The following is a 56,600-nucleotide window of genomic DNA, read 5'->3' as shown; positions in this document are numbered from 1 at the left end:
GTGTCGTCACGGATGCACGCGCGTACGCCGTGCATCTCGCGATCCTCGACACGACCGGTTCGCGGGACGACCGCGTGCCCGCCTCGGTCGCTCGCCTCGTGCATCAGGGCGCCTGGGAACGCATCGATCAAATTGACCGCGCGCTCGCGCTCGGCTCGGCCACTTTCCTCAGGAACGCTCGCAGTTCACACACCCCCGCGGTGGCGCACCGCTCGCGTCGACTCGAACCGCTCGTCGTCACGTAGACCTCGACGGATGTTCGACTGCCGGTCGACACCGACGATCCCAGCCGGCAACGAAGAGGTCCCCCGGAGCATGCTCCGGGGGACCTCTTCGTTGTACGGGGTGAGACTACTTCGCGTCGTCCGACTTCGCCTCTGCGGACTCCTCGACCTCGGCGGCCTCCGGGGTCTCGGTCTCCTCGGAGACCGTGGGCTCCTCGACCGTCTCGGTCTGCTCGACCTCGTCGGCCTCGGGCTCGCTCTCCGCGGCGACCGGCGCGGCTGCAGGAGCCGCCGTCGTCTTGGAGCGCTTGACCTTCGGGGTCACGGGCTCGAGAACGAGCTCGATGACGGCCATGGGGGCGTTGTCGCCCTTACGGAAGCCCGTCTTCGTGATGCGGGTGTAGCCGCCCTCACGCTCGGCCACGAGCGGCGCGATCTCCGTGAAGAGCTCGTGCACGACCGACTTGTCGCCGATGATGCCGAGCACACGACGACGAGCGTGCAGATCGCCACGCTTCGCGAACGTGACGAGGCGCTCGGCGACCGGGCGGAGGCGCTTGGCCTTCGTCTCGGTCGTCGTGATGCGCTTGTGCGTGAAGAGAGCAGCCGCGAGGTTCGCGAGCATGAGGCGCTCGTGGGCGGGACCGCCTCCGAGACGGGGGCCCTTTGTTGGCGTAGGCATTGGTGTATTACTCCTGTGTCAGTGGGAAAGCTGGCGAAACCTAGTTGGTTTCTTCTTCGAAGCCCGAGTAGAAGTGGGCTCCATCGAAACCGGGGACCGAGTCCTTGAGGGAGAGGCCCATCTCGGTGAGCTTGTCGCGCACCTCGTCCACCGACTTCTGACCGAAGTTGCGGATGTTCATGAGCTGGTTCTCGGACAGCGCCACGAGCTCGGACACCGTGTTGATGCCCTCGCGCTTGAGGCAGTTGTACGAGCGGACCGAGAGGTCGAGGTCCTCGATCGGGATCGAGAGCTCGCTCGAGAGGACGGCGTCGACCGGCGCGGGGCCGATCTCGATGCCCTCTGCGGCGGTGTTGAGCTCGCGAGCGAGACCGAACAGCTCGACGAGCGTCTTACCGGCGGATGCGATCGCGTCGCGCGGCGTGATGGCCGGCTTGCTCTCGACGTCGACGACGAGGCGGTCGAAGTCGGTACGCTCACCGGCACGCGTCGCCTCGACGCGGTAGGTCACCTTGAGGACGGGCGAGTAGATCGAGTCGATCGGGATCTGACCGGCCTCGGAGAACTCGTTGCGGTTCTGAGTCGCGGAGACGTAGCCGCGGCCACGCTCGATCGTCAGTTCCAGCTCGAACTTCGCCTTGTCGTTGAGCGTCGCGATGACGAGATCCGGGTTGTGGATCTCCACACCGGCCGGCGCCGAGATGTCGGCAGCCGTGACGGCACCGTCACCCGTCTTGCGCAGGTACGCCGTGATCGGCTCGTCGTGCTCGCTCGAGACGACGAGACCCTTGATGTTCAGGATGATCTCGGTGACGTCTTCCTTCACACCCGGGATCGTGCTGAACTCGTGCAGCACTCCGTCGATGCGGATGCTGGTGACAGCGGCGCCGGGAATCGAGGAGAGCAGGGTGCGACGGAGCGAGTTTCCGAGCGTGTAGCCGAAGCCGGGCTCGAGCGGCTCGATGATGAACCGGCTACGGAACTCGGAGATGTTCTCCTCGGAGAGCGTAGGGCGCTGTGCGATGAGCACTGTTGATTCCTTTCGGCCAAGCGTCCGCTATATGACGCTTGCGTTGGTGAGGTATTGAGTTGTGTTCAGCCCCCTGGCCCGCCGACGGATCGGCGGGCCAGGGGGTCTGGGCCGGACGCTAGTGGATCAGACGCGGCGACGCTTGGGCGGGCGGCACCCGTTGTGCGCCTGCGGCGTGACGTCGTTGATCGATCCGACCTCGAGGCCGGCCGACTGAAGCGAACGGATCGCCGTCTCGCGACCGGAACCCGGTCCCTTGACGAAGACGTCGACCTTCTTCATACCGTTCTCCTGCGCCTTGCGGGCAGCGGACTCGGCGGCGAGGCCGGCGGCGAACGGGGTCGACTTACGCGAACCCTTGAATCCGACGTCTCCGCCCGATGCCCAGGCGATGACCGCGCCGGACGGGTCGGTGATCGAGACGATCGTGTTGTTGAACGTCGACTTGATGTGGGCCTGGCCCACGGCGATGTTCTTCTTTTCCTTCTTGCGCGGCTTACGAGCTGCCGTCTTCGGTGCTGCCATGTCTACTCCCTGGAATCCTGGTGGCGGGCGCTGGTTAGCGCGCCTTCTTCTTGCCGGCGACGGTGCGCTTCGGGCCCTTGCGCGTGCGGGCGTTCGTCTTGGTGCGCTGTCCGTGCACGGGGAGGCCACGACGGTGGCGGATACCCTGGTACGAACCGATCTCGACCTTGCGGCGGATGTCGGCCTGCACCTCACGGCGCAGGTCACCCTCGACCTTGTAGTTGCCCTCGATGTAATCGCGGAGGGCGACCAGCTGTTCGTCGCTCAGGTCCTTCACGCGGATGTCTCCGCTGATTCCGGTGTCGGCGAGGGTCTTGAGGGCCCTCGTGCGTCCGACTCCATAGATGTACGTCAGTGCGACTTCCACGCGCTTGTCGCGGGGAATGTCTACGCCGGCGAGACGTGCCATTGTGGCTCTCCTAGGAGTGAGTGGAGGTGTGGAGCGGTTCCGGTGCCCGGGCCTCCGACCCGGGGTGTCCCCCGCTCTCCGGCACGGATGCCGATCGAGTGGGTTTCTGGAAACGCTGTTTCAGGTATTCAGTTGTGGATCTGTGGTCCGCGTGCGGACCGCAGGGCGTCAGCCCTGGCGCTGCTTGTGGCGCGGGTTCTCGCAGATGACCATGACGCGGCCGTTGCGGCGGATGACCTTGCACTTCTCGCAGATCCGCTTGACGCTGGGGTTGACCTTCATCGTGTTTCCTCGTTCTCGCTGTCCTCGTACCGGGAGACGTCCCGGCCGTTACTTACAGCGCGGACCTACTTGTAGCGATAGACGATTCGTCCACGGGTGAGGTCGTAGGGCGTGAGCTCCACGATCACTCGGTCCTCCGGCAGGATGCGGATGTAGTGCTGCCGCATCTTGCCCGAGATGTGGGCGAGGACCTTGTGGCCGTTCGTCAACTCAACGCGGAACATCGCGTTGGGCAGCGCTTCGACCACCGAGCCTTCGATCTCGATGACACCGTCTTTCTGAGCCATAGCCTCACTGTCGTCACTGTCGCTGGGGTAGATCCGCACTGGTCGTGCGGGTGATGTGGGGCCTTCGGCGACCGTCGACAGACATGCTGGACGGAGGCACACGGCACCAAAGGGATATCCTATGCCATTCCGCGCGGATCCGCCACTCGCGACGTCCCCCTCACGGCTCGGCCCGCTCCCCTCGGGGTCGAGGTGAGCGGGCCGAGTCGAGACCGAACCGTCAGGGCGCGGACACGACCTGGACGAGGGACGGTGTCAGCGGGTGGTCGGCAGGGAGGCCCGTGACCTTCCCGACGAACTCGGCCGGAGTCGTCTCCCGGCGCAGCTTCTGCAATTCCACACTCTCCGGGTCCTCCTCCACGTCGAAGCGCAGGGCGAGGCCGACGGCCTCCACGAGGTCGTCGGTCAGCATGCCCCGTTCTGCGAGCTGGGCGGCCGGCCCGATGAAACGCTCGTTGCGCGAGAGCTTCCTGAGCGGTTGCCGGCCGACGCGCACCACGGTGTCCGGGAGAGCGTCGTTCGCGAATCGAGCGAGGATCTTCTCGCGGTACGCGTCCTGCTGACTCGGATCGAGTTCGTGCTTCGCCACGAGGAGGGCCGAGGTCTCACGCAGGACGCGTTCGACGAGGTCCCTCACCGCCGGGTCGGCGAACGACTCGGCGATGCGTCCGTGGCCGGCCGCGAAACCGGCGTACGCCGCCGTCGCGTGCCCCGTGTTCACCGTGTAGAGCTTGCGCTCGATGTACGGACCCAGGGCATCGACGAAGGTCGCTCCCGGGATCTCTGGGACCGATCCAGCGAACGGGCCGGACTCGATGACCCACTCGCAGAACGTCTCGACCGTGACGTCGATACCCGCCGACGGGTCCTGACCCGGAACGATGCGGTCGACCGCCGTGTTGGCGAACACCGCTCGGGCATCGACGTCCGACGACCGCTCCCCAGCCGCCGAGCGGATCTCGGCGGCGAGGATGTCGGTGGCGGAGATCGCGTTCTCGCACGCCATGACGGCGAGACGGGACGCGTCGGGCTCCCGGGCGAGGAGTCCCTTCGCGATCACGGGCGCGACGAACCGCAACACGTTCGGTCCGATCGCGGTCGTGACGATGTCGGCCGTGGCGATCTCCCGGACGAGGGCGTCCTCGTCCACGGAGCTGTTGATCGCTCGGAAACCCGTCACGGTCTTCGTGCGCCCACCCTCGCCCACCTCATGGACGTCGTAGGAGTCGGCCGACCCGATTGCGTCGATGAGGTCCGCGTTCACGTCCGCGAAGACGACCTCGTATCCGGCCTCGTGCAGGAGGAGCCCGATGAAACCGCGACCGATGTTGCCTGCTCCGAAGTGGACGGCCTTCATTCGGCGTTGACCTCTTCGAGGAGCGCGTACAGTTCGTCCGCGTCCTTCGCGTTCACGAGCTTCGCGACCTCGTCCTCGTCCGAGAACACGACCGCGATCTTCGACAGGATGCCGAGGTGCTCGTCTCCCACGCCGGCGATGCCGACGGCGAAGCGCACCTCCTCGCCGTCCCAGTCGATCGAGTGGTCGTACCGCACGAGCGAGAGCGCGGACGTCTTGATGGCGTCCTTCGACTCGTTCGTGCCGTGCGGGATCGCGAGCAGGTTGCCCATGTAGGTGGACACACTCGTCTCGCGCTCGAGCATCGCGTCGACGTAGCTCCCGTCGACGGCGCCCGACGAGACGAGCAGCGCCCCGGCCTCGCGGATGGCCTCGTCCTTCGTGGTGGCGGAACCCTCCGCCACCACGTTGGCCCGGCTCAGGATGTCGTCGCTCACTTGGTGGTCTCCTTCTGGTTCTGGACCTGTCCCACGACCTCGTCGTACTTCGGCGAGTTCATGAAGTTGTCCACCGAGACGTGCTGCGAGTTCGGCGACTGCTGCTTCGCGCGGTCGGTGAGGTCCTTGTGGGTGATGACGAGGTCGGCCTCACCCGTGAGGTTGGCGATGGCCTGGTTCGTCACGGTGACGCCCTCGACGCCCGCCTTCTTGAGCTTATTGCGGAGGACCGAGGCGCCCATCGCGCTCGAACCCATTCCCGCGTCGCACGCGAACACGATGTTCGACACGAGTCGCGCGGTCTGCGGATCTCCGGACGCAGCGGCGGGCGCTCCGGCGAGGCCGCCGAGCACGCTCGACTCCTTGCCCTTGTTGGCCTGCGTCTTCGCGATCGCCGCGGAGAGGTCGCCGGCGTTCTCGGCCTCGAGGTCGCGCTTCCGCGACGCCTTCAGGATGACCGAGGCGATGAGGAAGGTCACGATGGTCGCGAGGATCACCGAGAGGATGACGCCGACGAAGCTGTCGCTCGCGGTCTGGAGGAGGATGGCGATGATGCTGCCGGGGGCCGCGGGGGAACGCAGTCCGGATCCGAAGATCAGGTTCGTCGCGACGCCGGTCGCGCCGCCCGCGACGACCGCGAGGATGAGCATGGGCTTCATGAGCACGTACGGGAAGTAGATCTCGTGGATACCGCCGAGGAAGTGCACGATGATCGCTCCGGGCGCGCTGCCCTTCGCCATGCCCACCCCGAAGACGCTGAACGCGAGGAGGATGCCGAGACCGGGGCCGGGGTTCGCCTCGAGGAGGAACAGGATCGACTTGCCCGTCTCGTCGGCCTGTTCGAGACCGATCGGGGTGAGGACGCCGTGGTTGATCGCGTTGTTGAGGAAGAGCACCTTGGCGGGCTCGATGATGATGCTCGTGAGCGGCAGGAGTCCCGTGTCGACGAGGAACTGGACCGCTTCGCCGATCCGCGCCGTGAGCCACGTGACGGCCGGGCCGATCGTGAAGAAGCCCACGATCGCGAGCAGGAAGCCGAGGATGCCGGCCGAGAACATGTTGACGAGCATCTCGAAGCCCGCCTTGATCTTGTTCTCCCACAGACCGTCGAGCTTCTTCATGAGGTAGGCGGCGAGCGGGCCGAGGATCATCGCGCCGATGAACATGTGGTTCTCCGCCGCGACGATCGCACCCATGGTCGCGATCGTGCCGACGACGCCACCGCGCTGTCCGTAGACCATGCGGCCACCCGTGTTCGCGATGAGGAGCGGGAGCAGGTAGTGGATCATCGGGCCGATGATCGAGCCGAATCCGCCCTCCTCGACGAGGAAGCCGAGACCCATGAGAGGGAACGGGCCCTCGGGGATGAAGAGCGCCGTGATGAAGCCCCACGCGATGAGCGCGGGGATGTTCGGCATGATCATGCCGGAGAGGAACGTGCCGAACCGCTGGACGGCGACGCGTGCGCCGCCCGACTGCGTCGACGTGGTGGACGTCGTTGTCATGAGTGTGTCTCCTTGAGGGATTCGAGCGCGGCGGTGACCGCGGCTCGGGCTTCGGCCGCACCCGAGGCGGCCAGGGCGGTTTCGGCGAGGCGGCGTGCCTCGTCGAGGGTGTAACGGGCGAGTGATGCGCGCACGTCCGCGAGAGCGGACGGCGACATCGACAGGGTGGTGGCGCCGAGGCCCACGAGGACCACGGCGAGGAGCGGGTCCGCGGCGGCCTCGCCGCAGATCCCGACGGGCTTGCTCGCACGAGCACCGGACGCGCCGACCTCACCGACGAGGCGGAGCACGGCGGGGTGCCACGGGTCCTGGAACGACGCGACGGAGCCGAGCAGACGATCGGCCGCGAGCGTGTACTGCGTGAGGTCGTTCGTGCCGATCGACGCGAAGTCGGCGGTCTCGAAGACCTTGTCGGCCATGAGCGCGATGGAGGGGACCTCGACCATGATCCCGGCCGTCTTGAGGCCGAGCTCCTTCGAGAGCCCCACGATGTACTCGGTCTCCTCGACCGTCGAGACCATGGGGGCCATGACCCAGAGGTCGGCCGAGGTGCGCTTGTCGGCCTCGGCGAGGGCTGTGAGCTGCTCGCGCAGGATGTCCTCGCTGACCCGCAGGGCGCGGAGGCCGCGGAGGCCGAGTGCGGGGTTCTCCTCGTGCGCGTCGTTGAGGAACGCGAGCGGCTTGTCCGCGCCGGCGTCGAGGAGACGCACGACGACCTTCTTGCCGGGGAACGCCTCGAGGAGCTCGACGTAGTGGGCGCGCTGCTCCTCGATCGTCGGGGCGCTGCCGCCCGCGTCGAGGAAGAGGAACTCGGTGCGGAAGAGCCCGACGCCCTCTGCTCCCCCGTCGGCCGCGGCCTGCGCCGCCTTCGAGGAGCCGAGGTTGGCGAGAAGCGGGACGGCCGTGCCGTCGGCGAGCGCCCCGGGGGTCGCCGGTGCGTCCACGAGGGCGGCGCGTTCGGCGATCCGGGCCTCGGCCGATGCGACCTCGTCGGCCGACGGATCGGCGACGACGACACCGGCGGCCGCGTCGACGACGACGGTCTGCCCCTCGTCGAGGCTCAGGGCGTCGGCCGCCCCGACGATCGCCACGATGGACTTCTCGCGAGCGAGGATGGCGGTGTGGGAGGTCGGTCCGCCGTCGCTCGTGACGAGCGCGAGCACCTTGTCGAGATCGAGCAGCGCCGTGTCGGCCGGTGCGAGGTCGCGGGCCACGAGCACGAAGGGCTCGTCGAGCTCCGGGACACCGGGCGCCGGGACACCGAGCAGGTCCGCGATGACGCGCTGGGCGACGTCGTCGAGATCGGCCGCCCGCTCACCGAGGTATCCGCCCATCGCCGCGAGCTGGTCGCGGAATGCGGCGAACGCCTCGGACACCGCGCGCTCGGCGGTCTTACCCTGGCCGAGGAGCTCGTCGATCGAATCGGACAGGGTCGGGTCCTCCGCCATCATGGCCTGAGCCTCGAGAACGTCGCGAGCGGTGCCTCCGGCCGTCGCTCCGCGCTCCTCGAGCGCTCGGGCGACGCGACCGAGGGACTCGACGCTGCGCGCCTTCTCAGCCTCGACGCCGATCGTGCTCTGGGCGTCTGACGGGGTCGCGAGCGGTTCGGGCATGAGGGCGACTCGTCCCGTCGCCACTCCCTGGCCGATTCCGGTTCCGGCTATGCGCATGAGCGGTGTCCTCCTTCTGCTGTGACGGCTGGCATCGTGTGGATCAGGACTCGTCGTGGTCGGTGACGAGGAGCTCCGTGAGCTCGTCGAGAGTGGCCTCAGCGCCCTCGGCGTCAGTCGACAGCGTCACGTAGTCGCCGTGCTCGACACCGAGCGAGATGACCCCGAGGATGCTCGCGGCGTTGACGGGCTTGCCGTCGCCCTTCGCGATCGTGACGGGGCCGGGGGCCGCGGCGGCCGCCTGCGTGAACAGCTTCGCCGGACGGGCGTGCAGTCCGTGCGACGATCCGATGCGAACGGTGCGTGTAACCATGTCGAGCTCCTCAGGCGCCACCTGGTGTCGTGCTCCCCCATGTGCGGTCGGTCGGGCATCCGTGAGGATGCTCGTGCCCGCGGTCATGATCCCACCCCGGCGGCGTCGAGGGCGGTCTGGAGAGCGAGGTCGCCGTCGAGCGAGCCGACGGCCGATTCGGGAAGGAGGGCGACGCGGACGCGCGCATCGGCCGCCAGCGCCGCTGCACGGATGTCCTCGAGTCGTGAGGCGAGGTGCGGTCCGACGAGGACGAGATCGACTCCCGTCGGACCGGAGAGGGCCGAGGCGGAGTCGCTTGAAGCGGATTCGGCCAAGGCCGATCCCATGAGTTCGATCGAACCGGCCCGAGCGGTGATGTCGAGGCCACGCGCGGCGGCGGCACGACGGAGTCGGAGGGCGACGAAGGTCGAGGACGCGCCGGCTCCACACACTACGAGGATCTCCATCGATCCGTCCCTGCGCTTTCCATCGTGGTTCGAACGGGCGTCTCCACACCCAGATACCGACGAGTCTCGCCGTTCCATCCCCTGCCCGCCACCAGGAAACCTTCCGCGGGTGCGGAAAGGTCCTCCCCCGCCGGGGGCAAGCAGGAGCACGAGCCCGCCCGAGATGGTTGACTCGGAGGATGCACCGCCGTCCGGCGGGCCGATGACGAGGAGCCAGCGTGACGCGCGAGAGGCAGGATCGGATCCTCGCGCATCTGGCGCGCGCATCGGACTGGGTCACGGCGTCCGAGCTCGCCGACGCCCTCGGGGTCACTCCCCGCAGCGTGCGGACCTACCTCGCCCGGCTCCGCACACGTGCGGGCGCGGACGAGCTCGTCGTCTCGGGCCCGTCCGGGTACCGCCTCGACGACGACGCCTACGCGCGCTTCCGCCGGCTCGAGCGCGTCGTCGGTACGACGGAGACGCCGCGGGAGCGCAGCACCCGCATCATCCGGGATCTCCTCGCCGAGTCGGACGGGGTCGACGTCTTCACCCTCGCCGAGCGACTGCATGTGAGCGACTCCACGATCGAGGCGGATCTCGCGAAGATCCGCCCCGTGGTCTCGGCCGTCGATCTGCAGATCGTGCGAGCGGGCTCGGTCGTGTCGATCTCCGGCGCGGAACGCGACCGACGACGGCTGATCAGCCGTCTCTTCCGCGACGAGACCGCCCAGGCGCGCATCGACCTCGACGCCGTCGAGCGCGCCTTCGCCTCCGACAGTCTCAGCGCCTTCAAGACCGCGCTGCTCGCCGAGCTCGAGTCCCGGGCCTACTACGTGAACGACTACGGGACCGACAACGTCCTCCTGCACATCGCGATCGCCGTCGATCGTGTCGCCCACGACAAGCGCGTCCCGGATGACGAACGGCCGACGAGATCCGAGGACTTCCACGGGGAGGAGTTCCCCGCGCTCCTCGACGGCCTCGTGCGCGAGCACTTCGGAGTCGCACTCGGGCGGGGGGACGCCGAGTACCTCGGGTACCTGCTGTCCACGCGGGCCGTGGCTCCTGGAGCCCCCGCGGAGGAGCAACCGGACGGAGGCGACGACGGGCGTCGCCGGTACCTCGCCGACGAGGAGCTCGCACGCGTGCGCCGCATCACCGAGCGCGCCGGAGCTGAGTATTCGGTCGACCTCGACGACGACGATTTCAACACGCGGCTCGCGCTGCACGTCCACAACCTGCTCGAACGCGCGAGCGATCGCTCCTTCTCGCGCAATCCGCTCACGCGGTCGATCAAGACCTCCTACCCCATGATCTACGAGCTCGCGGTCTTCATCGCCCGCGAGCTGCGCGACCTGAGCGGCGTCGAGATCGACGACGACGAGATCGCGTACATCGCGATGCACGTGGGGGCGCACCTGCAGCAGGAGGCGAGGCGCGAGGACCTCGAGCCCGTCGTCCTCGTCTGTCCCAACTACTACGACCTGCACCGAGTGCTTCGCGCGCGCATCCTCGCCACGGTCGGTGACGCCGTCACGATCGAGCACGTCGTCACCCGGTCGGACGTGCCCTGGTCCGCGCTCGGCGTCGACCTCGTGCTCTCGACGATCGAACCCCCCGTGCCGGACGAGTCGGTCCTCGTGGTGGGACCGTTCTTCGGCGACGCGGACGCAGAGCGGGTTCGTCGCGCGGTGACCCGCGTGCGCCGCGGCCGACGGCGCTCCGCCATCGCCCAGGAGCTCCTCGAGTACTTCTCCCCCGCCCTCTTCGTCCGTAACGGCTACGCCGGCGACGAGGAGGCGATGATCCGGCAACTGGGGGACCTCATGATCGCGGACGGCGCGATCGACGATGACTACCTCGTCGGCGTCGTCGAGCGAGAACGGATGTCGTCCACTGCATTCACGGATTCCCTCGCCGTGCCGCACGCCATGGCGATGTCGGCGAAGCGCACGGCGATCGCCATCGCGGTGAACGAGCACAGCATGCCGTGGGGCGAGGCCCGCGTGAACGTCGTCGCGCTCATCGCCTTCAGCGCGGATGGCCGGGCCCGTTTCCAACCCGTCTTCGACCAGATCGTCGAGGTCTTCTCGGGTCGCGAGGACGTGCAGCGCATCATCAAGGGCTCGGTCGACTTCCCCTCGTTCATCGACGAGCTCGTCCACACGATGGACGCCTGACAGACCCCTTCCCCACCACCACCGGGTGGACGCGACACGTCGTGATGACGGCCGATCGGGACGAGGGTGGATCAGCGCGCGAGGAGCGCCGCGTTCATGCCGTCCGTGAGCGGGTCGATCGCGAGGGTGCGGCCGTCGATCGCCGTGATGGGGGCGGCGAGGCGAACGCTCGAGACGAACCAGGCCGCGTCCGCCTCGGCGAGGCGGGCGGCCGGGACGGTGTCGTACGTCGCGTCGACCCCCTGCTGCTCGAGCCACCGGTAGATCGCCGCCTGGGTCGTGCCCGGGAGGATGCCCCCGTCGGTCGACGGTGTCACGATGGTCTCCCCGAATCGCACCAGCAGGCTCGACGTGGGCCCCTCGAGCGCGAAGCCGTCCGAGGACACGAAGAGTGCGTCGTCGGCACCCCGGCGCTTGGCCTCGCGGATCGCCGCCATGTTCACGGCGTACGACAGGGTCTTCGCACCCGCGAGCAGCCACGGGGCGCGATCGGCGATGTCGAGCGGCCACCCTCGATCGAGCGTGACGACGCGGATGCCGCTCCGACGCTCCGCGAAGTCCGACGTCGAGGCGCGGGCGACGATCCAGGCCGTGGGGGTCCCGGCCCCCTCGATCCCCCGCGTGAGGACGATCTTGAGGGAGCCCTGGCCGGTCGTCGGGAGGCTCGCGACCGCCCTCTCCATCGCGCTCCGCCATTGGCCGAGGTGCGGTTCCGGGAGATCGAGCATCCGGGCCGACCGGACGAGCCGGCCGAGGTGGTCCTCGACGCCGTGGGCGCGACCGTCGATGACACCGAGTGTCTCGAAGATCCCGTCGCCGCGCGAGGCACCCAGATCGAGGACGCTCAGGCGTGGGTCGAGCGCGTCGGCTTCGGAGATGGTCGCCCCGATGGACGCGGCCCCCTGATCGTCGCCCGCGGGCAGAGGGGCGAGGAAGAAGACGCGTGCGGGGGACGGCGGTGTCGGCATGATCCGACCCTACGCCCGCTCAGGCGATGGGGACGGGCGTCACGCCGAACGGCGCCAGTCCGGACGCCCCGCCGTCCGTCGCGGTGAGGACCCACACTCCCCCGGCGTGCACGGCGATGCTGTGCTCCCAGTGGGAGGCCATGCCTCCGTCGACGGTGGTCACCGTCCAGTCGTCGTCCTGCACGAGCGTCTCGGGGCTCCCCGTGACGACCATGGGTTCGATCGCGACGGCGAGGCCCGCCTTCACCTCGGGGCCCTTCTTGGGCACGCGGTAGTTGAAGACGGGTGGCGCCTCGTGCATCGAGCGACCGATCCCGTGACCGATGTAGTCGGTGATGATGCCGAAGTCGCCGCGCGCCTCGATGGCCCCCTGGATCGCGTCGCCGACCTCGTTGAGGTGACGAGCCGTCGCGAGTCGTGCGATCCCGGCCCACATCGACGCTTCGGTGACCTCGGAGAGCCGGCGTCGCTCGGCGACGAGCTCCGGCCGCTGCGCGTCATCGAGCACCACCGTGAAGGCCGAATCGCCGTTCCAACCGTCGACCTCGGCGCCGCAGTCCACGGAGACGATGTCCCCGGCCTGCAGCGGGACGTCGTTCGGGATACCGTGCACGACGTCGGCACCGACCGAGGCGCAGATCGTGTGTGCGTAGCCCGGGACGAGCTGAAAATTCGGCCGTCCCCCGCCCGAGCGGATCGTCGCCTCGGCGATCGCGTCGAGTTCGAGGGTCGTGACGCCTGGCCGGATCGCCGCACGGACAGCGGTCAATGCGGCTTCCGTGAGCAGCCCGGGAGCGATCATCGACCGGAGCTGGGCCGGTGATTTGTAGAGGGACGTGCGGAACACGTTCGTCAGACCGCGTCGACGCCGGCGGGCTGGAAGCCGCGCTGGGCGAGAGCCGTCGCGACGCGACCGGCGACCTCGTCGACCGTGCCGAGGCCGTCGACCTCGGCCACGAGACCTCGCTCGCGGTACAACGCGATGACCGGCTCCGTCTGCTCGAGGTACACGCCCTGACGGTGACGGATGACGTCCTCCGTGTCGTCCTCACGGCCCTGGTCGACCGCGCGCTTCAGGAGACGCTCAACGACCTCGTCCGTGTCGGCGACCAGGAGGATGACGGCGTCGACCGACGCGCCCGTCTCGGCCAGGATGCGATCGAGCTCGGTGACCTGGTCCGTGGTGCGGGGATAACCGTCGAGCAGGAACCCACCCACCGCGTCATCCTGGTGGAGCCGGTCCCGGACGATCTCGTTCGTCAGGGAATCGGGCACGTACCCGCCGCTCGAGACGATCGACTGGACCTTCTGCCCGAGCTCCGTGCCGTTCTTGATGTTGTCGCGGAAGATGTCGCCCGTCGAGATGGCCGGGATGCCGAAGGACGTAGCGATGAGCTTCGCCTGCGTGCCCTTCCCCGCCCCGGGCGGACCGACGATGAGCAGTCGCGTCCCCTGCTCGGGAGCGCCGCTCATCGAAGGAGCCCCTCGTAGTGCCGCTGCTGCAGCTGCGAGTCGATCTGCTTCACGGTCTCGAGTCCGACACCGACGATGATCAGGATCGACGCTCCGCCGAACGGGAAGTTCTGGTTCGCACCGACGAGAGCGAGGGCGATGAGCGGGATGAGCGCGATGAGACCGAGGTAGATCGAGCCAGGCAGCGTGACGCGCGTGAGGACGTAGTCGAGGTACTCCGCCGTGGGGCGACCGGCACGGATACCGGGGATGAACCCGCCGTACTTCTTCATGTTGTCCGCGACCTCTTCCGGGTTGAACGTGATGGCCACGTAGAAGTAGGTGAAACCGACGATCAGGAAGAAGTAGAGCGCCATGTATAGCGGGTGGTCGCCCTGCGTGAGGTAGTTCGTGACCCACGTGACCCACGCTGCGGGCTCTTGACCTGCGGCCGGCTGATTGAACTGCGCGATGAGGGCGGGCAGGTAGAGCAGCGAGGAGGCGAAGATCACGGGCACCACACCGGCCATGTTGACCTTGATGGGGATGTAGGTGTTGTTGCCGCCGTACGTGCGCCGCCCCACCATCCGCTTCGCGTACTGGACGGGGATCCGCCTCTGGGACTGCTCCACGAAGACCACGAGCGCGACGATCACGAGCCCGACGGCGATGACGAGGAGGAAGACCTCGAAGCCCTGTGACTGGTTGATGGCCCAGAGCGAGGCGGGGAACGTCGCGGAGATCGACGTGAAGATGAGCAGCGACATGCCGTTACCGATGCCGCGCTCGGTGATGAGCTCACCCATCCACATGATGAGGCCTGTTCCAGCGGTCATCGTGATGACCATGAGCAGGACGGCGTACCAGGTGTCGGTCGTCAGCAGCTGCGAGCACTCGGTGCTCGCGTTGGTGCCGAAGAGCGCTCCCGACCGGGCCACCGTGATGAGCGTCGTCGACTGGAGGATGCCGAGGAAGATCGTGAGGTAACGCGTGTACTGCGTGAGCTTGCCCTGGCCGGACTGCCCCTCCTTGTGAAGGGTCTCGAAGTGAGGGATCACGACGCGCAGGAGCTGCACGATGATCGACGCGGTGATGTACGGCATGATGCCGAGCGCGAAGATCGAGAGTTGGAGGAGCGCGCCACCCGAGAACAGGTTGACGAGCTCGTAGAGGCCGGACGTCCCCTGGTTCTGCTGCAGACACGTCTGCACGTTCGCGAAGTCGACGAACGGCGCCGGAACGAACGAGCCGAGCCGGTACAGGGCGATGATGCCCAGGGTGAAGCCGATCTTCCGTCGAAGGTCTGGGGTGCGGAAGATCCGCGCTACGGCGCTGAACAAAAGGGGGCCTCCTGGTTTCGAGCCGGTGAGAGCTCGTCGTCCCGGTCTGAACGATGGACCACGCGAAACGGGCCCGACAATCGAATCTATCCGATCATCGGGCCCGTTGGCGTACCTGGTCCACTGACGTCCCCCTCCGAGCGCCCCGTCGGTGTGACGGAGAGCCCCGGAGAGGAGCCGGTCGGGATTAGTTCGGGACTACTTTACCGAGCCGCCGGCCGCGAGGATCTTCTCCTGCGCGGAACCGGAGACCTTGTCGACGGTGACGTTGAGCTTGACGCCCAGGTCGCCATCGCCGCCGCCGAGGACCTTGACGAGCTCGTTCTTGCGAACGGCGCCCTTCTGGACGAGGTCGGCCACGGTGACGTCTCCACCCGACGGGTAGAGCTCTGCGAGCTTTTCGAGGTTGACGACCTGATACTCGACCCGGAACGGGTTCTTGAAGCCGCGCAGCTTCGGCGCACGCATGTGCGACGGAAGCTGACCACCCTCGAAGCCGGCCTTGATCGAGTAACGGGCCTTCGTGCCCTTGGTTCCACGACCCGCGGTCTTACCCTTGGATCCCTCACCACGACCCACACGGGTCCTGGCCTTCTTGGAACCGGCGGCGGGACGGAGGTGGTGGACCTTGAGGACCTGGGCGCGAGCCGCGGTCGTCTCAGTGGCCTTCTTCTCCGTCTTCGGCGCTGCATCCGACGACTCGGCCGAAGCCGAGGTCGATGCCGCAGCCTTCTTGGCCGGCGCCTTCTTGGGCTTGTCGGCGGCGGCCGCGGGGGCCTTCGCCTTGGGCGCGGCCTTTTCGGCCTTCGGAGCCTTCTCCGTCGTGTCCGACTTCGCCTTGGGCGCAGCCTTCTTCTTCGGGGTCTCCTCGGTGACGTCGTTCTTCTCGTCAGCCATTAGTCGATCTCCTCAACCTTCACGAGGTGAGCAACAGTGTTGACGTAGCCACGGTTCTGCGCGTCGTCCGGGCGGACGACGACATCGCCGATGCGCTTGAGGCCGAGGCTGCGCAGCGTGTCCCGCTGGTACTGCTTCTCACTAACTTTGGACTTGGTCTGCGTGACCTTCAGACGACCGGCCATCAGGCACCTACCTTCGCCGCGGCCGCAGCTGCGGCGTCGGCTTCTGCTCGGACGAGGCGCTCGGGAGCGACCTGGTCGAATTCGAGACCACGACGGGCGGCAACGGCACGAGGTTCCTCGAGCAGCTGCAGCGCCGTGACCGTGGCGTGGACGATGTTGATCGTGTTCGAGGAACCGAGCGACTTCGACAGCACGTCGTGGATACCGGCGCACTCCAGAACGGCGCGAACCGGTCCACCGGCGATGACACCGGTACCGGCAGCGGCCGGACGCAGCAGGACGACACCGGCTGCGGCCTCACCCTGGACGGGGTGCGGGATCGTCGATCCGACGCGGGGGACGCGGAAGAAGTTCTTCTTCGCCTCCTCGACGCCCTTCGAGATCGCGAGGGGAACCTCGCGGGCCTTGCCGTAGCCGACACCCACGAGTCCGTTGCCGTCACCGACGACGACGAGAGCAGTGAAGCTGAACCGACGTCCACCCTTCACGACCTTCGACACGCGGTTGATCGTGACGACGCGCTCGAGGAACTGGCTCTTGTCCTGGTCGCGACCTCCACGGTCGCGCCCGCCCTGGTTGCGGTCACGACCGCCGCCTCCGCCGCCGCCACGACGGCCGGAGCGCTCGTCGCGCGTCTGGCTCTCGCTACCGGCAGCGGTCTCGACCGGCTTCTCAGCGGTCTCGGCCACGGCCGTGTCCGGTGCGGTCTTCTCGGCCGCAGCCTTCTCCGGCGCGGTCGTGTCAGCCGCGGTGTTGTCAGGCGCAGTGGTCTCAGCCACAACCTTCTCCTTGTTGGTCTCTTCGCTCACAGGTTCAATCCACCCTCTCGAGCACCTTCGGCGATCGCCGCGACGCGTCCTGCGTAGCGGTTCCCGCCACGATCGAAAACGACACCTTCGATGCCGGCCTGCTTGGCACGCTCGGCGACGAGCTCGCCGACGCGCTTCGCCTTGGCGGTCTTGTCACCGTCGAACGAGCGCAGGTCGGTCTCGAGCGTCGAAGCCGACACGAGCGTGTGGCCCCGGGCGTCGTCGACGACCTGGACGAAGACGTGACGAGCAGAGCGCGTCACGACGAGACGGGGACGGAGGGCTGTACCCTCGATCTTCTTCCGCAGACGCGCGTGGCGACGGCCACGGGCGGCGGACTTGGTCTTGACAGCCATGGTTACTTACCAGCCTTTCCGGCCTTGCGGCGAACGTTCTCGCCGGCGTAACGCACACCCTTGCCTTTGTAGGGCTCGGGCTTGCGGATCTTGCGGATGTTGGCGGCGACTTCACCGACGGCCTGCTTGTCGATGCCCGACACGGTGAGCTTGTTGTTGCCCTCAACCGTGAAGGTGATGCCGACCGGCGGCTCGACGACGACGGGGTGGGAGAAGCCGAGGGCGAACTCGACCGAGTCGCCCTTCTGCATGACCCGGTAACCGGTGCCGACGACCTCGAGGCCCTTGGTGTACCCCTGCGTCACGCCGATGATCTGGTTGGCGATGAGCGTACGGGTGAGGCCGTGGAGCGAACGCGACGTGCGCTCGTCGTCCGGACGGGTGACGAGGACCTGGTTGTCTTCGACAACGGCCTCGATGGGGGCTGCGACGGTGAGCGCGAGCTCACCCTTCGGGCCCTTGACGGCGACATCACGGCCGTCGATCGAGACGGTCACCCCGGAGGGGATGTCGATGGGGAGTCTTCCAATACGGGACATGACGGATTACCACACGTAGGCGAGGACTTCCCCGCCGACGCCCTTCTTCTCAGCCTGGCGGTCGGTGAGCAGACCGGAGGAGGTGGACAGGATGGCGACACCGAGACCGCCGAGCACGGTGGGGAGCTCGGTCGACTTCGCGTAGACGCGGAGACCGGGCTTCGAGACCCGCTTGATGCCGGCGATCGAGCGCTCGCGGTTGGGGCCGAACTTGAGGCTCAGGGTGAGCGTCTGGCCGACGGCCGCATCGGCGACGGTCCACTCGGAGATGTAACCCTCCGACTTGAGGATGTCGGCGATGTGCCCCTTGAGCTTCGAGTGGGGCATGGAGACGCTGTCGTGGTACGCCGAGTTGGCGTTCCGCAGTCTGGTCAGCATGTCTGCGACCGGATCTGTCATCGTCATGATGGATTTCCTTCGTTCACCAGGTTTCGGCACCCGTTACGCGAGTGACGACCTGTGGTGGTGGGGTCCGGCGGTTGCCGGACCCCTGCCCTGCCGGTGGCAGAGCCTACTTCGCGGTGTCGGCCGACTTGAAGGGGAAACCGAGCGCCTTGAGCAGCGCACGTCCCTCGTCGTCGGTCTTCGCCGTCGTGACGACCGTGATGTCCATACCGCGGACACGGTCGATACGGTCCTGGTTGATCTCGTGGAACACAGCCTGCTCCGTGAGACCGAACGTGTAGTTGCCGTTGCCGTCGAACTGGCGGTCCGAGAGGCCGCGGAAGTCGCGGATACGGGGCAGTGCGAGCGAGAGCAGCCGGTCGAGGAACTCCCACATGCGGTCGCCGCGCAGTGTGACGTGCGCGCCGATCGGCTGACCCTCGCGCAGCTTGAACTGAGCGATGGACTTGCGGGCCTTCGTGACCTGCGGCTTCTGACCCGTGATGAGGGTGAGGTCCGCGATCGCGCCGTCGATGATCTTGCCATCGCGGGCCGCGTCGCCGACACCCATGTTCACGACGATCTTGGTGAGCGTCGGGATCTGGTGGACGTTCGTGAAGCCGAGGTCGCCCATCAGCTTCGCGGCGAGCTCGCCCTTGTACTTTTCCTTGAGGCGGGGCTGGATTTTGCCAGCCGCAGCAGTGTCTGTCATTACGTGAGGTCCTTACCAGACTTCTTGTCGATGCGAACGCGACGCGTCTTGGAGACGCCGTCCTTCACGACTTCTTCGGAACGGTAGCCGACCTTGACCGGCTTCTTCGTGTCGGGGTCGAGCAGCACCACGTTGGAGATGTGGATCGGGGCCTCATGGGTCTCGATGCCACCGGTCTTCGTGCCGCGCTGCGTCTGTCCCTGACGGACGTGCTTGGTGACGTAGTTGACACCCTCGACGATGACGCGGTTTCGCTCCACGAGCACCTCGATGACGCGGCCCTGCTTGCCGCGGAACCCACCACGGTCCTGCTTGGGTCCCGTGATCACCTGGACCAGGTCGCCCTTTTTGATCTTCGCCATGATTTAGATAACCTCCGGCGCCAGCGACACGATCTTCATGAACTTCTTGTCGCGAAGTTCACGACCGACCGGCCCGAAGATGCGGGTTCCACGAGGGTCGCCGTCACCCTTCAGGATCACTGCCGCGTTCTCATCGAACTTGATGTAGGACCCGTCGTTGCGACGCGTCTGCTTCTTGACCCGGACGACGACCGCCTTGACGACGTCGCCCTTCTTGACGTTGCCGCCGGGGATGGCGTCCTTGACGGTCGCGACGATGACGTCGCCGAGGCCGGCGTAGCGCCGAGCCGAGCCACCGAGGACCCGGATCGTGAGCAACTCCTTGGCGCCGGTGTTGTCGGCCACCTTGACGCGCGATTCCTGCTGAAGCATCCTGTTCTCCTTCTCCGAAGTAAGCCCGGGGGCTTACTTGGCCTTCTCGAGGACTTCGACCAGGCGCCAGCGCTTGGTCGCGCTCAGCGGGCGGGTCTCCGAGATGATGACGAGGTCACCGATGCCGGCGGTCCCGTTCTCGTCGTGCGCCTTGACCTTGGACGTGCGACGGATGACCTTGCCGTAGAGCGGGTGCTTCACCCGGTCCTCGACCTCGACCACGATGGTCTTGTCCATCTTGTCGCTCGTCACGTAGCCGCGACGCGTCTTGCGGTAACCGCGGCTCGCGGCGTCCTTGACGTCGTGCTCGGCCGACTCGTGACCCTGCGCAGCCTTCTCAGTTGCGGTAGCCATGTCTAGGCCTCCTTCGTCTCGTCGGGCGTCGCGGTGGTGTCCTCAGCGGACTCCTTCGCAGCCTTCTTGCTCTTCTTCGGGGCCTTGGTGGGCACCTCGATGGGAGCCGGGGTGGCCCGGATCCCGAGCTCGCGCTCACGGATGACCGTGTAGATGCGGGCGATGTCGCGCTTGACGGCGCGCAGACGCCCGTGCGTCTCGAGCTGGCCGGTCGCGGCCTGGAAGCGCAGGTTGAACAGCTCTTCCTTGGCCTTCCGCAGCTCATCGACGAGTCGCTCGTCTTCGAATGTGTCGAGCTCGATGGGGCTGAGCTCCTTGGAACCGATCGCCATTATGCGTCGCCCTCCTCGCGCTTGATGATGCGTGCCTTGAGGGGCAGCTTGTGGATAGCACGGGTGAGCGCCTCGCGGGCGAGAGTCTCGTCGACTCCCGCGACCTCGAAGAGCACACGGCCGGGCTTGACGTTCGCGACCCACCACTCGGGCGAACCCTTACCGGAACCCATGCGGGTTTCGGCCGGCTTCTTCGTGAGCGGACGGTCGGGGTAGATGTTGATCCACACCTTTCCACCACGCTTGATGTGACGCGTCATGGCGATACGAGCGGACTCGATCTGACGGTTGGTCACGTAAGCGGGCGTCATGGCCTGGATGCCGAACTCGCCGAAGCTGACCTTCGTGCCACCGGTCGCCTGACCGGTACGCACGGGGCGGTGCTGCTTGCGGTGCTTGACTCTGCGTGGGATCAACATGGTTATGCCTCAACTCCTGCGGCGACGGGCGCCTCGTTACGAGGGGCACGACGCGGACGGTCGCTGCGCTCCGGACGGCTGGACTTCTGGCCGGCCTGCTCGCGAGCGAGTTCCTTGTTCGTGATGTCGCCCTTGTAGATCCACACCTTCACGCCGATGCGGCCGAACGTCGTCTTGGCCTCGTAGAAGCCGTAGTCGATGTTCGCGCGGAGCGTGTGCAGGGGCACGCGGCCCTCGCGGTAGAACTCCGAGCGGCTCATCTCGGCGCCGCCGAGACGACCGGACACCTGGATGCGGACACCCTTGGCGCCGGCACGCTGAGCGCCCTGCAGTCCCTTGCGCATCGCGCGGCGGAACGCCACACGAGCGGTGAGCTGCTCGGCGATGCCCTGGGCGACGAGCTGAGCGTCGGCCTCGGGGTTCTTGACCTCGAGGATGTTCAGCTGGATCTGCTTCTTCGTGAGCTTCTCGAGGTCGGCGCGGATCCGCTCCGCCTCGGCGCCGCGGCGACCGATGACGATGCCGGGGCGAGCCGTGTGGATGTCCACACGGACGCGGTCACGCGTCCGCTCGATCTCGATACGCGAGACGCCGGCGCGGTCGAGCGAAGTGCTCAGCAGGCGACGGATCTTCACGTCCTCGGCCACGTAATCGGCGTAGCGCTGTCCGGGCTTCGTGCTGTCGGCGTACCAACGCGACACATGGTCGGTGGTGATGCCGAGGCGGAAGCCGTACGGGTTGACTTTCTGACCCATTACTTCGTCCCCTCCTCGGGAGTGGCGAGCACAACCGTGATGTGGCTCGTGCGCTTGTTGATACGGAATGCACGGCCCTGGGCACGCGGCTGGAAACGCTTGAGGGTCGCGCCCTCGTCGACGAATGCCTTGGCGATGTACAGGTCCTGCTCGTCCAGGTAGCTGTTGGTCGCGTCGGCCTTGACCCGTGCGTTCGCGATAGCGGACGCGACGAGCTTGTAGACCGGCTCCGATGCAGCCTGCGGGGCGAACTTCAGGATGGCGAGTGCCTCCTGAGCCTGCTTGCCGCGGATGAGGTTGACGACACGACGGGCCTTCATGGGGGTCACGCGGATGTGTCGCACGCGTGCGATGGCTTCCACCATTTCTGTTCCTCCTAACGCCACCGCGGTCAGCGGCGGCGACCCTTCTTGTCGTCCTTCACGTGGCCGCGGAAGGTACGCGTCGGCGCGAACTCGCCGAGCTTGTGACCGACCATGGTCTCGGTGACGAACACCGGGATGTGCTTGCGACCATCGTGAACGGCGATCGTGTGGTTGAGCATGGCGGGCACGATCATCGAGCGGCGCGACCAGGTCTTGATGACGTTCTTGGAGCCGGCTTCGTTCTGCGCGACGACCTTGCGAAACAGGTGGTCGTCAACGAAGGGGCCCTTCTTGAGACTGCGAGGCATCTTCTACAACTCCTACTTGCGCTTCTTGAGGGCGGTACGACGGCGGACGATGAGCTTGTCGCTCTCCTTGTTGGGGTGGCGCGTGCGGCCTTCCTTCTGGCCCCACGGGCTGACCGGGTGGCGTCCACCGGAGGTCTTGCCCTCACCACCACCGTGCGGGTGGTCGACCGGGTTCATCGCGACACCACGCACGGTCGGGCGGACGCCCTTCCAGCGCTTCCGGCCGGCCTTGCCCCAGTTGATGTTCGACTGCTCGGCGTTACCGACCTCGCCGACGGTCGCGCGGCAGCGCGCGTCGACGTTGCGGATCTCACCGGACGGCAGACGGAGCTGCGCGTAGGGGCCGTCCTTGGCGACGAGTCGCACGGAGGCTCCGGCGGAACGGGCCATCTTGGCGCCGCCACCGGGCTTAAGCTCGATCGCGTGGATGACCGTACCGGTGGGGATGTTGCGCAGCGGCAGGTTGTTGCCCGGCTTGATGTCCGCTCCGGCACCCGACTCGACGATGTCGCCCTGCGAGAGCTTGTTCGGCGCGAGGATGTAGCGCTTCGTGCCGTCCACGAAGTGGAGCAGCGCGATGCGAGCCGTGCGGTTGGGGTCGTACTCGATGTGAGCGACCTTGGCGTTCACGCCGTCCTTGTCATTGCGACGGAAGTCGATGAGGCGGTACTGGCGCTTGTGTCCACCACCGATGTGACGGGTCGTGATGCGTCCCTGGTTGTTGCGTCCACCGGTCTTGGAGATCGGACGGAGCAGCGACTTCTCGGGCGTCGATCGCGTGATCTCGGCGAAGTCGGCGACGCTGGAGCCGCGGCGACCAGGGGTCGTGGGCTTGTACTTGCGAATAGCCATGTTTTCTTCCTCCCGTTTCCTAGCCGACAGCCGTGAAGATGTCGATGGAACCGGACTTGAGTGTGACGATGGCGCGCTTGGTGTCCTTGCGCTTACCGAGGCCGAACTTCGTGCGGCGCGTCTTACCCGTGCGGTTCAGGGTGTTCACGGACGCGACCTGGACCTGGAAGATCTTCTCGATGGCGAGCTTGATCTCGGTCTTGTTGGAGCGGGGGTCCACGACGAACGTGTACTTGCCCTCGTCGATCAGTCCGTAGCTCTTCTCGGAGACGACGGGGCTGATGATGATGTCGCGCGGGTCCTTGTTGGTGGCCATTACGCGTTCACCTCTTCCTTCTTGGACTTCGCCGCGACGAACGCGTCGAAGGCTGCCTTGGTGAAGACGATGTCGTCGGAGACGAGAACGTCGTACGCGTTGAGCTGGTCCTGGCTGAGCACGTGCACCGTGGGGAGGTTGCGGACGGCGAGCAGGCTCTGCTCGTCGTCGCGCTCGAGAACCACGAGGACGTGCTTCGAGGAGGCGATTCCGCCGAGGTAGGCGGCCGCTGCCCGCGTGATGCGCTCGTCCGCGAGGGCGAGCGTCTCGACGACGTGGAGGCGGCTGCCCCGTGCGCGATCCGAGAGGGCTCCGAGGAGCGCGGCGGCGATCATCTTCTTGGGGGTGCGCTGCGCGTAGCTGCGGGGCACCGGTCCGTGGACGATTCCACCACCCGTCATCTGAGGGGCACGGATCGAGCCCTGACGGGCGCGACCGGTTCCCTTCTGCTTGAAGGGCTTACGACCAGCACCGGAGACCTCGCCACGACCCTTGGTCTTGTGCGTGCCCTGGCGAGCGGCCGCGAGCTGCGCGACGACGACCTGGTGGATCAGCGGGATGTTGGTCTGGACATCGAAGAGGTCGGAGGGGAGCTCGACGGAGCCGGCCTTCTTCCCTGCGGTGTCGAGAACGTCGAGTTCAGTAGCCATGGTGTCAGGCTCCCTTCACTGCGTTGCGGACGAAAACCAGGCGACCACGCGCGCCGGGGACGGCCCCCTTGACGAGGATGAGTCCCTTCTCGGCGTCGACGGAGTGCACGTGGAGGTTCATGACGGTGACACGCTCGCCACCCATGCGACCGGCCATGCGCATGCCCTTGAAGACACGGCTGGGGGTCGAGGAGGCTCCGATGGAACCCGGCTTGCGGTGGTTGCGGTGCGCACCGTGGGAGGCGCCGACACCCTTGAAGTTGTGGCGCTTCATGACACCGGCGAAACCCTTACCCTTCGAGGTTCCGACGACGTCGACCTTCTGGCCGGCCTCGAAGAGCCCGTCCACCGTGAGCTCCTGACCGAGTGAGTAGTCGGAGGCGTCTGCGGTGCGGATCTCGGTGAGGTGACGGCGCGGCGTGACGCCGGCCTTGTCGAAGTGACCGCCGGCGGGCTGGTTCACCTTGCGAGGGTCGATCTGCCCGTAGGCGATCTGGACGGCGTCGTAGCCGTCGACCTCGGGCGTACGGACCTGCGTCACGACGTTCGGGGTGACCTGGATCACGGTGACGGGAACGAGCTTGTTGTTCTCGTCCCATACCTGGGTCATGCCGAGCTTGGTGCCGAGCAGGCCCCTGCTGGTCTTGTTCTGCGTTGACATTCTTATTCGTCCCTATCCGGCCCTGTGCTCAGAGCTTGATCTCGATGTTGACGTCGGCGGGCAGGTCGAGTCGCATGAGCGAGTCGACGGCCTTCGGCGTCGGGTCGATGATGTCGATGAGGCGCTTGTGCGTGCGCATCTCGAAGTGCTCGCGGCTGTCCTTGTACTTGTGGGGCGAACGGATGACGGCGACCACGTTCTTCTCCGTCGGGAGCGGCACGGGGCCGACGACGGTCGCACCCGCGCGGGTGACCGTGTCGACGATCTTGCGTGCCGAGGTGTCGATGACCTCGTGGTCGTACGACTTAAGTCGAATGCGGATCTTCTGTCCCGCCATTGTGTGACTCACTCTCTGTCTTGCGTCTTACGATCCCTCGCATTGGACGCGCTTCTCTCGAGCACTTCTCTCGAGCACTGTTCTTCTGTCAAACCTCGCCGCTCCACTCCCCCGGCCCCGTACGCCTTCGCCAGGAGACCTGACGCGAGACATGCGTGTAGCCGGATCGATGGGATTCGGTTGAGTCGTTGTTCTGCTACCCGCGGCCTAGACCCGTGCCCGGCGCGATCCGTGAGGACCGGGGGCTTGCCTATGCACTGCCTGGCAGTGATTCGCGATACGAGTCGGTGCGCAGGCGCACGACAACCGCGAAGTGTTGAACTAGGAAAGTCTACGAGACGCGGGCCATTCGTGCAACCCGGGCGTGTCGCGCGAGGCCCACGGGACCGTTTCGCCCGTCCACAGCACGGCACCAGCCGACACCCGGCGCACAGGCCGGACACCCACGGGTCCACCAGCAGCCCCGGCCGGAGAAGGGCGTGCGCCGTGCGGCGCAACAGGCTGGCGAGCAGCCCGGACCACACACGGGCGTCGACCGCACGACACGAGACGACATGACGGACGCCCTCCGGGCTGGCGAGCAGCCGAACCACACACGGGCGTCCACCGCACGACACGAGACGACACCCGGAATGACCGACGCCCTCCGGGCTGGCGAGCAGCCCGAACCACACACGGGCGTCCACCGCACGACACGAGACGACACCCGGAATGACGGACGCCCTCCGGGCTGGCGAGCAGTCCGGAGGGCGTCCGTGTACACGAGGACCGAGGGCCTGTCAGGTCAGGTCCAGTCCGCGGACCGTGGGCCCCTGAGGGTCCGGTCCGACGAGGGTCAGCCGCGGGTGCGCGCTGACCGGCGGCGTGCGGCGGAACCGGCGATGGTGATCGCGGCTCCTCCGACGATGAAGACCCCGGCGAGGCCGGCGATGAGCGCCGCGTCGGAGCCGGTGACGGCGAGGCCGTCGGCCGAGTCCACCGTGGGCGCGTCCGCCGGGATGACGGTGTCGGCCGGGATGACGGCGTCGGCCGGCGTCAGCGCCGGCGTCGTCGGGGACTCGTTCGAGATACCGGTGTCGGGAACGTAGTCGTCGGTCGCGGCGAACGCCGCACCGCCCGTGAGGGCGGTCGTGAGAGCGGCGAAGGCGATGATGCCGGCGGCGGCCGACGTGCGGACGAAGGCTGATGATGTGTTCATGTGTGAGCTGCCGCTGCGTCGGCGTCTCCCCCTTTTTCGAGTAGATCGCAGTGATCTCACGGTAACGTAAAACTGAGTGATGCTCACAGGTATATGTGAGTAACCCTCACCCCAGTACGGGGTACACGCAGAGGCGCCCCCGCGAGGGGGGGGTAGGCGCGCTCGATGGGCGGGAGCCCAGGAACGCAAGAAGGACCCCGGAGCATGATGCTCCGGGGTCCTTCAGGACAAGCGGTCGGAAGACTACTTGAGGATGTTGGTGACGGTACCGGCACCGACGGTGCGGCCACCCTCACGGATGGCGAAGCCGAGGCCCTCTTCCATGGCGATCGGCTGGATGAGCTCGACCGTCATCTCCGTGGTGTCGCCGGGCATGACCATCTCGGTGCCCTCGGGCAGCGTGATGACGCCGGTGACGTCCGTGGTGCGGAAGTAGAACTGCGGGCGGTAGTTCGCGTAGAACGGGTTGTGACGCCCACCCTCATCCTTGGACAGGATGTACGCGGTGCCCTCGAACTGGGTGTGCGGCGTGACCGAACCCGGCTTGACGACGACCTGGCCGCGCTCGACGTCCTCGCGCTTGGTGCCGCGGAGGAGCAGACCACAGTTCTCGCCGGCCCATGCCTCGTCGAGCTGCTTGTGGAACATCTCGATACCCGTGACGATCGTCTTCTGCGTCGCACGGATGCCGACGATCTCGACCTCCGAGTTGATCGCGAGCGTTCCGCGCTCGGCGCGGCCCGTGACGACGGTTCCACGACCAGTGATCGTGAAGACGTCCTCGATCGGCATGAGGAACGGCTTGTCCTTGTCGCGCACCGGGTCCGGGATGGACTCGTCGACGGCGTCCATGAGCTCGACGATGGCGTTGACCCACTTCTCGTCGCCCTCGAGAGCCTTGAGGCCCGAGACGCGGACGACGGGGGCGTTGTCGCCGTCGAAGTCCTGGCTCGAGAGCAGCTCGCGAACCTCGAGCTCGACGAGCTCCAGGATCTCCTCGTCGTCGACCATGTCCGACTTGTTGAGCGCGACGAGCAGGTACGGCACGCCGACCTGCTTGGCGAGCAGCACGTGCTCACGCGTCTGAGCCATCGGGCCGTCGGTGGCGGCGACCACGAGGATCGCGCCGTCCATCTGAGCAGCACCGGTGATCATGTTCTTGATGTAGTCGGCGTGACCAGGGGCGTCGACGTGCGCGTAGTGGCGCTTCGGCGTCTCGTACTCGACGTGCGAGATGTTGATCGTGATGCCGCGCTGGCGCTCCTCGGGAGCGGAGTCGATCGACGCGAAGTCGCGCTGAACGTTGGTGGCCGACGGGAACTTGTCGGCGAGCACCTTCGAGATCGCTGCGGTCAGGGTGGTCTTGCCGTGGTCGACGTGACCGATCGTACCGATGTTGACGTGCGGCTTGGTCCGCTCGAACTTGGCCTTAGCCACTGTGGGTCCTCCTCAGGACTCGTGTAGGTACCCGGACGCTGGATTGCGCCCGGTTTTCTACGGGGGTTTGTGTATTCATGTTACAAGGGTCTCCCCGCGACGTCACACTGCACGGATCACACTGCGTGACCCGCACCGTGTGCGCGGGGAGCCCTCCGGGCGAATTACTCGCCCTTGCCCTTCTGGACGATCTCCTCGGCGACAGCCTTGGGAACCTCAGCGTAGCTCTCGAACGTCATCGAGAACACCGCGCGACCCGAGGTCTTCGACCGCAGATCACCGATGTAACCGAACATCTCCGAGAGGGGGACATTGGCCCGGACGACCTTGACGCCGGAGGCGTCCTCCATGGACTGGATCTGGCCGCGCCGGGAGTTCAGGTCGCCGATGACGTCGCCCATGTACTCCTCGGGCGTGCGCACCTCGACGGCCATGAGCGGTTCGAGGATGACGGGGCTCGCCTTGCGAGCCGCCTCCTTGAAGCCCATGGAACCGGCGATCTTGAACGCCATCTCCGAGGAGTCGACGTCGTGCGCCGCACCATCGAGCAGGGTCGCCTTGACGCCCACCATGGGGTATCCGGCGAGGATGCCGACGTTCAGCGCGTCGCGGAAGCCCTGGTCGACGGAGGGGATGTACTCGCGCGGGATGCGACCACCGGAGACCTTGTTGACGAACTCGTAGGTCGACTCGGCGGTGACCTCCATGGGCTCGATCGCGAACTGGATCTTCGCGAACTGCCCGGATCCACCGGTCTGCTTCTTGTGGGTGAAGTCGTGACGCTCGACGGCCTTGCGGATCGTCTCGCGGTAGGCCACCTGGGGCTTTCCGACGTTCGCCTCCACGTGGAACTCGCGCTTCATGCGGTCCACGAGGATGTCGAGGTGGAGCTCGCCCATGCCCTTGATGACGGTCTGGCCGGTCTCGGCGTTCTGCTCGACGCGGAACGTCGGGTCCTCTTCGGCGAGCTTCTGGATGGCGACGGAGAGCTTCTCCTGGTCGGCCTTCGTCTTCGGCTCGATCGCGACCTCGATGACGGGCTCGGGGAACGTCATCGACTCGAGGACGACCTGGCTCGTGGGGTCGCACAGGGTGTCACCCGTGGTCGTGTCCTTGAGTCCGATGACCGCGTAGATGTGACCGGCGGTGACAGCGTCGACCGGGTTCTCCTTGTTGGCGTGCATCTGGAAGATCTTGCCGATGCGCTCCTTCTTGCCCTTGGTCGAGTTGATGACCTGGGCACCGGAGTCGACCCGGCCCGAGTAGACCCGGACGTAGGTGAGGCGACCGAAGAAGGGGTGCACGGCGACCTTGAACGCGAGAGCCGAGAACGGCTCGGTCGAGTCCGGGTGGCGCAGGACGATCTTCTCTTCGTCCTTCACGTCGTGACCCTCGACGGCGGGGACGTCGAGCGGCGACGGGAGGTAGTCCACGACGGCGTCGAGCATCGGCTGCACGCCGCGGTTCTTGAAGGCGGAGCCGCAGAGCACGGGGTAGATCTCGCTGTTGACCGTGAGCTTCCGGATGGCGCCCTTGATCTCGGCGACGGCGAGCTCCTCGCCGGCGAAGAACTTCTCGAGCAGCTCGTCATCGGTCTCCGCGACGGTCTCGAGGAGCAGCTGCCGGTACTCGGCCGCCTTCTCCTTGAGGTCCTCGGGGATCTCCTCGATCTCGTACTTGGCACCGAGCTCGACGTCACCCTTCGAGTCGCCGCGCCACGTGAGCGCGCGCATCTCGACGAGGTCGACGACGCCCTCGAAGTTGCTCTCAGCACCGATGGGCAGCTGGATCACGAGGGGCTTGGCGCCGAGGCGCTTGATGATCGTGTCGACCGTGAAGTAGAAGTCGGCACCGAGCTTGTCCATCTTGTTGACGAAGCAGATGCGCGGTACGTCGTACTTGTCGGCCTGACGCCAGACCGTCTCCGACTGGGGCTCGACGCCCTCCTTGCCGTCGAACACGGCGACGGCGCCGTCGAGGACGCGGAGCGAACGCTCCACCTCGACGGTGAAGTCCACGTGGCCGGGCGTGTCGATGATGTTGATCTGGTTCTTGTTCCAGAAACAGGTCGTCGCGGCGGACGTGATCGTGATGCCGCGCTCCTGCTCCTGCGCCATCCAGTCCATCGTCGCCGCGCCGTCGTGCACTTCGCCGATCTTGTGGGTGATACCCGTGTAGAACAGGATGCGCTCGGTGGTGGTGGTCTTGCCGGCATCGATGTGAGCCATGATGCCGATGTTGCGGACCTTGTTCAGGTCGGTGAGCACGTCTTGTGCCACGGGTATTCCTCCGGGAAGTTGGGGTTCGAATGCGAACGAGGTCGGGGGTCGACATGAATGCCGACCCCCGAATCACGACTACCAGCGGTAGTGCGCGAATGCCTTGTTCGACTCGGCCATCTTGTGGGTGTCTTCGCGGCGCTTGACCGCGGCACCGAGGCCGTTTGATGCGTCGAGGATCTCGTTGGTGAGGCGCTCGGTCATGGTCTTCTCACGACGACCCTTCGCGTAGCTCACGAGCCAGCGGAGGGCGAGGGTGTTCGCCCGGTGGGGCTTGACCTCGACGGGCACCTGGTAGGTCGAGCCACCGACGCGGCGGCTCTTGACCTCGAGGGTCGGGCGGACGTTGTCGAGCGCCTTCTTCAGCGTGACGACGGCATCCTGACCGTTCTTCGACGAGACACCGGCGAGCGCGTCGTACACGATGCGCTCGGCGAGGCCCTTCTTGCCGTCGAGGAGGATCTTGTTGACGAGCTGGCTCACCACGGGGGCGCCGTACACCGGATCGGCGACGACGGGGCGCTTGGGAGCGGGTCCTTTACGAGGCATTGTGCTTAACCCTTCTTCGCGCCGTAGCGGCTACGGGCCTGCTTGCGGTTCTTCACGGCCTGCGTGTCGAGCGCTCCACGGACGATCTTGTAGCGGACGCCGGGGAGGTCCTTCACACGACCGCCGCGGACGAGCACCATCGAGTGCTCCTGGAGGTTGTGACCCTCGCCGGGAATGTAGGCCGTGACCTCGGTCCCGTTGGACAGCTTCACACGAGCGACCTTGCGCATCGCCGAGTTCGGCTTCTTGGGCGTGGTCGTGTACACACGGGTGCACACGCCGCGCTGCTGCGGGTTGGCCTTGAGGGCGGGAGCCTTGGTCTTCGAGACCTTCGGCGACCGGCCCTTGCGGACCAACTGCTGAATGGTTGGCACTTCTTCTCCTTGATAATGCTGCACGGTGACAGCGGATTTCGCGCATTCGCCGCAGTGGAGGTCTCTCGCATCACGAGGACCGCCGCTCGCGCGACGAGTTCAATTGGACCCACCGGGCCTCGAGGATTCGAGGACCTGTTGTGTGGTGGGTATGCCGTGGGGGCGTCTCGAACCACGTGAGCGGTTCAGAGTCCCTGGGAGAGCGCGATGCGGCACGATCCGGCGGCTACGACCTTTCGGGCACGGCACACCGGTGCACCGAAGCGCACACCCGGTCAAGTGTAGTCGGCACCGGAGCGCCGGTCAAACAACACGGCCCCGCCGGAGCGGGGCCGTGAGGGGAACGAAGGGCGTCAGGGCGCGTAGGTCGCGCCGTCCTCGCCGAACGCGGTGATCGCGCCACCCACGTCGACGCTCATCGGGCCGGCCGTGGCCGTTCCCGACGCTCCCGTACCCGGGTCGCGCACGTCGCACTCGAGGCTCGCGGAGCCGGAGCTCTCCGTCGACACCGGCCACTGGCCGTCGTCGTACTGACCGACCGTGAAGGTCGGTCGCGACTCGAGGGTCCAGACGCAGTTCGAGTACTCGTAACCGGGGGTCTCGCCCTGTGCGGTGAACGGGCAGCCGTCCGGGCGGAAGTCGGTCGAGGCCGCGCAACCGTCAAGGTAGGCATCGACGGCCGCCTCTCCCGCCTCCATCGCGGTGTCGGTCAGGGTGACCGTGAGAGCGGTCGCCTCCTCGCCCTCGGCGTTGAGGCTCGTGACCGCATCGGCGCCGAAACCCGTCACCGCGACGGTCAGGGGCTCCGCCTGGAGGTACTCGGAGTCCCCGGCGAGCGCGACGGTGTAGGTGCCGGGCAGGGCGGGGAGCTCGACGGAGCCGCTCTCGGCAGCGGGGACGGCGCTCGTGTCGACGCCCGACACGACGACCGCCGTGTCCTCGGGACCCGTCACGGAATAGCCGACGAGCCCGAGCTCGGGAGCCTGGAGGCTCCAGGTGTCGAAGACGACGTACGCCTTCCCCGCCTTGTCCAGGGTGAACGTGGTGTCGAAGGCCTCATCGCCCTGCGAGACGGAGACCGCGACCTCCGCGGTGTCCCCCGTGATGGTCGTCTCCCCGATCTCATAGCCAGAGATCCGGTCGTCGACCTCGCCGTACACGTCGTTCGTCAGGAGGACACCCGTGTCGCCGACGTCGGCGTTCGAGACGGCGAGAGCCGTCTCGGCGTCACCGTCGACGAGCGCATCGAGGTACTCCTCGACCTCCCGCTCCGGGGCGTTGGCCTGGGTGCCGACGATGTTTCCGACGATCCCACCGGCGATGAGGAGCAGGAGGACGACCACCCCGGCGACGAGCCCGATGATCCGCCCCCGACGCCGGGGCTTCCGCTCCGGCGACGCGGTCTGGGCGTAGGGCTGCGGGGGCGCCGTGTGATCCGTGGTCGCATAGGCCTGGGTCGGGGAGGGGGTCGGCTGCTGCTGCGGCGGACCCTGATACGGCGGCTGACCCTGGGGCTGACCATGAGTGTACGGGGGCTGCTGCGGCGGCTGACCCTGAGGCTGACCCTGGGGGTACGGCGGCTGACCCTGCGGCTGACCCTGAGGGTACGGCGGCTGCTGCGGCGGCTGACCCTGAGGCTGACCCTGAGGGTACGGCGGCTGACCCTGGGGCTGCTGGCCCGGCGGGAACGGGGGCTGCTGGCCCGGCTGCCCCTGCTGCCCATACGGGTACGGCGGCTGGCCCTGCGGATACGGTCCCGGCGGATTCGACATTCCCTTGCCCCTTCGTCGATGCGACCTCGCCAGTCTAGCGAGCGGACGACATACGGCCAGGGGCAGGACTACCCGTCCCGGCCTGCGATCATCCCCACCCGGACGGCGGCGTATCGAGGTTTCCGGCGAGGTCGGCGAGGAGCGCCTCGACCTGCGGCTCCACGTAGCGCTCGATGCCCGCCGCGATCCGTCCCCTGTGCTCCTCGAGGGCGATGCACACGAGCCGGCCGGCGTGACCTGCGCACTCGTCCGCCAACCGCAGCTCCGTCCGGAGCGCTTGCTTCTCCTCGTCGGACAGCTCGCGCGGGGGCGGGGTCTGACCCGCATCGGATCCGCCGGCGAGTTCCGCGAACGTGAACAGGTAGGGCTCCCCCGGCTCGGGATCGGGGTCGAGGGGGAGGCCGTCGAACTCGGGATCGAGGCCCTGATCCGGGCGGTACCCGGCCGCCTTCCGACGTTCGGACTCGAGGAGTTCCTTATGGAGCAATGGGAGGTTGCGTTCCGTGTACTCGTCGACGACGGCGTCGACGATGGTCTTCATGCGCGTCGACAGTCCGTGCTGCACGGCGTGCGGCACATCCGTGTCGAGACCGGCGGCCGCGACCACCGGGGATCCGAAGCAGCGGCGGCACAGTCTCGTCCGCCCACGCGTGGTGGACGGGCGCCATCGCGGCAGCCACCGCAACCACGCGTCCACGGCCTGCGCCACGGTCGTCTCGAGGGACCGCTCCATGGCTACACCGTAGTGCCGCGGTGACCGCGGCGGTGGGAGGTTCTCCCGGACGGCGCGGTGATCACCATTCCTCCTCGTCCTCCCGCTCCCACGGCCAGCGAGGGCGGGGCGATGTGGCTTCGGTCGTCACGAGACCGAATGCGACGACGACCACGGCCGCGAGGCCGCCGGCGATCCAGGGGAAGGCGGACATGAGCGTCGACGAGGCGAACACGACTCCATCGAACCAGCGGCCGGACTCGACGGCGACGATCACCACCCCGGCACCCGTGAAGCCGAGCGCGGCACCGAGCCCGATGACGAGCGGCCAGCGGACGACGCGATCGGTGGTCCGGCGGGGTCTCCTCGCCTCGCGGACGAGGGCCACGAGGACGACGACGACGGCCGTCGCGACCATCGCGGGACCGACGAACCTGCCCGTACCCTCCCTCGAGACCACGTCCACGTCGGCGAGGAGGCTCACGAAACCGAACGCGCACACGAGAAGAGCGAGGTAGAGCACGGCCGCGAACACCGCGAAGACGGTGTCCCGGTCCATCCGACGACGGCCGGCCTCATCGGCGGCGGGTCCCGGGAGGTCGTCGGCGGTCATCCGTCCCCCTCCGTCCGGGTGCCGGGGCGCCGAGGTGCGTTCCGTGCCGGTGTCGAGCGGCCCCGACGCAGGCCGAGGGATCGGAGGGAGACGAGCGCCAGGAGGCGCCCGCGACGATCGACCCGGGAGCCGAGCGCACGCCGGAGGTCGTCGACCAGCCGCCAGGCGCGATCCGCGTCCTCGTCGGTGGACGGCAGCGTCGAGTACGTCACTCGATCGGCGAGCACCGCGAGTCGATGGGCGCCCCTCGACCCGTGAAGCGTCGCGACCTCGTGGCGGGTGGACGCGGGCGGGGGTTCGATGCCGTGGTCGATCACGGCGTCTCGGAACTCTCGCCACCCGGCCACGACCCGTTCCTCAGGATCCGTCGTGCGGCGGCGCAACGAGCGCCGACGGGCCTTCGCCGCGATGACGGCGATGAACGGGGAGAGCGCCAGCGCGAGCACGATGACGAGCCAGGACAACACGCGCGCGATCTGGACGAGCGCGGCGAGGAACGGATCGATCACGGGTTCCTCCTCCGGTTCGCTCGAGTCCGGCGCGGTCTGCTCGCTCCGATCGGGCTCCTCCTCGACCTCGGGCTGCAGGTCGGGATAGGGCCGCGCGATCAGGGAAGGGTCCTCGGTTTCCACCTCGGGCACCGGCCGGTCCTCCGGCGTCGGGTCGACGGCGACCCAACCGCGACCCGCCACCTCGATCTCGATCCAGGCGGCGACGTCGGAGCCTGTGAACGCGACGGGACCGGACGTCGCTTCCTCGAGGTCCTCGTCGAGGGAGAACCCCATGACCACGCGCGACGGGAAGCCGAGCTGGCGGGCGGCGAGCGCCGCGAACGAGGCGTACTGCTCGCCGTCGCCCACCATCGGCGTGTCGGAGAGCAGCGCAGACAACCGATCCAGCCCGTGGCCCGACGGACTCCTCGGCTCGTCCTCCCCCACCCCGTGGCTGATGTAGCCCACGGAACCGAGGCCGGCGAGGACGGCTTCGAGGTCCTCCCCCGGTGTGGCGCCCGGCGTCGTGAACCGGTCGAGGAAGTCGAGCAGTCCGTCGGGCGAGTCGCCCGGCCGTGTCGGCGTCCGGGCGGGCACGAGCTCGCCGATCTCGTCGATACCGGCGGCGGCGGGCTCGACGGCGTCGATCGTGTACGCATCGCCGGAACGGAGGCCCTCGGTCACGGCCGACGTCCCCGCGTTCGCGTTGTAGTACAGCGAGTCGGACAGCGCCGCCGGCCGGTCGCCGGCGAAATCGACGGAGCCGAGGTAGCCGGTCCCCGGGAGCCAGACGCCGTCGTACGAGCCGATCGTCACCTCCGTGAGCGACACGTCGCCGGCGACCGTGGGCTCCAGCCGGAACGGCAGCCGCTCGAACGAGCCCGAGTCGGAGGGATTCGCGGCCGTCCCGACGCGCCACACGACTCCATCGAAATCGTCCATGACGGCGAGCCGGATCCGGGACGCGTCGAGACCGTCGGCCGTGAGGATGACGGCGTCGGCCTGCTGCGGGGAGTGGTAGGCGCGGAACGTCGAGAGCGGGCTCGGGTAGTCCCGGGGATCGAAGGGTCTCTCCACGGCGTTCCGGGCGAGCGCCCGATCGGATGCGGGCGGAACGAGCATGGCCGCACCTGCGCCAGCTCCCGTCGCGACGGCGATGACCGCGAGCGCGGAGACGGCCGACGAGACCGCACCCCGGCGGCGGTCGCCTCGGCTCGGTGCGAGCGACCCGCCCGACCCGTCGATCTCGGCGAGCCGAGACACCGCCCGTCTCTCGCGGAGAGCGGTCAGCCAGGCGAGCAGGACGGCGGCGAGCGCGACGGCCGTGGCGACCGGCAGGACCGGTCGTTCCGGACCGAGCACGATCCCGGCCACGAGGAGCAGGACGGGGACGACGGTCGCGAGGTCGGGGACCCGCGCCCGGAGGGCGATCGATGTCGTCGTCACGGTCGCGGCCAGGACGAGGAGCAGGGCCGGCACGAGGAGCGCTTGGTAGTCCCCGACCGGCGTCGCGATCGTGAGCAGTCGCTTCCACGACAGCAGCGACCCCTCCGCGAGCGAGCCGAGTCCCCCGGCGGACGGCAGCACGCCACCGATCGCTTGCGTCGGCACGGCGAGGGGGACGCCGATCACGGCGAGCACGAGGAGCGACAGGAGAGCGAGGGACCACGCTCCGAACCGACGCCGGGCGCCGACGACTGCGATGAGCTGGCCGACGAGCAGGGCACCGATCCCCGCGCGGACGAAGGCGGCGGACTCGTAGATCGGCCACATCGCGGCGGCGGCGACGGCGACGGCCGCCGTCGACGCGACGAGCGTCCACACGACGTAACGACGACCGGGGAGCCCCCGGGACGCGGCCATCACATCCCCGCCCGGAGGAGCGACTTGCTCAGATCGTCGAGGAAGCCGATGGTGACGACGGTGAGGGCGCCGATGCGGCGCATGCTCGGCACGATCTCCGGATCGCAGACGACGGCGACGATCGCGACGCCCGGGGGGAGGGCCGCCGCCGCGGCGCTGAGGGACGAGGCCGTGGCGGTCGACCCGCACACGAGGAACACGAGGGACACCCCGGCGACGCCCTCGGAGGCGAAACGTACGACGTCGGCCAGACGCAGTGCCGTCGAGGACGGATCGACACGGCACAGGTCGTCGAGCAGGCGGACGGGCGAGAGCGACGCGAGATGTTCGACGGGGCGCGCGGGAACGGCCCCGGGACGGCCGACCGCGCTCACGACGACGGCGACGTCCCTCCCGTCCGCTATCGCGCGGGCGCCGAGGGACCCCGTGACGCTCACCGCCATCTCGAACTCCTCCTCGGTCGCGAATTCATCCGGGTGGAGACCGAGGACGACCATGAGGTGGCTGCGACGGGTCTCCTCGAACTGCCGCACCATGTACTGCCCCGTCTTCGCCGTGCTCCTCCAGTGGATGGCGCGTCGCTCGTCGCCCGGCACGTACTCGCGGATCGAGTGGAACGACAGGTCGCTCGCGGTGAGCTCGTTCGTCGCGATGCCCTCGAGGTCGCGGATGAAGCCCGTGCTGACGCTCGGGATCGGGATCGTCCGGGGATGCACGTACAGATCGACGCGCTCGTCCCAGCGGCGCTCACGCCGGACGATGCCGATCGGATCGGCACGGATCGTGCGGACGGGCCCGACCGGGACGATCCCCCGCCTCGACCCGGTCATCACGAAGACGTCCTCGAAGCGGGCGCCGACGGCGAGACCGGGGACGGCGAAGTCCGCGACGGCCTCCCCCACCGGGACCTCGACCCGCACCCGCCCGAGCCGGTGCCGGGTCGGGTTGGCGACGGAGAGCTGGATGGCGGCCTGCTCGCCGACGACGACGCGGCCGACGGGCAGCGTCATCGTGGCCTCGTGGCGCGTCCGTCCGATGAGGAACACCGCGGCCACGGCGAGGACGACCGATCCCGTCCAGGCGATCGCGACGAGCTCGACCCAGCCGGCGACGTAGCCGACGAGGAACGCCGCGCCGACGACCCCCACGACCACCCAGCCGAGGGGTTCGACGACCGCATCGACGCGGCGCCAGGCCGCGATCGTTGCATCCGCTCCGCGCGCGGAGGCGACCACGACGCCGCGGATCGCCGCCGCGAGGATGCCGACCTGGCTCGGACGTTCCGCCGCGCGACGGTGGAACGTCATCGCGCGCCCTGGTCCTGCGGTGGGGGCGTGTCGATGAGAACGCGCGAGACGATGCTCGACGGGGTGACCCCGTCGAACTCGGCCTCGGGGTCCAGGACGAGCCGGTGGGCGAGCACCGCCTCCGCGAGCGCCTTCACGTCGTCGGGGATGACGAACGACCGACCGGCCGACGCGGCGAGCGCTCGTGTCGCCCGCACGAGCGCGAGTGCGGCCCGCACGCTCCCGCCGAGCCTCACCTCGGAGGCCGAGCGGGTGCCCTCCACGATCCGGGCGATGTAGTCGTTGATCGACGGGTCGACGTGCACGGTCGAGACGAGCGAGACCATGTCGGCGACCGTTGACGCGGGCACGACGGCTGCGACCTCCACCGCGTCGCTCGCGTGGGGGTTCTCGAGGATGCGCATCGTCGACTGGTGGTCGGGATAGCCGATCGAGGTCTTGAGGAGGAAGCGGTCGAGCTGCGCCTCCGGCAGCCGGTAGGTGCCGGCCTGCTCGATGGGGTTCTGCGTCGCGATGACCATGAACGGTGCACCGACCGGGTGGCGGACGCCGTCGACCGTGACCTGGCCCTCCTCCATGACCTCGAGGAGCGCCGACTGCGTCTTCGGGCTCGCCCGGTTGATCTCGTCGGCGAGGACGACGTTCGCGAAGATCGGTCCCCGGTGGAACTCGAAGTTCTGGCTCGACTGGTCGTAGATACTGACGCCCGTGATGTCGCCGGGGAGCAGGTCGGGCGTGAACTGGACGCGGCTCGCGCTCCCGTCGATACTCTGGGCGATCGCGCGGGCGAGCGAGGTCTTACCCGTTCCGGGCACGTCCTCGAGGAGCAGGTGCCCACCGCTGAACAACGAGACGAAGGCCAAGCGGATGACGTGGCTCTTCCCGAGCACCACCTGGTCGACGTTCGCGATCAGACGATCGCAGACGCCCGCGAACCACGTGGCCTGCTCGGGTGTCATCGTCATGAGGCGTTCTCCTTCGTCGGGGGGCGTTCGGTCGGTCGAGACCGACTCACAGCCTGTACAGGTCGCGGTGCTCGGGTTGTCCGGGGAGGGAGACCCTCACCCAGATGTTGCCACGAGTATTCGGCGTGTTCACGCACGACCCGGTCGAGCCGAGCGGCTGTCCCTCCGTGGCGAAGTTGTCGCAACTGAACTCGAGGTACGGTCCGGCCTCGCCGCCGATCGGCCGGCCCCCGACGAAGCTCATCGTGAGATCGAGCAGGGAAGGAGTGATGCGGGTGCTCACGACCGCGTTCGGTGTGGGCACGGCGTCGGACCAGTCGCTGCACAGGGTCCCGACTCCGAAGACCTCGCAGACGCGGAACTGCACCTGGAGGACGTATCCGTACTGCTGCGTGTCCGGGATGACGAAGCCGCGCCCATCGAGCGTCCCGTCCCTCGAGGTCCCGCCACCCGTCGCCCGGTACTCGACGGTCGTGGACTGCGCGCCGCCACCCGTCGCGAAGTCGACCGTCGCCGCGTAGGAGTAGAGACCCTCGCTGAATCGAGCGAGCCTGCCGAAGGACGCCGTCGGGACGCCGGGTCGCTGGAGCGGAGTCGCGGAGACCTCCGCACTGCCCGTGCAGCCCTGGCCGTTGTAGGCGAAGACCACGGCGCGGTAGTCGGTGCCCGGCGTGAGCCCGGTGAACGTGTACGACCGCGCCGTCCCCACCTCGACGAATTCGCCGTCGGGGTCGGAGATGCTCAGCCGCGGGTTCCCGCCGTCGACACCGTCGACGCGGCACGACGGCAGCGACCCGTCCGCCGAGAGGGCGACGTAATAGCGCTGCACGGCCGCGCCGTTCCCGGAGAAGACGCCGCCCCAGTTCACCGTGACCCGGGTGCCCGAGGACCGGTCGCCCTCCGCCGTCGGGGAGGTCGTGGCGATCGGGGCGCCGGCCGGCGTGTTCGAACCGGTCGCCCTGTTCCACTGCGGCGAGGCGCCGGAGAAGTCGTTGCGGGACTGCACGGACACCGCCACGGGTGTGCCGTTCGGGATCGACGTCGACTGGATGGAGCGGACGTACCGGGTACCGGCCGGGTCGCTGCGGCTCACCGACAGGGTCTGCGTGACCCCGCCGACCGTCACGTCGTACGCGACGATCGGGCTCGCCGCCGTCGGATCCGACGGTTTCGTCCAGGACACACGCAGTCCCCCGTCGAGCGGTGTCGAGGCGAGGTTCTCCGGGGCCGGGGGGATGAGGTCGGACCAGACGGTGGCACCGAGCTCGGTCGGCTCGCTCGTCCCGACCTCGTTGGTCGCGGTCACCCGCACCCGCACGGCATTCTCACGCCCGTTCCCCGGGGTCGTGACCGTGCACGTCGACGACGTGCACGTCGTCGACCCGACGACCTCGTTCGTGGCCACACTCGTGAGGGTGACGGTGAAGTCCTCGATCGGTGCGTTGTTGAAGGCACCGGGCGTCCAACCGAGCGTGAGGCTCCTGTCGCCGGCGGATCGCAGCGCGAGCGCTGTGACAGGCTCGGGGCGGTCGCGCACCGATATCCGCACGGTCCCCCAGACGAAGCGGCTCGAGTCCTCCGTCGCGTCCGCGACCCGGTACTGCAGCACGGTGTCGGCGATCTCCGCGTCGGCTGCGACCTCGACCGTGAGGACGCTGCGGTCGGACGACGGTGAGATGGACAGGCCGCTCGGCACACCGGCGCCGTCGATCCCCGTGACGTCGAGCACCCGCAGCGGAGTGTCGGGGAACGGATTGGTCGCTCCGTCGTTCGCGAGAACATCGATCGTCTGCGAGGTCCCGCGCGTCACCTGCGCGGAGTCCGCCTGCGGCACGGCGAGTGGCAAGGTCGACGGGACGACCCGAAGGTCGATCTCCCCCGCCGTCCCCTCGTTCTCGTCGTCGGACACGGCCAGGGCGATCCGGGAGACGGAGCCGACCGGCGCGCCGGAAGCGGTGTCGATCGCGAGAGTCCGGCCGTCGATGGTCGCCTCGACGCCCTCGGGCAGGGGGGCGGCGAAGGAGAAGTCGAGCTCGTCGAGGTTCTCGGGATACGGGTAGGTCGTCAGACGGGCCAGATCGAGTGTGCGGGTCGTACCCGGTTCCACGTCGATGGAGCCTCCCGTGAAGACGGGGGGCTGGTTCTCCCGCGGCGTGACCGTGATCGGGAGGACGAGGGTCGCGATCCGCCCGTCCGGGTCGTCGACACCCTCTCCGTCGGTGACCTCGAAGGCGATCGACGCGGGCCCGAAGTACTGGTCGGCGCTCGTGAATTCGAGGGTGTCCTCGTCGAGAACGAGATCGTCACCGTTGGCGTGGGTCGCGCGGACGGTGGTCTCGTCGGTGATGCGGACCGACCGATCGCCGATCGCCACAACGTAGTCCGACAGGTCGATGCGCAGGCTCTCCCCACTCCGCACCCGGAGCGGATCGGCCGTGCTCCGCAACTGGGGAAGGGCGTCGTCGAGGCCGGGGACGCGGACGAACGCCCACCCCTCGACCCCCTCCTCGTCGGGGTCCCAGACCCGGAACGGCACGACGCGACTCTCGTCGCCGATCTCGACGACGACGCGCCCCTCCTCGTCGACCGTCGCGACGTCGGCGTAGCGTTCGGGGACGCCGACGGAGAGCCCGGCGACCGGGCCGTCCACGTATCGCACGTTCGCCCGCACGTCGACGGTCACGGAGTCCCGATCGAGCACGTCCTCGACGCGGACGACCGCGTCGCGCGCGACCGGAACGGCCGGTGCCGCATCGACATCGGCGACGACGGTGATGAAGTTGGACGAGGTTCCGCCGCGCTCGTTCGTGATCGTGTACACGAACCCGTAGCGCCCCTCGGCCTCGGGGACCTCGACATCGATCGTGTCCGCACCGACCGTCGCGACGACCGAGCGATCGAGGGGCTCGACCGAGGTGATCTGCAGCGCTCCGCCGTCGGGATCCGAGTCGTTGTCGAGCACGGGGATGGTGACGATGCGCGACGGCCTCGTGATGACGAGGTCCTCCACGGCCACCGGGTTGCGTGCCGCGTCGGCGCGTGTCGTCACACCGATCCGCACCGTCCCCGTCGCCTGGGCGCCGAGAGCGTCGACGACCGTGTACTCGAAGGTCTCCGTACCGCCGGCGTAGGCGGCGGCCTCGTAGTCGAACCAGGTCGCACCGCTCGCCGTGACTCCTCCGCGCTCGGGTGAACTCGACTGGCCCACGAGCTGCACGGAGTCCCCGTCGGGATCGATGCCCGACAACGGGATCTCCACGCGCACGGTCTCGCCGGCGAACACGCGCGCCGTCACCGTCCTCGGAGCAGGCGCGGTGTTGGAGGCGCGATCGATCTCCCGCACGCTCAGCGTGACGTCGGCGTCGGCCCACTGCCCGTCCGGCCCGAAGACCCGATACGTGACCGTGAAGTCACCCGGCGTCGACGGCGCGAGGTACCGGAGCACCTCCCCGGACACGAAGGCCAGCCCGCCCTCCGCCGGGAGGCCCCGAGGGAGATCCGTCCCGAGTGTGAGCCGGCTGCCGTCCGGGTGCTCGTCGTTGTCGAGGACGGGGACGTCGACCACGTCCCCGACGCGCACGGACACCGTGTCGGCCGTCGCGATGGGCGGCTGCGGGCGGGAGGGTTCCGGGATCTCGATCACCGTGACGGTGCCGGTCGCCTCCGCGTAGCCGTTGCTGATCGTGTACGGGAAGGAGACGGCGCCCGACAGGGGCGCGGTGAGGACCACCCGGACCGATCGTTGTTCCAGCACCTCGATCCGGAGCGAGGAGGCGATGTCGGCGGTCTCGACGTCGGTCACGAGGAGCACACCACCCGCCGGGTCCCTGTCGCTCTCGAGGACCTCGACCGTCTGCGGGGTGCCCGCACGCACGAAGACGGTGTGGGGAGCGGCGATCGGGGCCTCACCGACGGCCGGTGGAGTCGTGACCTGCACACGGACGACGCCGGCGGTCGTGCTCGTCCCGTCGGTGACGGAGAAGTCGACGTAGTAGATGCCCGCCGCATCGGCCGTGAAGCGGAACGTCCCGGCGTCGTAGTCCGGGACGAGGTCGACCCCGTCCCGGTTCGGTACGCCCGCGAGCCGGACCGCGGCCACTCCGCCCCGGACATGGCGGAGCGGTGAGATCGTGATCTCCTGGGCCGCGTGCGCGACCGCGGCGAACGGCTCGACGATGATGGGCACGTCGCCGGCATCCCTGACGGTCACCGAGAGGCGGCCGGCTCCCTGGAGGGAACCGTCGGACGCGACGAGCGCGACGTCGGATCGCCCGAGCGTGCCTCCGGACGAGGTGAAGACGACGGTCCCGTCGGGCTTCGACACCGCGAGTTCCGGATCCGTGGCTGTCGCCAATTCGAGGTAGAACGGATCGCCGTCCGGGTCGAACCAGGTCGTGAGCACGTTGGTCGACACGCGGCCGCCGGCGGCGACGAGCGTCTTGGGCGCCCGGAACTGGACCGGAGCGAGATTCTCGCCGTCCTCCCGGACGTCGACCTCGACGGTCGCCGTGTCCTGGCCGCCGCGGCCGTCGCTCACCGAGTAGGTGAACGAGAGGGTCCCCGTGGCGTCGTCGGCGAGCGCGATCTGGAGAGCCTGTCCCTCCGCGACGACGTCGACCCGTCCGAGGTCCTCAGGCACGGCCTCGACGTCGTCGATCACGAGCACGTCGCCGTTGGGGTCGTAGTCGTTCAGCAGGACGGGCAACGGCGACGTGCGCCCCGGACGGGCGCCGAACGCGTCGTCCTCCGCGACGGGAGGGGCCGGTCGGGTCTCGTACTCCGGAGGGGCGTCCTCGTCGTTCTGCTCGACGTCCTGCCGGTCCTCCTGCTCGTCGAGGAGATCGCCCCAGTTGTCGATGACGACGTCGCCGTCCTGCACCGCCCAGGAGCGCCCGGAGCGGGCGTCGTTGAGGAGGACGCGACCGCCGTCGGCCCGGAATGAGGCGGCCGAGCCGTCGCCGAGACCGTCGAGGACGGCGGTGCGCGGGGCTCCCGAACCGCATCGTTCCCAGAGCGCGCCGTCGTCCCACGCGGCATAGAGGCAGCCGCCGGCCGACGTCGGCACCACCGGCGCGCCATCGGCCTCCGCGACCCGGCGGGGATCGCCCCCGTCGAGGGGCACCTCGACGAGCCCGGAGCCGAGGGCCACCGCGACCGCTGCTCCCCCGTCGGCCGGTGCCTGGAGCACAGCATCGGGGGTCGATCCGTCGAGGACGGATCGCTCTCCCCCGATGTCGAGCACGCCGTTCTCGACGTCGAGGAGCGCGACGGTGTCGCCGATGAGCGTGATCCGCACATCCTCGCCCTCGAACGGTTCCGTGGCGGCCGGGTCGGTGGGGCCGTCCTCGCTCGACGCGTCGAAGACGCTCACCTCGTCGAGCGATGGTGAGAAGACCGCGAGCCGGCCGGACGGGCTCAACGCCGAGACGGCTCCGTCGCCGAAACGGAGCAGGGGTTCCGAGGACGCGTCGAAATCGTCGAGACCGTCGAGCGGGACGAGCCAGACGTCTCCGCCGGCCACGACGACGAGGCGATCACCCGCGAGGCCGACGGTCTCCGTGCCCGACGGCAGCGGGATCTCGTCACCCGGGACGGCGTTCGCGACGTCGACCCGCGAGAGAGAGGACCGTGACCGGTCGACGACGACGACCGTGGACCCCCGCTGGAGCACATCGAGATCGGTCGAGTCGACGGGGAACGCGCTGTTGAGCTCCCCGACCTCGAGATTCGCGCGACCGACGGCGCCGTCCGCCCCGTTCACGACCCAGACGGCGGCGTCGTCGAGCTCCGTGTTCTGCGTGCGGTACCCCGAGGACGTGACGGCGACGGAGGCCAGCACGGCGACGAGCCCGACCGCCGCGGTGCCGGACATCACCCGTCGACGGTTGTGCCGGATCCAGGCACGCATCATCAGCCGGCCCCGTCCGGGAGGTCGATGCACTTCTCCGCGCTCGGCTCGCCCAGTCGACCGGCGCGGCGCACCGTGACGGTCACGCACACGGGGTCGCCGGGGGTGCCGTCCATGCGGTACTCGGTCGTGCGCTGGATGCTCTCGCGTCCGTCCGAACTCGTGATGACGAAGTTGTCTCCCTCGACGGCATCCTCGGAGCTCCAGGAGAACACGGCCATGTCGTCCTCGATCGTCGCCGCGATGTCGTTCACGACCGGGATGGTCCCGTCGTCCCGTTCGGCCGTGAGGACGACGGTCGTGACGGCCGCGGCGAGCACGACCGTCGCTGCGGCGACCGAGAGGATCACCGCGGAGCGACGCGAGCGACGCGGCTCGGCGACCCTCCGCCCCGTCGTCGAGCGACCGGGCGAGCCCACCGACTCCCGGACGACGGTCCGAGCGTCGTCCGCCGAGGCCGCCTCGGACGGGACCGGACGGGACCGGCGTGGCCGCCGGCCCGGGTCCACCTGGCGGATCGCGGTCTGCCGTGTGCGGTCCACGGGATCCGAGACCGCGGCGTGCGCCCACTCGTCCACCGCGATGTCAGGCTGGGTCTGCGCGATGCCGAGCTCCGCCTCGACCATCTGGAGTTCCCTGGCGAATTCGAGCGCGCTCCGCTGCCGGGCATCCGGTCGCCGCGACATGGCGCGGCGCAGCACCACCTCGAGACGCTCGGGAACGTCGGAGCGATCGAGCGGAGGCAGCTTCGCTCGCGAGATCCGCGTCATGAGCTCCGCCGGGGTGTTGTCGGATCCCGACGACTCGAACGGACTCCGCCCGGCGAGCAACGAGTAGACCGTCGCGCCGAGGGACCACACCTCTGAGGCGATGTCGCCTTGCGAGGCTCCCGACACCACCTCGGGAGCCGACCAGGGCACCGAGAGCCCCACCGACTGCTCGGGCGCGACGGTACCGATGACCGCGGCGATCCCGAAGTCGCTCAGAACGGGGTTGCCGTACGCGGTCTGGAGGATGTTCGACGGCTTGATGTCCCGGTGGAGGACCCCGGCCCGGTGCGCCGACTCCACGGCTCCGGCGATCGCGATCCCGATCCGGAGCACCTCGGCCACGCCGAGACGCTCGCGACGGTAGCGATCGCCCACGCTCGACGGGCACATCTCCATGACGAGGTACGGCCGGCCGTCGGCGGATACGCCCGACTGGTGCACCGTGAGGATGGCCGGGTGCGTGCTGAGCTGCGCCATGAGATCCGCCTCGGCGCTGAAGACGTCGCGAGCCGCCTGATCGGCGTAGCCGCTCAGCATGACCTTGACGGCCACGCGGCGCCGCGGAGTCTCCTGCTCATAGAGGAAGACGTCGGCGAAGCCGCCCGATCCGAGGATGCTGGAGTAGGTGAAGCCCGGAAGCACCGGCGGTGCGGAGGGCAGGCGGGAGGACATGCGGGCACACCTCCGATCAGGACTCGTCAGGCGGACGACGACGCCGCCGTGGCGCCCGCGCGATTGCCCCAATCCTAGGCCGATCGGGCCGGGATCCCCTGTGCATCGTGAGGGTTACTCGAATGGGGCGGGGGGAAGGATCTCGAGGACCACGCCGTCGCCGATGTCGACGAAGGTTCCAGGGATCACGGCGATGCCCTGGCCACCCCTCAACCGCTGCCAGTCCCGGCCGGGGAGGATGACCGACGTGCCGTTCGTCGACCGCAGATCCGTCACGACGACCGAGTCGCCCTGCTGCCGGAGCTCGAGGTGCGTGGAGGAGACGAGCTTCGCGGGCGAGGCGACCGAGAAGAGGCGCACGGGTTCGTCGAGAGGGATCCGCGGCTGCTTGGGATTCCGCCCCACGTAGTGCACGACGTCGAGGGGGTACGGCACCCCGTCGCGGACCCGGAAGGCAAAGGTCGACGGTCGGGGCGCCGGGCGGGCGGGAGCCGCGTCGACCGACTCCGGAACCGCGCCAGCACCGAGCGTGGACCGCAGCACCGTGCGGCCGTCGTGGAGCACGGAGTCGGGGATCCGGTCGGCCTCGACGGGCACGGAGCCCGTCGCGACGGCCGCAGCCGGGGCCGCGTGGGCTCCGGCGCGACCCGTCGGCCGCAGGTCGTCGCGACGGACGGTCCGGTCGACCTCGCCCGTCAGGTCCGTCGCGCGGACGAGGCGGTCGGGACCCGAGCCGGCCGGGCGGTCCGGGACCATGCGCCGCGCTCCCCAGGCCATCCGGTCGGCGACGATGATGCCGCCCGCGACGGGGAACTCGACCGATGCTCCGATACCGGCCCCGCTGCGGGTGATCGTGCTGATCACCACGACGCCCGAGAGGTCGGATCGCGCCCAGGAGCGGTCGGCGGGAGGCGCGATCCGAGCGCTCCCGCCCACGACGTCCACATCGAGCATGCCCTCGCCGTGCACGAGGGCGGAGACCGTCGCGGTGTCGGTACCGTCCGGACGGACCGAGAGCGCCACGAAGGAGAGGAGCCGGCCGTCGGCGAGCGTCTGCGGGATGACCGCGATGACGTCGTCGAAGAGGGCGCCAGGTCGGGAGACGACGCCCCACACCGCGTCGACGACGGGCTGGTCGACGGGCGTGAGCATGCCGACGACCGTCTCGGCACCGACGAGGTACAACCAGGACGGGGCCGGGGTCTCGAGACTGTAGCGGAAACCCTGCGACGACAACGAGCATCCTTCCGGTCAAGAGCTTTGGCCCCCCAGCCTACGGGGGCGGGTCCACGACGGGCAGACCGCGGAAGGGGGGTCGGGTATTCCGGCCGCCTCAGCGCCCGACCCGCTGCACGACGACCCGGAGGGCACCGAGCAGCAGGCTGTGTCCGCTCGGGACGGGAGTCGGGACCTCGGGCGAACAGGCCGTCTCGAAGCCGTCGTCGTCGACGACGGCGGTACCGTTCGTCGAGTGCAGATCGGTGACCCAGACGTGACCGCGCTCCCAGGTCACGAGGGCGTGCGTCTTGGACACGCTCCGCGCCACGTCGTGGACCCGGACGAGTCCGGCCGACGGGTGGGCGTCCTGTGACACGGGGTCGCGGCCGAGGAGGACCCCGCGCCCGATGACCGCGCTCGAGCCGTCCGGGAAGTGCAGGACCGGGCTCTCGATCGTCGTCGGCGCGGTGACCGGCACGTCGGCGGGAGGGTGCGGGGCCGGCGCGGCACCGCTCTGGGGCGGCCTCACCGTGTCGAGGGGCGGCGTCGAGGGCGCTGCAGGACCCGGCGACCTCTGCGGGACGACGGGCGCGGCGACCGGCTCATCCGACGGGGCCACGGGTGTGGACGGGGCCGCGGGCGGGGCGGCCGCCGCCGATGGCGGCGCACCCATTCCGGGAGGCAGCCCGATGAAACCGGGCCGAGCAGGAGCCGGCGGAGCAGCGGGAGCCGGCGGAGCAGGTGGCGCAGCGGGAGTCGACGGTGCGGGGAACGCCGGAGCGGCAGGACGAGCCGGGGTGGGCGCCGGCGCCTCGGCGTCGGGATCGGTCGGGTTCGTCGGCGGTGCCGCCTGCTGCGCGAATGGCGGCAGCGGGGGGACGGGCGGCGTCACGGCCGCGCCGGGGAGGGGCGGGCGCGGCGGGATCGCGACACCGTTCCAGTACTGCTCAGGAGCGTCCGGTTGCGACACGGTGCGTGGCTCCCCTCCGTCGTGTTCCGGCGGCCGCGGCGCGCGAGCGGGCCCTGCCCGATCGGTTGACGCGGAGGCGGCTTCGGAGCCGCCGCCACCAGCCTACGCCGCGCGTCGCCCCGAGAAGCTCACGACGGGCGCCCGACCAGAGTGTGTCGACGGAGTCGTCCGCCGTGTCCCCGCCGGCGAAGACGGCCTCGTCCGCTCGGGCGGCGAGCTCGCGGAGACCGCCGAGGACGACCGGGTCGGCCGCCGGAGCGTCGGACGCCGCGCCCCTTCCCCGTCGTCCGGCACTCGCCCGTGCGCGTTGGGCGGCGAAACTCGAGGCCGTCGCCGTCCGGGTCTGGTTCGGCGGAACGGCGTACCCGAGCTCGGCATGACCGTCGACGAGCTCGTCCCATGCTCCGACGGCCCTCTCGTGCCCGGTCGGTGCGCGGCGCCGGCGACGGCGCCTGGCGATCTTCCGCAGGGCGACGACGAGCATCCACAGGCCGAGGAGGACGTACGGTGACACGATGCCGATCGCCGTCCACACGACCCAGGCGGGAAGGACGAACGCCTCGTCCTTCTCCTCGTCGTCGCCGTCCTCCGTGTCGACCGAGGTCAGCAGATCCTCCTGCTGCTTCTCCACGCGCGGAGGCTGACGCACCTGCGGCTGCGGCTCGGTCTGCGGCTTCGGGTTCTGGTCCTGCGGGATCTCCGTCTCGTCGGGGGTGGGGTAGAACGGCACCCAGCCCACGCCGTCGAACGGCACCTCCACCCAGGCCGTGACGTCTCCGCCCATGACGTCGGTCGGCTGGCCCTCCACGACGTTCTCGGGAGCGAAGCCCATGACGACCCGCGCGGGATAGCCGAGCTCGCGCACCATGAGCGCCATCGCCGCCGCGAACTGCTCCTGGTCGCCGATCATCTGGTTGCGCGTGAAGAGCTCCTCGATCCGGTCCGCCCCGTGCCCGGCGCGCGACGCGACGCTGTCCGAGGCGAGTCCGTGGCTCAGGAAGCCCTTGGTGTGCAGCGCCGTCTCGAGGGCACGGATCTGCTCGATCGGCGTCGACGCGTTGCCGATGTACTCGCTCATCTTGGCCGAGACCACGTCCGGGACATCGTTCAGAGGGGGCAGGGACACGTCGGCCGGGTCGACGCTCGCGAGAGCGTCGTCGGACGGGACCACCTGGGTCTCGCTCGTCAGCGCGTACGCATCGCCCTCCGAGAGCCCCGACATGAGCACGGTCGTGGAGGTCGCCGCATTGAAGCGCACGCTCTCGACGCGCTCCGTGTCGGCCCCCTCGAGCGTGATCGAGGACGGGGCGCCGACTCCCGGGATCCAGACGCCGGAGTAGCCGCCGACCGTGACCTGCAGCGAACGGGTGTCGGCCTCGGTGAAGAGCTCGGGCTCCGGGAACTCGCCGCCCACGAGGCGGAACGAGCCGGACCCGTTCGTCGCGACATCCACGCCCGCGACGTCCCACAGGCGCCCGGTGTAGAGGTCCATGGTCGCCAGTCGCACCTGGTCGCCGGGCACGAGACCGTCCACCGTGAACAGGATCGTCTCGTCGAGGTCCGCCGTGTAATTGCGGAATCCTGCCAGCGGGCTCGGGTAGTCGACGGGGTCGAACGGCGGTTGCACGACGTCCCGCAGCACGAAGCGACCCGCATCGACCGTGGGGCCCGTGACCGCCCCACCGAGCGTCGACGCCGCGACGCCGGCCGCCACGACGACGGCCGTGCCGACGAGCTTGCGACGGACGAGTGTGCTGCGGTCCTGCAGGCTCGCATTGCGTCCGAACGGGTTGCGCCATCCGAGCCAGACGAGGGCGACCACGGCGAAGGCGGTTCCCCGCAGCAACGCTTGTACGGGCTCGTCCGTTCCGATGACGATCGTCGCCACATAGAGGACGACGGGAGCGATGAGCAGCACCGCGACCCGGCCGAGGGAGCGCGTCGCCCGCGGGAGCCAGCGCAACGCGAGGACCGCCGAGACGAGGCCCGTGAGCCACAGGCTCACGTACGGGAGCGCGAGGAGGTAGTCGGGGGCGGCGGCGGGCGCTCCGAGCGTGAGCACGTCGGCCCAGCCGAAGACGGCTCCGACGGCGAGTCCGCGGAGGGAACCGAGGGAGGGCAGGACGCCGAGGATCGCCTGTCCCGGGATCGCGGCCGGCGTCCCGATCAGGAAGTAGAGGACGATCGCGAGCAGTGCCGTGAGGATGGCGGACAGCCCGAACAGTCGGGACACCCAGCCCGCCGCGATGCCGACGACGAGACCGACGACACCGGCGACGAGGAACCACGGTCCGACGAGCACGGGGGCGAAGCCCGTGAGGGCGATGAGGAGCAGCAGGCTCACGACCCCGAGGTCGATGAACGCGCGCCGGTCGGCACCGGCGGCGAGTCCCGCGGTCGGCGGCCTCCACGCCCCGGCGCCGCGAGACGACGTACGACGGCGCGGACGGGCACTACGCCGTGTGCGCGGCGCACCGCCCGCCTGGGTCGCGGTGTCCTCGATGCCGCTCACGATGCCCTCGAGAGGACGCGCGGCAGGTCCCGCAGGGTGCCGACGGTGAAGATCTGGAGCCCGCCCGCGATCTTGACCTGCGGGTTCTCACCCGCTGCGATGCGCAAGGCGATGACGCGGGTCTCGGCGGGGAAGAACTTCTCGATGGCCCGGAAGTCCGTCGCCGTCATGCGGCTCCCCGCGACGATCACGGCGACGCTCGGAACGGGGAGCATGGCGGTCGCGTCGCGGGCGAAATCGCGTGGCGACCCCGTCGCCCCCCTCACGACGTCGATGCGGCACGAGTCGTCGAGCAGGGCGCCGGCCGTGTGGGTGCGGAGCCGTCGATCCTCGGTCACCACGTCGATCGCGGTCGCCTCCCGGATCACCTGCGTCGCGACGGACGCCGTGACCGAGACGGCGAGTTCGAACTCCTCCGACGAGGTGTAGTAGCGCTCGTCCGCCGTGTGCAGGATCGTGAGCTGGGAGCGCCGGGTCTCCTCGAACTGCCTCACCATGAGCTGCCCCGTGCGGGCGGAGCTCCTCCAGTGGACGTGGCGGACGTCATCGCCCACGACGTACTCGCGGAGCGCGTGGAACGCGATGTCGCTGTTCGTGATCTTCTGCGTCGTCTGCCCCTCCAGGTCGCGCACGAGGCCGGCGGCGCTCGGCTGCAGTCGCGTCGTCACGGGGTGGACGAAGAGCTCGATGGGATCCGTCCAGGACACGGTGCGGCGGAAGAGCCCCAGCTGGTCGCCGCGGACCGTCACGGCCGGTCCCGCGTCGATGACGGCCCGCCGGTGCGTCGGCACGGCGAAGAGCTCGTCGGTCGACGACTCGGGAGCGAGACCGGGGATCGCGAAGACGGCGAGCCCCTCCCCCACCGGGAGTTCGAGGCGCGTCGCGGAGGTGCGGCGCGAGCCGACGTTCGTGATGTCCACGCGGCCGATCGCGCGCTCCCCCACGACGACGCGCGTGGGGCTGAGAGTGACCTCGACGCGGAAGCTCGTGCGTCCGAGGATCGTCACGATCGCGGCCACGAGCGCACCCACCGCGGTGAAGCCGATCGCGAGCAGTTCCGACCACGACAGCGTCGCGCCGACGACGAGGAGGACCACGGCGGCGGCGAGGACGAGCCAGCCGGTCGTTGTGACGACGCGGACGACGGGCGTCGCGGCGCGCACCACGGGTGCGCCGACGGCCGTGAGGGCGCGACGGATCGACGCGAGCCGCGTGGGCTCGGCGTCGGGTCCGAAGGCGTCGACCGTCGCCTGGGTCATCGCGTGGTCCTCACCATGGTCAGGACGCCCGTGTGGCCGGAGGCGTCACGCGCGCGAGCACGCGGTCGACGATCTGCTGGGACGTGGTCCCGGCGAACTCGGCCTCGGCGTCGATGATGATGCGGTGGGCGAGGACGTGCGTCGCGAGGTCGCGGACGTCGTCGGGCGTCACGTAGAGGCGTCCCTGCGAGAGGGCCCACGTCTTCGCGATCCGGGCGAGCGCGAGCCCGCCGCGCATGCTGACGCCGAGAGCCGCGTGCTCGTCGTCGCGCGTGCCCTGGAGGAGGTCCGCGATGTACTCCATCACGGCCCGCTCGACGTGGACCTCCGACGCGAGCTGGATCATCGCGGTCACCGCTTCCGGGCCGATGATGGGCGAGACGCGGGACGCCCGCGCGCGGTTGGCCGCGTCGAGCAGGAGGTCGACGCTCGTCTCGCGATCGGGGTACCCGAGGGATGTCTTCACGAGGAAGCGGTCGAGCTGCGCCTCGGGGAGCTTGTACGTACCCGCCTGCTCCACCGGGTTCTGCGTCGCGATGACCATGAACGGGCTGCCGACGGAGTGGGGTTCGCCGTCGACCGTCACGAGCGCCTCCTCCATGACCTCGAGGAGCGCCGACTGGGTCTTCGGCGACGCGCGGTTGATCTCGTCGGCGAGCACGATCTGGGCGAAGATCGGTCCCTTGTGGAACTCGAACGTGCGCGATTCCTGGTTGTAGACGGTCACACCCGTCACGTCGGACGGCAGGAGGTCCGGCGTGAACTGGATGCGCGAGTGGGTGCCGTCGAGCGTGTTGGCGAGCGCTTTCGCGAGCACGGTCTTACCCGTTCCGGGGAAGTCCTCGAGCAGTACGTGGCCCTCGCTGAGCATCGCGGCGACCACGAGCCTGATGACGTCCTTCTTGCCGAGGATCGCCTTGTCGACGTTGTCGACGAGGCTCTCGAAGGCGTCGTGGAACCAGGTGGCCTGTTCGGTCGAGACGGTCACTGTTCTCCTTGGGTGGTGCGGACGGTGATGGTGGTCGAGGGGCGTGGAGCGGTACGGCTACGGGAACGAGTAGTAGGGCCCGTAATCCTTACCGTCGATGGTGAGGAGGATCCCGTTCGCCGTCCATGAGCCGTTCTGAATGTACGCCGTTGAACGCGTCGTCCCTTTGTCCCCGGCGCTCGTGTACGTACCAGCGATGTTCTCCCAGCCGTTGCCCCGGTTGAACTTAGGGATCACCTGGTGGTTCCCGTCACCGAAGTTCTCCCACGACCACCCGACGCGGTACGCGTTCGTGACGCCTTCGATGGTCGCTGGTCCGTCGTATCCGAACACGTCCGTGATCGTCGGAACCTTCGGCGGGGGCGGAGGCGGAGGCGGAGGCGGAGGTTCATTCGCGACGCTCGCCGACGAAGACGTCGCCGCCGGCCCACATCCGGCTGGTGAGCAGGCGCTGACGGTGAACGTGTAGCTGCCGGCGTCCATCGCGCCGGACGTCGCGCTCAATCCGGACGTTGAGCCGGTGCCCCCACCGCTGAACGTCCACTCATAACGGTCGATCCGACCGCCGTCGTCATTCGGGGCGCTCCACGCCATCGCGAACGAACTCTTCGCCCACTCGCTCGTCTTGGACAAGCTCAGGTTCCTCGGCGCTGCCGGCTTGCCGTAGGAGACGGCGCTCTCGGCCGGCGACGTCGCGCTCGTCCCGACGCCGTTCGTCGCCGTGACCGTGAAGCTGTACGTCGTGCCGTTGGTGCCGGAGAAGCTGCAGGGTACGCCCGGCGCACAGTCGGTCCGCACCGTGCCGTCGTTCCGCGTCACGGTGTAACCCGTGACCTCCGAACCGTTGTTGGCGGGGGTGGGGTTCACCGAGACGGTGATGTTCCGGTCGCTCGCCGCGAGCGCCGGGGCCGGAGGCGCGTCCGGCACGTCGGTGACGGTGACCGTCGCGCGCCCCTGCGACGTGCGGGACGGGTCCTTCGTGGCGTCCTGGATCGTGTAGAGCACGCTGATGTTCTGGCTCTTCGGGGCTCCCGTGCGGATGACGACACTGTCCCCGCTGACCGAGGCGTCCGCCTGGCCGGACTCCACCGCCACGTCGGTGATCGTGAGCGGCTGACCGGGGAATGGATTGAAGTCGTTGCCGGTCACCGGGATCGTGACGGTGCTGTTCCTACGCGCATCCGGCGAGGAGTCGTCATAGGCCTGCGGCGGCGGCTTGGACGAGGCGACCACCTGGATGTTGATCTGCCCGGTCACCTCGAAGTCGCGATAGGTGATCGTGACGGGGATCGTCGTCGATGTCCCGGGCTGCACGCCGAACGGTGCGCTCGCGGTGAGCGTCGACCCGCTCAGGCTCGCCTGGATGCCCCCGGTGGCCTGCCCGAGGGAGCCGAAGGTGAGCGAGCGCACGACGTCGGCGTTGGGGTGGGCCGCCGATTCGCGGAGGTCGATGGGGAACTGCGAGCCGTCGGCCTCGATCGAGAGCGACGGGTTCGTGAAGGTCGGGGGTTCGTCCTTCATCTCCGGGTCGCCCACGGTGATCGGCATCACGAGGGTGACGACGCCGAGCGCCGTGCCGTCGCTCACCTCGAAGGTCAGGGAGGCGGGACCGCGGTAGTCAACGGCCGGGGTGAACGTCACCGTCTGCTCGTTGACGAAGTTGGGCGTTCCATCGCTGCGATTGCTCGTGACCTTGTCGGCCTCGGTCAGGAAGATGTCTTTGCCCGTCGGCGACTCGGCGATCTCGCTGAGCGACCACGTACGCGTCTCGTTCTTGTCGACGATGCGCTCCTCCTCGATGAGGCGGGGAGGGAGACCGTCGGAGAACGGCGGCACCACGATGAACGCGGCCGAGCTGAGGTCGTCGACGTCGTTCGTGAGGCGGTACGTGATCGCGGTCCGCGTCTCCCCGAGCGTCACGCGCGCCGTCCCGTCCTCGAGGAGCTCGACCGCTCCGGCGTTCGCGCCTTCGATGGATGGGACGAGGTCCGCCGTGAGGCCGCCGGGGTTGGAGGCGCCGTCGCGGAGGTCGATGTCGACCGTGCGCTGCGCGACGACCTCCTCCGCCTGGACGATGTGGTCCTCGACCCCCGGGGGTTGGATGCGTGCGTCCTCGGTCACACGCACCTGGACGTACGCGTTGTCGGTGCCACCGTGGCCGTTCGAGATCGTGTAGCGGATCGCGAAGTTGGTCTCCTCGTCCGGGGCCTCGATCTCGATCGTGCCGCCCGACGTGGACGCCGTGACGTCGGACGGGACGTCGCCCAGGTCCTCCGTGAGCTCGATCGTGTACTCGTTCGGATCGGAGTCGTTCGTCAGCACAGGGACGCTGACGACGCGGCCGGGGCGCACCTCGATCCGGTCGTCCACCGCGATGGGCGACATGTCCTGGGCAGGGCGCTCCACGACGGCGATCTTGATGGTGCCGATCGCCGTGCCGCCGTAGACGTCCTTGACGCGGTACGGGAACGTATCCGTGCCGAACTGCGTCGGGTTGGCCTCGTAGACGAAGGACTCCGAGGTCTGACTGCGCACGAGGCCGAGCTGCTGGGGCCCGGTGATGCCGTCGAAGACGACGGAGTCGCCGTCCCCGTCGATCCCGTCGAGGGGCACGTTCACCTCGACGTCCGCCCCGGCGAAGACACGCGCCGTGAGCGTGGGCGCCGTGGGGGCCAGGTTGTTGTCGGGGTCGGCCGGCACCACGGTGAAGACGACGTTCGCGACGGCCTTCTGTTGGAACTCGTCCGTGACCTGGTAGGTCGCCGTATAGACGCCCGGCTCGGATGGCGCCTGGAAGCGCACGCGGTCCCCGGTGACGAAGGAGAGCCCCTTCTCGGCGGCCTTCGTGAGGTCCTGGTCGACCGTCATGACCGCGTTGTCCGGGTGCAGGTCGTTGTCGAGCACGGGCACGCTTGCGATATCCCCGGCCCGCACCTTCACGAAATCGTCTTCGAGGATCGGCGCCTGGTGCTTCGTCAGCGGAGCCACGGGCACGACCGTCACCGTCGTCGTCGCATCACTGATGCCGTCGGAGAGCGTGTAGGAGAACTGCAGCTGACGATCGAGGGCCTCGTTCGCCGTGACCCGGACGACCGACTTGTTGAGGAGTTCGATCGACAGCGACGAGGCGTCGTCGGGGGCCGAGAGGGAACGCACGGCGAGCACCGATCCGGACGGTGAGACGTCATTCGTCAGCACGGCGAGGCTCGTCGGCTCGTTCGGGCGCAGGTAGATCGTGTCGCGGACCGCGATCGGCGCCCCGAGGTCGTCGGGGATCTGCTTGACGTCGACGCGAGCGAGACCGACGCTCGTCTTCGGCCCCGAGGACAGGGTGTATTTGATGTAGTAGGTGTTCGGGGCGCCGGCCGAGACCGAGAGCGTGCCCGTGTCGGTGTTGGGCGTGATCCCCACGCCGGCCGTGAGCGCCTCCGCTCCCACGAGCGCGAGGGGCTCGCCCGAGGGCGAGACGTCGTTTCCGAGCACGTCGAGTTCGACGGCCTCGCCGACGAACGTCTCCGCGAAGTCGGGCGTGCCGACGGGGTTCATGGAGCCCGCGGGCTTCGCATCGAGGGCGAAACTCCCCGTCGCATCCGTCGTGCCATCCGACACGACGAAGACGATGTCGCGCACGCCGAGCTGGCCGGACGAGTGCGTGACGGTGACGAAGCCGTCCGGGGAGAACCTCACCC

57 protein-coding genes (1 of these 57 running past the window's edge) are annotated in these 56,600 nt (G+C 68.8%); 2 read left to right on the top strand and 55 right to left on the bottom strand.

The genetic code is table 11. From position 1 onward, the window contains the following. Window positions 1-245, top strand: the 3' end of a protein-coding gene (gene mdoH / locus ELQ94_RS11295; protein WP_127050403.1) for a glucans biosynthesis glucosyltransferase MdoH. It extends 1,801 nt beyond the left edge of the window; only the last 245 of its 2,046 coding nucleotides appear in the window; its start codon lies off the left edge, out of view; the stop codon is at window positions 243-245. A 106-nt stretch (window positions 246-351) separates the two neighbouring features. Here the strand turns inward: mdoH and rplQ are convergent, their stop codons facing one another. The 12 genes from rplQ to ELQ94_RS11235 all read right to left on the bottom strand — a co-directional run bounded on the left by rplQ (window position 352) and on the right by ELQ94_RS11235 (window position 9,167). Beyond that, the gene (gene rplQ, locus ELQ94_RS11290; protein ID WP_127050401.1) at window positions 352-906 is read right to left on the bottom strand and encodes a 50S ribosomal protein L17; all 555 of its coding nucleotides are present in this window, start codon (window positions 904-906) and stop codon (window positions 352-354) included. A 40-nt stretch (window positions 907-946) separates the two neighbouring features. Continuing rightward, window positions 947-1,936 carry a DNA-directed RNA polymerase subunit alpha gene (locus ELQ94_RS11285; protein ID WP_106561963.1) on the bottom strand — a complete coding sequence of 330 codons (990 nt, stop codon included), beginning with the start codon at window positions 1,934-1,936 and terminating at the stop codon, window positions 947-949. A 126-nt stretch (window positions 1,937-2,062) separates the two neighbouring features. Continuing rightward, entirely contained in the window at window positions 2,063-2,461 is a 399-nt protein-coding gene (rpsK, locus tag ELQ94_RS11280; RefSeq protein ID WP_106561964.1) for a 30S ribosomal protein S11, read from the bottom strand. A gap of 34 nt (window positions 2,462-2,495) precedes the next feature. Continuing rightward, window positions 2,496-2,870 (bottom strand): 30S ribosomal protein S13, encoded by a 375-nt coding sequence (gene rpsM / locus ELQ94_RS11275; RefSeq protein ID WP_127050399.1) that lies wholly within the window; start codon window positions 2,868-2,870, stop codon window positions 2,496-2,498. 168 nt (window positions 2,871-3,038) lie between these two features. Continuing rightward, on the bottom strand, window positions 3,039-3,152 hold the full coding sequence (rpmJ, locus tag ELQ94_RS11270; protein WP_077055107.1) for a 50S ribosomal protein L36: 114 nt from the start codon (window positions 3,150-3,152) through the stop codon (window positions 3,039-3,041). Between the two features lie 65 nt (window positions 3,153-3,217). Next, a complete protein-coding gene (gene infA, locus ELQ94_RS11265; RefSeq protein ID WP_127050397.1) occupies window positions 3,218-3,439 on the bottom strand; it encodes a translation initiation factor IF-1 in 222 nt (73 codons plus the stop codon). Window positions 3,440-3,659: 220 nt separating this feature from the next. Further along, window positions 3,660-4,796 carry a mannitol-1-phosphate 5-dehydrogenase gene (locus ELQ94_RS11260; RefSeq protein ID WP_127050395.1) on the bottom strand — a complete coding sequence of 379 codons (1,137 nt, stop codon included), beginning with the start codon at window positions 4,794-4,796 and terminating at the stop codon, window positions 3,660-3,662. Continuing rightward, window positions 4,793-5,233 (bottom strand): PTS mannitol transporter subunit IIA, encoded by a 441-nt coding sequence (locus ELQ94_RS11255; protein WP_127050393.1) that lies wholly within the window; start codon window positions 5,231-5,233, stop codon window positions 4,793-4,795. Before ELQ94_RS11255 ends, ELQ94_RS11260 begins: the two co-directional genes overlap by 4 nt. Continuing rightward, window positions 5,230-6,738, bottom strand: a complete 1,509-nt coding sequence (locus ELQ94_RS11250; RefSeq protein WP_127050391.1) for a PTS mannitol transporter subunit IIBC — start codon at window positions 6,736-6,738, stop codon at window positions 5,230-5,232. The genes ELQ94_RS11255 and ELQ94_RS11250 overlap by 4 nt, the downstream gene beginning before the upstream one ends. Beyond that, entirely contained in the window at window positions 6,735-8,408 is a 1,674-nt protein-coding gene (gene ptsP, locus ELQ94_RS11245; protein WP_127050389.1) for a phosphoenolpyruvate--protein phosphotransferase, read from the bottom strand. The genes ELQ94_RS11250 and ptsP overlap by 4 nt, the downstream gene beginning before the upstream one ends. A gap of 43 nt (window positions 8,409-8,451) precedes the next feature. Then, window positions 8,452-8,721 (bottom strand): HPr family phosphocarrier protein, encoded by a 270-nt coding sequence (locus ELQ94_RS11240; protein WP_127050387.1) that lies wholly within the window; start codon window positions 8,719-8,721, stop codon window positions 8,452-8,454. 83 nt (window positions 8,722-8,804) lie between these two features. Further along, the gene (locus ELQ94_RS11235; RefSeq protein ID WP_127050385.1) at window positions 8,805-9,167 is read right to left on the bottom strand and encodes a PTS sugar transporter subunit IIB; all 363 of its coding nucleotides are present in this window, start codon (window positions 9,165-9,167) and stop codon (window positions 8,805-8,807) included. A gap of 218 nt (window positions 9,168-9,385) precedes the next feature. Between ELQ94_RS11235 and ELQ94_RS11230 the strand changes: the two genes are divergently transcribed. Then, a complete protein-coding gene (locus tag ELQ94_RS11230; RefSeq protein ID WP_127050383.1) occupies window positions 9,386-11,329 on the top strand; it encodes a BglG family transcription antiterminator in 1,944 nt (647 codons plus the stop codon). Window positions 11,330-11,400: 71 nt separating this feature from the next. On the opposite strand, the gene ELQ94_RS11225 is transcribed toward ELQ94_RS11230, so the two are convergent. The 43 genes from ELQ94_RS11225 to ELQ94_RS17300 all read right to left on the bottom strand — a co-directional run. Next, window positions 11,401-12,297: an aminodeoxychorismate lyase gene (locus tag ELQ94_RS11225; RefSeq protein WP_127050380.1), complete on the bottom strand. Its 897-nt coding sequence runs from the start codon at window positions 12,295-12,297 to the stop codon at window positions 11,401-11,403. A gap of 19 nt (window positions 12,298-12,316) precedes the next feature. Continuing rightward, window positions 12,317-13,144: a type I methionyl aminopeptidase gene (map, locus tag ELQ94_RS11220; RefSeq protein WP_127050378.1), complete on the bottom strand. Its 828-nt coding sequence runs from the start codon at window positions 13,142-13,144 to the stop codon at window positions 12,317-12,319. Between the two features lie 5 nt (window positions 13,145-13,149). Continuing rightward, window positions 13,150-13,770 (bottom strand): adenylate kinase, encoded by a 621-nt coding sequence (locus ELQ94_RS11215; protein WP_127050376.1) that lies wholly within the window; start codon window positions 13,768-13,770, stop codon window positions 13,150-13,152. After that, window positions 13,767-15,089 (bottom strand): preprotein translocase subunit SecY, encoded by a 1,323-nt coding sequence (secY, locus tag ELQ94_RS11210; protein ID WP_127050374.1) that lies wholly within the window; start codon window positions 15,087-15,089, stop codon window positions 13,767-13,769. Before secY ends, ELQ94_RS11215 begins: the two co-directional genes overlap by 4 nt. Window positions 15,090-15,287: 198 nt before the next feature. Next, window positions 15,288-15,986: a 50S ribosomal protein L15 gene (gene rplO, locus ELQ94_RS11205; protein WP_127050372.1), complete on the bottom strand. Its 699-nt coding sequence runs from the start codon at window positions 15,984-15,986 to the stop codon at window positions 15,288-15,290. After that, on the bottom strand, window positions 15,986-16,171 hold the full coding sequence (gene rpmD / locus ELQ94_RS11200; RefSeq protein ID WP_127050370.1) for a 50S ribosomal protein L30: 186 nt from the start codon (window positions 16,169-16,171) through the stop codon (window positions 15,986-15,988). The genes rplO and rpmD overlap by 1 nt, the downstream gene beginning before the upstream one ends. Beyond that, entirely contained in the window at window positions 16,171-16,860 is a 690-nt protein-coding gene (rpsE, locus tag ELQ94_RS11195) for a 30S ribosomal protein S5 (RefSeq protein WP_127050830.1), read from the bottom strand. Before rpsE ends, rpmD begins: the two co-directional genes overlap by 1 nt. Before the next feature lie 116 nt (window positions 16,861-16,976). After that, entirely contained in the window at window positions 16,977-17,336 is a 360-nt protein-coding gene (gene rplR, locus ELQ94_RS11190) for a 50S ribosomal protein L18 (RefSeq protein WP_127050368.1), read from the bottom strand. A gap of 2 nt (window positions 17,337-17,338) precedes the next feature. Next, window positions 17,339-17,875 (bottom strand): 50S ribosomal protein L6, encoded by a 537-nt coding sequence (gene rplF / locus ELQ94_RS11185; protein ID WP_127050366.1) that lies wholly within the window; start codon window positions 17,873-17,875, stop codon window positions 17,339-17,341. Window positions 17,876-17,881: 6 nt separating this feature from the next. Next, complete coding sequence (rpsH, locus tag ELQ94_RS11180) at window positions 17,882-18,280, bottom strand: 30S ribosomal protein S8 (RefSeq protein WP_106561981.1); 399 nt, start codon at window positions 18,278-18,280, stop codon at window positions 17,882-17,884. A gap of 106 nt (window positions 18,281-18,386) precedes the next feature. Continuing rightward, window positions 18,387-18,971, bottom strand: coding sequence for a 50S ribosomal protein L5 (rplE, locus tag ELQ94_RS11175; RefSeq protein ID WP_127050364.1), 585 nt, complete (start codon window positions 18,969-18,971; stop codon window positions 18,387-18,389). After that, the gene (gene rplX, locus ELQ94_RS11170) at window positions 18,971-19,333 is read right to left on the bottom strand and encodes a 50S ribosomal protein L24 (protein ID WP_127050363.1); all 363 of its coding nucleotides are present in this window, start codon (window positions 19,331-19,333) and stop codon (window positions 18,971-18,973) included. The genes rplE and rplX overlap by 1 nt, the downstream gene beginning before the upstream one ends. 3 nt (window positions 19,334-19,336) lie before the next feature. After that, window positions 19,337-19,705, bottom strand: coding sequence for a 50S ribosomal protein L14 (gene rplN, locus ELQ94_RS11165; protein ID WP_127050361.1), 369 nt, complete (start codon window positions 19,703-19,705; stop codon window positions 19,337-19,339). 33 nt (window positions 19,706-19,738) lie between these two features. Beyond that, complete coding sequence (gene rpsQ / locus ELQ94_RS11160; RefSeq protein WP_127050359.1) at window positions 19,739-20,059, bottom strand: 30S ribosomal protein S17; 321 nt, start codon at window positions 20,057-20,059, stop codon at window positions 19,739-19,741. A gap of 2 nt (window positions 20,060-20,061) precedes the next feature. Then, a complete protein-coding gene (rpmC, locus tag ELQ94_RS11155) occupies window positions 20,062-20,391 on the bottom strand; it encodes a 50S ribosomal protein L29 (protein WP_127050357.1) in 330 nt (109 codons plus the stop codon). Continuing rightward, complete coding sequence (gene rplP, locus ELQ94_RS11150; RefSeq protein ID WP_106561987.1) at window positions 20,391-20,810, bottom strand: 50S ribosomal protein L16; 420 nt, start codon at window positions 20,808-20,810, stop codon at window positions 20,391-20,393. The genes rpmC and rplP overlap by 1 nt, the downstream gene beginning before the upstream one ends. Before the next feature lie 2 nt (window positions 20,811-20,812). Then, a complete protein-coding gene (gene rpsC / locus ELQ94_RS11145) occupies window positions 20,813-21,565 on the bottom strand; it encodes a 30S ribosomal protein S3 (RefSeq protein WP_106561988.1) in 753 nt (250 codons plus the stop codon). After that, window positions 21,565-21,930: a 50S ribosomal protein L22 gene (rplV, locus tag ELQ94_RS11140; protein ID WP_127050355.1), complete on the bottom strand. Its 366-nt coding sequence runs from the start codon at window positions 21,928-21,930 to the stop codon at window positions 21,565-21,567. The genes rpsC and rplV overlap by 1 nt, the downstream gene beginning before the upstream one ends. 26 nt (window positions 21,931-21,956) lie before the next feature. Next, window positions 21,957-22,238 (bottom strand): 30S ribosomal protein S19, encoded by a 282-nt coding sequence (gene rpsS, locus ELQ94_RS11135; protein WP_127050353.1) that lies wholly within the window; start codon window positions 22,236-22,238, stop codon window positions 21,957-21,959. Window positions 22,239-22,250: 12 nt separating this feature from the next. Continuing rightward, window positions 22,251-23,090, bottom strand: coding sequence for a 50S ribosomal protein L2 (gene rplB / locus ELQ94_RS11130; protein WP_127050351.1), 840 nt, complete (start codon window positions 23,088-23,090; stop codon window positions 22,251-22,253). A gap of 19 nt (window positions 23,091-23,109) precedes the next feature. After that, entirely contained in the window at window positions 23,110-23,406 is a 297-nt protein-coding gene (rplW, locus tag ELQ94_RS11125; RefSeq protein ID WP_127050348.1) for a 50S ribosomal protein L23, read from the bottom strand. Beyond that, entirely contained in the window at window positions 23,406-24,056 is a 651-nt protein-coding gene (gene rplD / locus ELQ94_RS11120) for a 50S ribosomal protein L4 (RefSeq protein ID WP_127050346.1), read from the bottom strand. The genes rplW and rplD overlap by 1 nt, the downstream gene beginning before the upstream one ends. A 4-nt stretch (window positions 24,057-24,060) precedes the next feature. After that, complete coding sequence (gene rplC, locus ELQ94_RS11115) at window positions 24,061-24,717, bottom strand: 50S ribosomal protein L3 (protein WP_127050344.1); 657 nt, start codon at window positions 24,715-24,717, stop codon at window positions 24,061-24,063. 28 nt (window positions 24,718-24,745) lie between these two features. Then, complete coding sequence (gene rpsJ, locus ELQ94_RS11110) at window positions 24,746-25,054, bottom strand: 30S ribosomal protein S10 (protein WP_022895514.1); 309 nt, start codon at window positions 25,052-25,054, stop codon at window positions 24,746-24,748. Window positions 25,055-25,889: 835 nt separating this feature from the next. Beyond that, complete coding sequence (locus ELQ94_RS11105) at window positions 25,890-26,252, bottom strand: hypothetical protein (protein ID WP_127050342.1); 363 nt, start codon at window positions 26,250-26,252, stop codon at window positions 25,890-25,892. 243 nt (window positions 26,253-26,495) lie between these two features. Then, window positions 26,496-27,689 (bottom strand): elongation factor Tu, encoded by a 1,194-nt coding sequence (gene tuf, locus ELQ94_RS11100; protein WP_127050340.1) that lies wholly within the window; start codon window positions 27,687-27,689, stop codon window positions 26,496-26,498. A 164-nt stretch (window positions 27,690-27,853) separates the two neighbouring features. Then, entirely contained in the window at window positions 27,854-29,968 is a 2,115-nt protein-coding gene (fusA, locus tag ELQ94_RS11095) for an elongation factor G (protein ID WP_127050338.1), read from the bottom strand. Window positions 29,969-30,046: 78 nt separating this feature from the next. Then, window positions 30,047-30,517, bottom strand: a complete 471-nt coding sequence (gene rpsG / locus ELQ94_RS11090) for a 30S ribosomal protein S7 (RefSeq protein WP_106562002.1) — start codon at window positions 30,515-30,517, stop codon at window positions 30,047-30,049. A 5-nt stretch (window positions 30,518-30,522) separates the two neighbouring features. Continuing rightward, window positions 30,523-30,891: a 30S ribosomal protein S12 gene (gene rpsL / locus ELQ94_RS11085; RefSeq protein ID WP_106562003.1), complete on the bottom strand. Its 369-nt coding sequence runs from the start codon at window positions 30,889-30,891 to the stop codon at window positions 30,523-30,525. Window positions 30,892-31,244: 353 nt separating this feature from the next. After that, window positions 31,245-32,663 carry a zinc ribbon domain-containing protein gene (locus ELQ94_RS17305; RefSeq protein WP_166404760.1) on the bottom strand — a complete coding sequence of 473 codons (1,419 nt, stop codon included), beginning with the start codon at window positions 32,661-32,663 and terminating at the stop codon, window positions 31,245-31,247. An 88-nt stretch (window positions 32,664-32,751) separates the two neighbouring features. Continuing rightward, on the bottom strand, window positions 32,752-33,396 hold the full coding sequence (locus ELQ94_RS11075) for a spermidine/putrescine ABC transporter substrate-binding protein (RefSeq protein WP_127050336.1): 645 nt from the start codon (window positions 33,394-33,396) through the stop codon (window positions 32,752-32,754). A 61-nt stretch (window positions 33,397-33,457) separates the two neighbouring features. Then, window positions 33,458-33,988 (bottom strand): DUF6121 family protein, encoded by a 531-nt coding sequence (locus tag ELQ94_RS11070; protein WP_127050334.1) that lies wholly within the window; start codon window positions 33,986-33,988, stop codon window positions 33,458-33,460. Continuing rightward, window positions 33,985-36,342 (bottom strand): transglutaminase-like domain-containing protein, encoded by a 2,358-nt coding sequence (locus tag ELQ94_RS11065; RefSeq protein ID WP_127050332.1) that lies wholly within the window; start codon window positions 36,340-36,342, stop codon window positions 33,985-33,987. The genes ELQ94_RS11070 and ELQ94_RS11065 overlap by 4 nt, the downstream gene beginning before the upstream one ends. Then, entirely contained in the window at window positions 36,342-37,649 is a 1,308-nt protein-coding gene (locus ELQ94_RS11060) for a DUF58 domain-containing protein (protein ID WP_127050330.1), read from the bottom strand. Before ELQ94_RS11060 ends, ELQ94_RS11065 begins: the two co-directional genes overlap by 1 nt. After that, window positions 37,646-38,614: an AAA family ATPase gene (locus ELQ94_RS11055; protein ID WP_127050328.1), complete on the bottom strand. Its 969-nt coding sequence runs from the start codon at window positions 38,612-38,614 to the stop codon at window positions 37,646-37,648. The genes ELQ94_RS11060 and ELQ94_RS11055 overlap by 4 nt, the downstream gene beginning before the upstream one ends. A gap of 46 nt (window positions 38,615-38,660) precedes the next feature. Then, a complete protein-coding gene (locus tag ELQ94_RS11050) occupies window positions 38,661-44,486 on the bottom strand; it encodes an Ig-like domain-containing protein (RefSeq protein ID WP_243697020.1) in 5,826 nt (1,941 codons plus the stop codon). 38 nt (window positions 44,487-44,524) lie between these two features. After that, the gene (locus ELQ94_RS11045; protein WP_127050324.1) at window positions 44,525-45,964 is read right to left on the bottom strand and encodes a serine/threonine-protein kinase; all 1,440 of its coding nucleotides are present in this window, start codon (window positions 45,962-45,964) and stop codon (window positions 44,525-44,527) included. 114 nt (window positions 45,965-46,078) lie between these two features. After that, entirely contained in the window at window positions 46,079-47,200 is a 1,122-nt protein-coding gene (locus ELQ94_RS11040; RefSeq protein ID WP_127050322.1) for an FHA domain-containing protein, read from the bottom strand. Between the two features lie 97 nt (window positions 47,201-47,297). Next, window positions 47,298-48,152: an FHA domain-containing protein gene (locus ELQ94_RS11035; protein ID WP_127050320.1), complete on the bottom strand. Its 855-nt coding sequence runs from the start codon at window positions 48,150-48,152 to the stop codon at window positions 47,298-47,300. Next, window positions 48,130-50,664, bottom strand: a complete 2,535-nt coding sequence (locus ELQ94_RS11030; protein ID WP_127050318.1) for a transglutaminase-like domain-containing protein — start codon at window positions 50,662-50,664, stop codon at window positions 48,130-48,132. The genes ELQ94_RS11035 and ELQ94_RS11030 overlap by 23 nt, the downstream gene beginning before the upstream one ends. Further along, window positions 50,661-51,923, bottom strand: a complete 1,263-nt coding sequence (locus tag ELQ94_RS11025) for a DUF58 domain-containing protein (protein WP_243696984.1) — start codon at window positions 51,921-51,923, stop codon at window positions 50,661-50,663. Before ELQ94_RS11025 ends, ELQ94_RS11030 begins: the two co-directional genes overlap by 4 nt. A 19-nt stretch (window positions 51,924-51,942) precedes the next feature. After that, a complete protein-coding gene (locus tag ELQ94_RS11020; RefSeq protein ID WP_127050316.1) occupies window positions 51,943-52,911 on the bottom strand; it encodes an AAA family ATPase in 969 nt (322 codons plus the stop codon). A gap of 57 nt (window positions 52,912-52,968) precedes the next feature. Next, window positions 52,969-56,600, bottom strand: a 3,632-nt coding sequence (locus ELQ94_RS17300) for an Ig-like domain-containing protein (RefSeq protein WP_243696983.1), incomplete at its 5' end; no start/stop codon positions are given.

This window comes from Labedella endophytica (assembly GCF_003990045.1).
GTDB classification, from domain to species: domain Bacteria; phylum Actinomycetota; class Actinomycetes; order Actinomycetales; family Microbacteriaceae; genus Labedella; species Labedella endophytica.
This window is presented reverse-complemented; position numbering and strand designations above follow the sequence as displayed.

What these genes read in the sequence shown, in the direction of transcription:
- rplQ (WP_127050401.1), bottom strand. Translation starts at nt 906, where the DNA reads ATGCCTACGCCAACAAAGGGCCCCCGTCTCGGAGGCGGTCCCGCCCAC.
- rpsK (WP_106561964.1), bottom strand. Translation starts at nt 2,461, where the DNA reads ATGGCAGCACCGAAGACGGCAGCTCGTAAGCCGCGCAAGAAGGAAAAG.
- rpsM (WP_127050399.1), bottom strand. Translation starts at nt 2,870, where the DNA reads ATGGCACGTCTCGCCGGCGTAGACATTCCCCGCGACAAGCGCGTGGAA.
- rpmJ (WP_077055107.1), bottom strand. Translation starts at nt 3,152, where the DNA reads ATGAAGGTCAACCCCAGCGTCAAGCGGATCTGCGAGAAGTGCAAGGTC.
- infA (WP_127050397.1), bottom strand. Translation starts at nt 3,439, where the DNA reads ATGGCTCAGAAAGACGGTGTCATCGAGATCGAAGGCTCGGTGGTCGAA.
- ELQ94_RS11260 (WP_127050395.1), bottom strand. Translation starts at nt 4,796, where the DNA reads ATGAAGGCCGTCCACTTCGGAGCAGGCAACATCGGTCGCGGTTTCATC.
- ELQ94_RS11250 (WP_127050391.1), bottom strand. Translation starts at nt 6,738, where the DNA reads ATGACAACGACGTCCACCACGTCGACGCAGTCGGGCGGCGCACGCGTC.
- ptsP (WP_127050389.1), bottom strand. Translation starts at nt 8,408, where the DNA reads ATGCGCATAGCCGGAACCGGAATCGGCCAGGGAGTGGCGACGGGACGA.
- ELQ94_RS11240 (WP_127050387.1), bottom strand. Translation starts at nt 8,721, where the DNA reads ATGGTTACACGCACCGTTCGCATCGGATCGTCGCACGGACTGCACGCC.
- ELQ94_RS11235 (WP_127050385.1), bottom strand. Translation starts at nt 9,167, where the DNA reads ATGGAGATCCTCGTAGTGTGTGGAGCCGGCGCGTCCTCGACCTTCGTC.
- ELQ94_RS11225 (WP_127050380.1), bottom strand. Translation starts at nt 12,297, where the DNA reads ATGCCGACACCGCCGTCCCCCGCACGCGTCTTCTTCCTCGCCCCTCTG.
- ELQ94_RS11215 (WP_127050376.1), bottom strand. Translation starts at nt 13,770, where the DNA reads ATGAGCGGCGCTCCCGAGCAGGGGACGCGACTGCTCATCGTCGGTCCG.
- rplO (WP_127050372.1), bottom strand. Translation starts at nt 15,986, where the DNA reads ATGGCTGACGAGAAGAACGACGTCACCGAGGAGACCCCGAAGAAGAAG.
- rpmD (WP_127050370.1), bottom strand. Translation starts at nt 16,171, where the DNA reads ATGGCCGGTCGTCTGAAGGTCACGCAGACCAAGTCCAAAGTTAGTGAG.
- rplR (WP_127050368.1), bottom strand. Translation starts at nt 17,336, where the DNA reads ATGGCTGTCAAGACCAAGTCCGCCGCCCGTGGCCGTCGCCACGCGCGT.
- rplF (WP_127050366.1), bottom strand. Translation starts at nt 17,875, where the DNA reads ATGTCCCGTATTGGAAGACTCCCCATCGACATCCCCTCCGGGGTGACC.
- rpsH (WP_106561981.1), bottom strand. Translation starts at nt 18,280, where the DNA reads ATGACGATGACAGATCCGGTCGCAGACATGCTGACCAGACTGCGGAAC.
- rplE (WP_127050364.1), bottom strand. Translation starts at nt 18,971, where the DNA reads ATGACAGACACTGCTGCGGCTGGCAAAATCCAGCCCCGCCTCAAGGAA.
- rplX (WP_127050363.1), bottom strand. Translation starts at nt 19,333, where the DNA reads ATGGCGAAGATCAAAAAGGGCGACCTGGTCCAGGTGATCACGGGACCC.
- rplN (WP_127050361.1), bottom strand. Translation starts at nt 19,705, where the DNA reads ATGCTTCAGCAGGAATCGCGCGTCAAGGTGGCCGACAACACCGGCGCC.
- rpsQ (WP_127050359.1), bottom strand. Translation starts at nt 20,059, where the DNA reads ATGGCTACCGCAACTGAGAAGGCTGCGCAGGGTCACGAGTCGGCCGAG.
- rpmC (WP_127050357.1), bottom strand. Translation starts at nt 20,391, where the DNA reads ATGGCGATCGGTTCCAAGGAGCTCAGCCCCATCGAGCTCGACACATTC.
- rplP (WP_106561987.1), bottom strand. Translation starts at nt 20,810, where the DNA reads ATGTTGATCCCACGCAGAGTCAAGCACCGCAAGCAGCACCGCCCCGTG.
- rpsC (WP_106561988.1), bottom strand. Translation starts at nt 21,565, where the DNA reads ATGGGTCAGAAAGTCAACCCGTACGGCTTCCGCCTCGGCATCACCACC.
- rplV (WP_127050355.1), bottom strand. Translation starts at nt 21,930, where the DNA reads ATGGTGGAAGCCATCGCACGCGTGCGACACATCCGCGTGACCCCCATG.
- rpsS (WP_127050353.1), bottom strand. Translation starts at nt 22,238, where the DNA reads ATGCCTCGCAGTCTCAAGAAGGGCCCCTTCGTTGACGACCACCTGTTT.
- rplB (WP_127050351.1), bottom strand. Translation starts at nt 23,090, where the DNA reads ATGGCTATTCGCAAGTACAAGCCCACGACCCCTGGTCGCCGCGGCTCC.
- rplW (WP_127050348.1), bottom strand. Translation starts at nt 23,406, where the DNA reads ATGGCCACCAACAAGGACCCGCGCGACATCATCATCAGCCCCGTCGTC.
- rplD (WP_127050346.1), bottom strand. Translation starts at nt 24,056, where the DNA reads ATGGCTACTGAACTCGACGTTCTCGACACCGCAGGGAAGAAGGCCGGC.
- rplC (WP_127050344.1), bottom strand. Translation starts at nt 24,717, where the DNA reads ATGTCAACGCAGAACAAGACCAGCAGGGGCCTGCTCGGCACCAAGCTC.
- rpsJ (WP_022895514.1), bottom strand. Translation starts at nt 25,054, where the DNA reads ATGGCGGGACAGAAGATCCGCATTCGACTTAAGTCGTACGACCACGAG.
- ELQ94_RS11105 (WP_127050342.1), bottom strand. Translation starts at nt 26,252, where the DNA reads ATGAACACATCATCAGCCTTCGTCCGCACGTCGGCCGCCGCCGGCATC.
- rpsG (WP_106562002.1), bottom strand. Translation starts at nt 30,517, where the DNA reads ATGCCTCGTAAAGGACCCGCTCCCAAGCGCCCCGTCGTCGCCGATCCG.
- ELQ94_RS17305 (WP_166404760.1), bottom strand. Translation starts at nt 32,663, where the DNA reads ATGTCGAATCCGCCGGGACCGTATCCGCAGGGCCAGCCGCCGTACCCG.
- ELQ94_RS11075 (WP_127050336.1), bottom strand. Translation starts at nt 33,396, where the DNA reads ATGGAGCGGTCCCTCGAGACGACCGTGGCGCAGGCCGTGGACGCGTGG.
- ELQ94_RS11070 (WP_127050334.1), bottom strand. Translation starts at nt 33,988, where the DNA reads ATGACCGCCGACGACCTCCCGGGACCCGCCGCCGATGAGGCCGGCCGT.
- ELQ94_RS11065 (WP_127050332.1), bottom strand. Translation starts at nt 36,342, where the DNA reads ATGGCCGCGTCCCGGGGGCTCCCCGGTCGTCGTTACGTCGTGTGGACG.
- ELQ94_RS11060 (WP_127050330.1), bottom strand. Translation starts at nt 37,649, where the DNA reads ATGACGTTCCACCGTCGCGCGGCGGAACGTCCGAGCCAGGTCGGCATC.
- ELQ94_RS11055 (WP_127050328.1), bottom strand. Translation starts at nt 38,614, where the DNA reads ATGACGATGACACCCGAGCAGGCCACGTGGTTCGCGGGCGTCTGCGAT.
- ELQ94_RS11050 (WP_243697020.1), bottom strand. Translation starts at nt 44,486, where the DNA reads ATGTCCGGCACCGCGGCGGTCGGGCTCGTCGCCGTGCTGGCCTCCGTC.
- ELQ94_RS11045 (WP_127050324.1), bottom strand. Translation starts at nt 45,964, where the DNA reads ATGTCCTCCCGCCTGCCCTCCGCACCGCCGGTGCTTCCGGGCTTCACC.
- ELQ94_RS11025 (WP_243696984.1), bottom strand. Translation starts at nt 51,923, where the DNA reads ATGACCCAGGCGACGGTCGACGCCTTCGGACCCGACGCCGAGCCCACG.